Source organism: Methylobacterium sp. FW102-HT35C08 (genome assembly GCF_058790235.1).
This window is the reverse complement of sequence record NZ_JBYTCL010000002.1, coordinates 1140935-1196102: the sequence shown is the minus strand read 5'-3', so window position 1 is coordinate 1196102 and position 55168 is coordinate 1140935. Positions and strand designations below refer to the sequence as shown.

Sequence of the window (55168 nt, the reverse complement as noted above, 5' to 3'; positions counted from 1 at the left end):
ACAGCATCACCCGCACGCATCTGCGCGTGCCCGGCGCGGGCGCGGTGGCGTGGTGGCACGCGCGCCTGCGCGAGGCTGGGATCGTCGAGGCCGAGCCCGCCCTGCGCGATGGACGCCTCACCCTGGATTTCGAGGATCCGGAGGGCCAGCGCCTCGCCCTCGTCGATGACGGGGGCAGCGGCCCGGAGCATCCCTGGGACGGATCCCCGGTCCCGGCCGCCTACCAGATCCGCGGCCTCGGCCCGATCCGGCTCTCGGTGCCGGACCCGGCCCGCACCGCGGCGGTGCTGACCCAGGTCCTCGGCATGCGCCGCGATCGCGCCTTCGAGACGAGCGACGGCCCGGTGGAGGTCTACGCCATGGGCCCCGGCGGCCCAGCCGCGGAGGTTCAACTCCTGGCCGACCGCTCCGCGCCGGCCGGTCAGGGGGCGGGCGCGGTCCACCACGTGGCCTTCCGCATCCCGGATGCGGATTACGGCGCCTGGGCCGACCGGCTGAGGGCCGCCCGGGTGCCGACGAGCGGCCCGGTGGACCGCTACTACTTCCGCAGCCTCTACTTCCGCGAGCCCAACGGCATCCTGTTCGAGATCGCCACCGACGGGCCCGGCTTCACCGCCGACGAACCTCTGGAAACCTTGGGCGCGCGCCTCGCCCTGCCGCCCTTCCTGGAGCCCCGCCGCGCCGAGATCGAGGCCGGGCTGAAGCCGCTCCGGCCCGGCGAACCCGGCTGAACGCACCGCACGAGACCGCGGCTCGACAGCAACCCTCCCATGTCGGCAGCGATGCTGCAGACCTCCCGCGAAGGCGCTAAATATTCGAACGATTCCAGACCGTTCACTTCTTTCGTCAGTGTGATCCCGGCACGCCTTGACGGGTGTGCTGCAACTGCGAAAGAAGCAGCGCGCGTGTGTTTATCATCCGGATCCGGGCGAGTGCCCTCGCCGAGGATCCACCCCCGCCCGAGGGGGCAGCGGGGATCCGCCGAACCATGGGTCCCGAATCGCCGGGGCCGTGAGCCGAGCATCAGAGGATTCGAGGACTGATCCGTCGATGAGCAAGTTCTACGAGGAGCGCGTTCTGTCGGTCCATCACTGGACCGACAATCTGTTCTCGTTCCGCACGACCCGCGACCCAGCGTTCCGGTTCCGCAACGGTGAATTCACCATGATCGGCCTCGAGGTCGAGGGCCGGCCGCTGCTGCGCGCCTACTCGGTGGTCTCGGCCAATTACGAGGAGGAGCTGGAGTTCTTCTCGATCAAGGTTCAGGACGGCCCGCTGACCTCGAAGCTCCAGCACCTCAAGGTCGGCGATCCGATCATCGTCGGCAAGAAGCCCACCGGCACCCTGGTCCTCGACAACCTGCTGCCGGGCAAGCACCTCTACCTGCTGGGCACCGGCACGGGCCTCGCGCCGTTCCTGTCGATCATCAAGGATCCGGAGACCTACGACCGGTTCGAGAAGGTTGTGCTGGTCCATGGCTGCCGTCAGGTGCAGGAGCTGGCCTACGGCGAGACCATCACCGAGACGCTGCCCAAGCACGAATTCCTGGGCGAGATGATCTCGAGCCAGCTGATCTACTACCCGACCGTCACACGCGAGCCGTTCCGCAACCGCGGCCGGATCACCGACCTGATGGTCTCGGGCAAGCTGTTCGAGGATATCGGCCTGCCGCCGATGTCGATCGAGAACGACCGCTTCATGCTCTGCGGCAGCCCCGACATGATCCGCGACACCCGTGAGCTCCTGACCTCCCGCGGCTACGAGGAGGGCAATCACGGCGAGGCCGCCCACTACGTGATCGAGAAAGCCTTCGTCGAGAAGTAGTTTTCGGGACTTGGTGTGAGCCCGGTGCGGTCTGCCGCGCCGGGCTTTGTCGCGTCGTTTTCTGTCTGTGAATCAACAGCCTGAGACGTGACGCCGCCGTCCTTGCGAGCGGCGCGAAGCAATCCAGGCGGCGCTCAGGCTTCGGATGGCCTGTCACCTTGGGTCACTGCGCTTTGCGCGTAATGATGGCGAAAACGAAGGTCCTCACTGCGGTGCCGGCATCCCGTCCGCGAAGGGACCGCCGCCGGCGCTGAACAGCTTGCGCAGGAAGCCCGGAGCGATGGCCGAGAGCGGGTTCACGCTCACGTCCGGAGAGGCGAGCTTGCCGGAGACGCGGAAATTCACCGCGAACAGGCCCTCATTGTGGCCGCCGCCGAGGAGGGGCCCGAGCAGCGGCAGCTGTGACGCCACGTTGTTCAACCCATAGAGCGGCACGAATGTGCCATCCATGAGGGTGCGCTCCTGCCCTGTATCGAGCCAGCCCGACAGGGTGAAGCCCATGGCGGCGTTCGAGATTGCCGCATCGCTGAAGGCGACCCGCGTCCCGGTGCGAACGAAATTGGCGCGCATCCGATCGAAGCTGACATCCCCGGCCCCGCGGCCCGGGGCGACCCGGCGGCCGCGGGCCGAGTCCGTGTCGGCCGGCTCCGGCCCCTGCGCCATGATGCTCGACAGCGCCGGTTCGTTGCGCAGGATGAAGTCGCGGATCTGCACCACGCCGGATTGCGGACCGTCGTTGAGGCCGATCCCGGCATTGAGCCGCCCGCCATGCATGCGCCGGTACACGTCGACGAAGCGCAGGGTCGCGCCGGCATCGGCGGAGTCCACGGCGAGCGTCGGCGTACCGCGGTCGCCCCGCGTGACGGAAGCCGCGAAGGGCGCCGATCGGAAGCGTCCGGTGATGTTGGCGCCGCGCAGGGTCTTGCCGTGCAGCGACAGGCGCAGGTTGGCGTTGGTGAGCGCCTCGTCGTTGAAGCCGGTGACGATCGGCACCTGGATATCGGCCTCGACGTCCTTCGGGTTGGTCTCCTTGGCTTCCTTGCCGCCCTTGGCGTCCGGCGCACCGAGGGACTTCAGGAACGGCCGTGCGTCGACCACGGCGCCCCGGACCACGACCTTGTAGCCGTTGCCGGTCCGGTCGAGGCTCACCCGCAGATCGTCACCCGGCGAGAGCTTGACGTTCGTCAGATCCGCCCGCTCCAGGCCGCCTTCCGGCGTGATCGACACGCTGCCCCGCGCCGTCGCCGGCCCGGCGTCGAAGGCGAAGTCGCGCAGGTCCAGGGTCTGGCCGCTGTCCACGAGCGTGAAGCTCAGCCGGCCCGGCTTGCCGGCGGATTTCGTCAGTCCCGGCATAAGCCCGTCGATCCCGGCCTTGGCGAGATCCGCCTCGACCCGGATCGGCGGCTTGGCCGTTCCCGGCCGCCCGATCGGCACGACGGCGCGGACCGGGATCGTGCCGGTGAGCTGCGGGGCGGTCGGCAGGCCCTTCCGGCCGCGCACCGCGTCGTCGAGGGAGATGTTGACCACCGCCTCGCCCGTCTGCCCGACCTTGGGCTGGCGCAGGTCGACCGAGACGGGCGCGCCCGCGACCCGGCCGTCGCCCTTCAGCGCGAAGGCGCCGCGGTCGTACGACAGGGAGAATTTGCCCGCCTCCAGCCGGTCCTTGCCCATCACCTTGTCGACCGAGAGGTCGCCCAGCGTGCCGGTCAGCGTCACCGGCAGGTCCGGCAGGTCGGGGATGTGCTTGAGGTCGAGGGGGAAATCGACGCGCAGGTCGGCGCTGCCCTTGATCGTGGCGGGGTCGAGGTCGACGCTCATCACGCTCTTGAACAGCTTCGCCTGGAGCACGGACGCCATCCCGTCGGCGCCCCCGGAGAGCCGCATGCCGATCTGCGCCACCACCCGATCCGGGGTGATCTGCGGGATCACGAAGCTGCCGTCCGTGATCGCGAGCCCGCGTCCGTCCGGCCCGTGCACCTCGGCGGTCACGTTCCGCACGGTGGTCGAGCGTCCCGTGATGACGCCGACGACGTTGCCCTTGGTCACCGGCGGCGAATCGGCGGTGACGTCGATCGCCGCATTCGAGACGTGGAAATCGATATGGACCGCGTCGTCGGGGGCCGGATCGCCCCGGGTCGCGGCGGCCAGCACGGTGCCCGACATCTTCACCCGGATATCGACGGAATCGACCCGACCGCGCCGCAGCTGGTCCACCAGATAGGTCCGGGCCGGCGGCGCGATGTGCTCCGGCCAGAGGCGCAGACCGGTCCGGACTTCGCCGTCATGGCCGACGATGTGGAGCGTGAGGCCGCCATCGTCGGCGGTGGTCCCGATGGTCCCGGTGATCGTCCCCGTCACGCCCGGCGCGGACAGGTTCAGCGCGTCGATGGCGATTCCGCCGTCCCGCCCCGAGAGCTGCGCGTCCATCGCGTCGATCTTCACCGGCGCGTCCTGCGGCGTCGCTCCGCGCAAGGTGGCGTCGCGACTCGACAGGGTCGCGGTCCAGGCCGGGTTGGCGCCGGGCGGGCTGCCCTTCCAGGTACCCATCAGGTGCACGGCATTGCCGGCCCCGTGATAGTCCAGTCCGGTGAGCGACATGACCCGGCCGGCCTCGTCCCAATCCACCGCGGCGTCGAGGCTCTCGACGGTGACCGGGTTGAAGTCCTTCTCCTCGATCAGGAACGTGCCGTCGCCGGTGTGGAGCTTGGCGCTCATTGTCTTGATGCGGCCGGCCGCCAGGCTGACATCGGCGCGGGCCGAGACCTTCAGGTCCGTGGTCAGCGGCAGGCCGGATTGGCCCGAGAGCAGCAGGAGGTCGGTGACCGGCAGGTCGTCGAGGGTGATGACGCCCGAGCGCTCCTGACTCGCGCCGCCGTCGCGCAAGGAGCCGCCGAAGCGCCACTCCCCGTGCGGCCCGTCGAGCCGTAACTCGAAGTTGCGTGTCCCGTTGACGGGATCGCGTCCGAACAGGCCGTTGACCCGCGCGAAGACTGCGCGCTCGTGACCGTCCTCGTCGATCAGCCGCAGACGCGCATCCGTGACGCGGGCGCGGTCGAGGGCGCCGACAACGCCGCTCGAGTCGAGGACGACGCCGAAGATCGACGCGATGGCGGCCGAGAGCGGCGAGACGCTGCCGCGCACCCCGTCCACGCTCGGCGGCGTGACCGGCTCAATGTCGACGGGATGGTTGGCCTCCGAGGCCGCGAACGCGATGGAGCCGTCCCGGTGCACCAGCGCGGTGGTCTGCGTCTCCCGGAACTCGATCGAGCGCGGCTGCAGGTTGAGCCGCAGGAGACTCCAGAGGTCGAGGCTGACCAGCGCCAGCGGCGCCCGTACCACCAGGGCGCCCTGCGGATTGCGGATGTCGAGGCCGGAGAAACGCAGGCTGAGGGCGTTCTCGCGGTCGAGTTCGAGGCTGCTGCCGCGGATCCCGATGCTCCAGCCGGGTCCGATCCGCTCGGCGACCGCGGCGGCGACGCGGCGCGACAGGCCGTCGATCTGCAGCGGCCCGTTCGACAGGCGGACGGCCACGAGGCCGATCCCGGCACCGAGGAGCAGCACCAGGGCGAGGGCGCTGACGAGGCAGAAGCCCCCGACGCGTCGTGCCCTCCCCCGAGGTCTGCATGCCGACGTTGTCTCGTCCGCCATCGGGACCCTTGTTCCGGGGGCTCTGCACGCGAAGCCGTCAGGCGCCGCGGCCGGTGGATCGAAGCGCGCTCACGCTTTACAGCCGTCGCGACTCAAGTTTTGGCTCGTACGTGCCGGGTGCAACTGCGTGATGCCCGGCACGCAATCGATTGCACAACATCAATCGGCCGAAAGGAAGGCACGATGTCCTTGTCCGAGGGTGACTTCGCCCCCGATTTCGACCTGCCCGCCTCTGCAGGAGGCCGAGTCGCGCTGTCCGCGCTCAAAGGTCACAAAGTCGTGCTCTACTTCTACCCGAAGGACGACACGAGCGGCTGCACCCTGGAGGCGCAGGATTTCAACGGTCTCCTGCCGGCCTTCGCGGAGGCCGGCGCGCGGATCGTCGGCGTCTCGCCCGACCCGGTGAAGAGTCACGACAAGTTCTGCGGCAAGTACGGGCTGACTTTCCCGCTCGCCTCCGACGAGGACAAGGGCGTCCTCCAGGCCTACGGTGTCTGGGTCGAGAAGAGCATGTACGGCCGCAAGTACATGGGCGTGGAGCGCACCACCGTGCTGGTCGACCGCGAGGGGCGCATCGCGAAGCTCTGGCCGAAGGTGAAGGTGCCGGGTCATGCCGAGGCGGTGCTGGAGGCCGCCCGGGCGCTTCCCTGAGGGCCGCGAAGGGATCCGGGTCGAGGGGCTCGACGGATCCTTAACCTTACTGAGGGTTGAATGACGGCTCCTGCGGGGCCGTCCGGATGCACCCTCCGAAGATCCTCATACCGCTCGCCCAGCGCCGGGCTGCACCCTGGCTCGCCGCCGGCCTGACCCTCGCCCTGCTCTGGGCCCTTGGCGCCTCCTACGTGATCGTGTTCCACGACGACGTGCTCGCCGGGTTCGTGGCCCGGCAGGGCGCGATGCGGGACGCCTACGAGGCCCGCATCGCGGAGCTTCAGGACCTGATCGACCGCGACCGGCGCGACCGGGCTGGCTCCGAATCGGGCCTGGCGGACCGGGTCTCGGCGGCGCTGGAGCGCCAGGCGGAGCTTGAGCGGCGCACGGCGGCCCTGGCCGGTCTCGACCGGCAGAGCCCGGCCGATCCGGCGGTCACCGGCACGCTGCCGTCGCGCTCCGATGAGGTTGGGATCGCGCCCGATGACGGGCTCCTGCTGCGGCCGTCCGAGGAGGCCGTGCCGTCGCGACCTGCCCGTCGCCCCCTGCCCCGCCGGAGCGCGCGCGATGCCGAGACCGGACTGGTCCGCTTGGAGGCGCGCCTCGAAGGTTTGCAGGCGGCTCAGGGTGAGCGCCTCGCCCGCCTGGCCGTCCGGATCGGCGACGAGGTCCGGCGCCTGCGCGGCACGATCGGTCGTACCGGGCTCGATCTCGGGCGTTTCGACGCCCCGACGCCGGCCGCCGGCATCGGCGGCCCGCTGGTCCCGCTCGACGCCCAGGCGCTGGACGGCGCCGGGTTCGAGGCCGGCCTCGCTCTGGCCCGACGGGCGCTCGGCGACGGCGAGCGCCTGCGCCGGCTCGCCGCCGCGCTGCCCCTGGCCCGGCCGATCCGGGGCGAGGCACCGGTGTCGAGCCCGTTCGGCACGCGTCTCGATCCATTCACCCGCGGACTTGCCCTGCATACCGGCCTCGACCTGAAGGCGGAGTACGGCGAGCCCGCCCGCGCCACCGCCGCGGGCCGGGTGACCACCGCGGAGGCCGCGGGAGGCTACGGCAACATGGTCGAGATCGACCACGGTCACGGCCTGGCCACCCGGTTCGGCCATCTCGCCCGCATCGCCGTGCGTCCGGGCCAGCGTGTCGCGGCCGGCGACGTGATCGGCTTCGTCGGCTCGACCGGGCGGTCCACGGGGTCGCATCTGCATTACGAGACCCGCGTCGACGGCGAACCGGTCGACCCGCAGCGCTTCCTGGAGGCTGGCGCCACGCTGGCGACGGCGCAGCTCGGGGCTGATTGAGCCCGTCGCCGCAATCCTTGGCCCGTGCTAACCTTCGAGTCGCGATCGGAGGCCGCCATGGCATTGGCCGTGAAGCGCGACGCGCGCATGAGCGTCGCCGAGTATAGGCGCTGGCTGGAGCCGCGCCCGGACGGGGAGCGTTGGGAGCTGCTCGACGGCGAGCCGGTGCTCATGGCGCCGCCGTGGGAGCGGCATCAGCGGATCGTCATGAATTTGGCGGGACGTCTCGATTCCCTGGCAGAGCCGCGGGGCTGCCGGGCCATGCCGGGCCTCGCGATCCTCACCGCGGCGATGGATGATTTCGCCCCGGTTCCCGACGTGGTGGTCCGGTGCGGGGCGCCCCTGCCGGACGGCTATGCGGAGGATCCGCTCCTCGTCGCCGAGGTGCTGTCGCCGTCGACCATGAGCCTGGACCGCGGCCGCAAGATCGATTTCTACCGGACCGTGCCGAGCCTCGCGGCGCTGCTGATCGTCTATTCCGACGAGGCTCGGGTCGAGGTCTGGCGGCGCGCGGACGCGGACTGGACCGTGGCGGCGCTGGGGCTCGATGACGCCGTGATGCTCCCGGAGCTTGATGGCGCCGTGCCGGTGCGCGACATCTATCGCGGTCTCACCTTCTGAGCCGCATCCGATCTCAACGGCCGGCTTGACCGGCCCGGCAGAGCATCAAGGCAACGACTTGCCCCATTTCGAAGATTTCTACGCCGCCAAGCTGCGCGGCTCCCTCGGCGTGACGGACGCGGACTCGGTGCTCGACCTGCGCGGCGCCAACCGGGCGACCGCGGAGGCGTCCCTCAAAGACATGCTGGAGCGCAGCCGCTTCGCCAAGGGCAAGACCGTGGCGATCCGCCTGGACCCGCCGCCCGAGGGCGGCGGCGAGACCCTGTTCCAGCCGGCCGGGCGCCTGCTCCTCGACGCCAAGCGCCGCGGGCTGATCGAGCGCCTGCAGACCCTGCCGGCCCAGGACGGTCTCGGGTTCTACGTGGCGCTGTCCGGCCGGACCGAGCGGACGCCGCTGTAGCGGGACGGGATCAAGGCACTGGCAACGGATCGGGTCCGAGCCGCCGGGCGTTGATCGGTCCCGCATGTCCGGATCCCGCCGATGCCGACCCTCGCTCCTCTCCCCGTCCGGGTTCGCCGATGACGCCGCTTCCCGGTGGCCGCAACACGATCGAGCGCATCGCCCGGCTCGGCTACGGTGCGCGCGGGGCCGTCTACGTCGTGGTGGGCGCCCTGGCGCTGCTCGCGGCCGTCGGGCAGGGCGGCCGGGCCGGCGACAGCAAGGATGCGTTGCGCGCCGTGCTGGCCGGACCGTTCGGCGCGGTGGTGGTCGGGCTGATCGCGCTGGGGCTCCTGGGCTTCGCGGTCTGGCGCCTGGTCGAGGCCGTCACCGATGCGGACCGGCGCGGCACCTCGGCCAAGGGCTTGGCCGTCCGCGGGGCGCACCTGATCAGTGCCGGGCTCTATCTGGCACTCGCCGCCAGTGCGGCCTCGCTCAGCCTCGGCCTCGGGATGAGCGGCGGCGACGGCATGCACGATTGGACCGCCTGGCTCTTGGCTAAGCCCTTCGGCCGCTGGCTCGTGGCCCTCGGCGGCCTCGCGGTGGTCGGCGGCGGGTTCGGCTTCCTGGGCAAGGCGTGGCGGGGCGACGTCACCGACCGGCTCGCCCTCGACGCCCGGGCGCGCGAGCGCTGGGCCGGCCCGATCGGCCGCTTCGGTTACGCGGCGCGGGGCCTGGCCTTCCTGATCATCGGCGGCTTTCTCGTCGCGGCGGCCTGGCATCAGCGCTCCTCGGACGCCAAGGGGTTGACCGAGGCCTTCGCGCTGCTGCGCGCCCAGCCCTACGGCTGGATCCTGCTCGGGCTCGTCGCGGCGGGCCACGCGGCGTTCGGAGCCTTCGGGTTGATCCAGGCGCGCTACCGGCACATCGACGCCCCGGACATCGACAGGGTGGACGATGCGGCGGGCGCCGCGGTCCGTGCGCTGACCTGAGGTCCGCAGCGGCGCAGCGCCGGGCCGGCTTCCCGCCGCGTTGACAGGGCCGGTGCCGCGGCGGATACCCCGCGGCATCCCGATCCGGCACCCGATGCAGCAGCGCTTCTACAAGACTGCGGTGATGGTGGCCCACGACCTCGCGGCGACCGCTGCGGCCGTGGTGCTCACCTTCCTGTTCCGCTTCCAGGGCGGCATGCTCGCCGAGCGCCTGCACGCCCTGCCCTACCTACTGCCGCCGTTCTTGGTCTTCGCGGGCCTCGTCTACGGCCGCTTCCGGCTCTACCGGACCAAATGGCGCTTCGCGTCCCTGCAGGATCTCGCCGGGATCGTGCGCGCGGCCAGCGTGCTGGCCCTGGCGCTGCTGGTGACCGACTGGGTGCTGGTCTCGTCCGACCTCTACGGGTTCTATTTCTTCGGCAAGATCGCGATCCTGCTCTACTGGGTGCTGCAGATCTTCTTCCTGGGCGGCGCGCGGCTCGCCTTCCGCTACCTCAAGGACACGCGGTCCCGGCAGTCGAGCGCCCGGGCCGCCACGGTCCCGACGCTGCTGCTCGGACGCGGGGCCGATATTGACGTGCTGATCCGGGCGATCGAGGCCGGTTCGGTAAAGAAGCTGGCGCCGCGGGGCATCCTCTCGCCCCGGGCGGACGAGCGCGGTCAGTTCATGCGCGGCGTGCCGGTCCTCGGCGGCTTCCCGGATCTCGAGCAGGTGGTGGCCGATCTCGCCGCCCGCGGTGAGCCGGTGCGGCGGCTGGTGGCCGCCCCGAGCGCCCTCGCCCCGGAGGCTGCGCCCGACGACCTCCTCGTCCGGGCCCGCCGTCTCGGCCTGCCGCTCGCCCGCGTGGCCGGCCTCGGCGAAGGCGTGCAGGGGCCGCAGCTGGCGCCGCTGGAGATCGAGGATCTGCTGCTGCGTCCGACCGTGGCCATCGACCGGACGCGTCTCGAGGCGTTCCTGACCGGCCGCCGCGTGGTGGTCACGGGCGGCGGCGGCTCGATCGGCTCCGAGATCTGCCTGCGGGCTGTGGCCTTCGGGGCCGCCGCGGTGCTGGTTCTCGACTCGTCCGAGCCGGCACTCCACGGCATCCTCAGCCACCCCGCGATCCTGGCCGCGGAGGCCGAGGTGACGGGCGTCCTCGCCGACATCCGCGACCGGGAGCGGACGCATCAGGTGATCGCGGATTTCCGGCCGGATTACGTGCTCCACGCCGCCGCGCTCAAGCAGGTCCCCTACTTGGAGCGGGACTGGCAGGAGGGGATCAAGACCAACGTGTTCGGCTCGATCAACGTCGCCGAGGCCGCGGTCGCGGCGGGCGCGCGGGCCCTGGTGATGATCTCCACCGACAAGGCGATCGAGCCGGTCTCGCAGCTCGGCGTCACCAAGCGCTTCGCCGAGATGGTCGCCCAGGCCCTCGACGCCGAGCAATCCGTCCGGCCGGAACACCGCACCCGGCTGATCGCCGTGCGGTTCGGCAACGTCCTCGGCTCCGCCGGCTCGGTGGTGCCGGTGTTCAAGGCGCAGATCGCCCGCGGTGGCCCGGTCACCGTCACCCATCCGGATATGGTCCGCTACTTCATGACCGTGCGCGAGGCCTGCGACCTCGTTCTCACGGCCGCCTCCCACGCCGACGGCGAGGCGCGCGCCGCTGCGGATTCGGCGCGCGCCGCGGTCTACGTGCTCAAGATGGGCCAGCCCGTGCGGATCGCGGATCTGGCCGAGCGCATGATCCGGCTTGCCGGATTCGAGCCCGGCGCGGAGATCGAGATCGCCTATACCGGGGCGCGGCCGGGTGAGCGGCTCAACGAGATCCTGTTCGCCCGCGAGGAGCCGCGCGTCACGCTGCCGGGGATCGACGGGGTGATGGCGGCGCGGCCGGTCTTCGCCGACAAGGCGCGCCTTGATACCTGGGTCGCGCAGCTGCGCGGAGCCGTGACGGCAGGCGACCGGGCGGCTGCGGACTCCGTGTTCGAGGCGGCGGTGCCGCATTTCCGCGAGCGCAAGGCCCAGCGGGCCGGGCCGATCCCGGCGACCAGCGATGGAATAACCGAGGAGGCGCCGCTTGCCGGCGCGACTCCGGCCATCGGCTGACGCATCCGGCTTTCGGAAACGGAGCGGCCTGTCGGATCCTTTCCGCGGGGATCGCCTCGGCCTCACCGTCTTTACGAGCGGAGCGAAGCAATTCAGGGCCGCGCCAGAATAACAGGGGCCGCGCCGCCCGGGGTTGCTCCGCTTCGCTTGTGATCACGCGGAGCGGGTCCGTCACCCGAGGGCTTCAGCCGGAAACCGTGCCGTCCTGCCCGGAGCGTTCAACCGCCCGCCCGCGCGAGCCGCGCCAGCCCGTCCCGGGTCGCGCAGGCCGGATGCCAGCCGAGCGCCGCGAGGCCGTCGGCGCGGGCCACCAACCCTTCGGCGATGCGGGCAAACTGCGCCTCCCGCCCCGTCATCCGGCAGGCCAGCTTGAGGAGGCCGGCCGGGACCGGGACGAGACCCGCGCCGCGGCCGAGGCCCGCGCGGAGCGCAGCGATCATCTCGGGCAGGCTGAGCGGATCCGGGTCGGCCGCGACGAGGGCTCGGTTCAGCGGCCGCGGCGCCCGCAGAACCGTCTCCACGGCCCCCGACAGGCTGTCCAGGGAGATCAGCGAGCGCCGCGCCGCGAGGCCGCCCAGCGGCAAGGGATAGGGGCTGCGCGCCAGCTGCAGGAGCGCGGCCATGTTGCCCTTCACGCCCACGCCGTAGACGAGGACCGGGCGCAGGGCGACCCAGTCGAGCCCGGTCTCGGCGAGCGCCCGCTCGGCCTCGAGCTTGGAGCGGCCATAGGCGTCGGTGGGCTCCGCGGGGTCGCCCTCCCCGACCAGGCCCGGTGCGCTCGCCCCGACCTGGGCGCGGATCGAGGACAGGAAGACGAAGCGGCGCACCTTGGCGCGGGCCGCCGCCTCGGCGAGCTTGCGCGTCGCCTCGGTGTTGAGCGTGCGGTAATCGTCCTCGGGGGCACCCGACATGGCGTGGGCGAGGCCGGCCGAGTGCACCACCGCGTCGACGCCGCTGAGTGCCGCCGCCATGTTGATCGGGCGCGTCAGGTCACCGACCATCGCGCTCGCCGCCCCCTCGGGCAGGGCCGTCGGCCGGCGCAGCAGGACCCGGACCCGGTAGCCGCGGGCCGTGAGATCGGCGAGCAGATGGCGGCCGATGAACCCGGTTGCCCCGGTGAGCGCGATGAGTCCGGTCAAGGCTGAACGGCACTTTCGGCTGGGGCCGGCGCCGGGGCGCGGGCGAAGCGGCGGAGCAGGACCGCAACCAGGACGAGCCCGGCCGCGAGCGCCGCGAGGGTGACCGGCCAGGACGGCCAAAGCAAGGTCGCGGCGGCCAGCGCCGACAGGGCGAGGTTCACGCCGAAGACGCGCGCCACGATGCCCGGAACGCGCAGGCCGTTCACGGTGGCCCGCTGATAATAGTGCCCGCGATGCGCCTCCCAGACCCGCTCGCCCCGGCCGGCCCGGGCGATCAGCGTCAGGCTGGCATCGGCAAGGTAGGTGAGCGGCAGCAGCAGGGCGGCCGCGAGGCCGCCGGCCACGGCCAGCTGCCAGAGCAGCCAGGCGGTGACGAGCCCGATCGGCAGCGACCCGACATCGCCGAGGAAGAGCCGCGCGACCGGCCGGTTGAACGGCGCGAAGCCGAGCACCGCCCCCAGCAGGCTGGCCGCCACCAGGGCGGCCAGCGGCGGCAGGGGCCCGGCGAGCCCGAGCAGCAGAAGAGTCGCGGTGACCGGGACGAACTCGGCCACCGTCATCCAGTCGAGCCCGTCCATGAAGTTCGTCAGATTCACGAACCACAGGCCGGCGAGAAGCGTGAGGCCGCGCTCGAGCCAGAGGGGAGCTTCGGGCAGGAGCCGCCCGTCGAGGTGCCAGACCAGCAGGCCGACCGTCGCCGCCTGCACGGCGAGCCGGAACGCGGCCGGCAGCGGGCGGATGTCGTCGACCGCACCCAGGACCGCCAGCGCGAGCGCGCAGCCGGCGAGCCAGATCCAGTCCGGCCGGCCGCCGATCTCGGGGGCCGCGATGAACAGACCCGAGATCGTGACCAGAGCCGTGACGACCGCGATGCCGCCGCCCTGCGGAGTCGGAACCGTATGGCTGGAGCGGGCATTCGGCCGCGCCAGAGCGTAGCGCTTCAGGAGCGGGAACAGGCGCAGGATCAGCCCGGCCGAGAGGGCTGCGGCCAGCGGGACGGCGAGAAGCAGGAGCGTGGGCAGCGCGGACGGCATGGGGCCGTCCTACGCGATCCCGGGCGTGACCGTGAGGGGGCGGCTCACGCCGCCCGCACCGTGGCGAGGAAGCGCCCGACCTCGGCGGTGAGGTGCTCGGACTGGCGCGACATCTCGGAGGCCGCGCCGAGCACCTGGGCGGCGGACGCGCCGGTCTCCTCGGCGGCCTGGGCGAGGCTTGCGATGGTGCCGGTGACCGCGCCGGTCCCGGCCGCCGCCTCGGCGACGTTGCGGACGATCTCCTGCGTGGCCGCGCCCTGCTGCTCCACCGCGGCGGCGATCGAGGCCGCCACACCGTCGATCTCGCGGATGCGCCGCCCGATCCCGTCGATCGAGGTGGCGGCCTGCCCCGTGGAGGCCTGGATCCGGGTGATCTGACCGGTGATCTCCTCGGTGGCCCGCGCCGTCTGGCCGGCCAGTTCCTTGACCTCGGTGGCGACGACCGCGAAGCCGCGTCCGGCCTCGCCCGCGCGGGCCGCCTCGATGGTGGCGTTGAGGGCCAGGAGGTTGGTCTGGGCCGCGATGGTCGAGATCAGGCCGACCACGTCGCCCACCTTCGCGGCGGCGGCGCTCAGGTCCTGCACCAGCGCCACCGTGTCGGCCGCCTCGGCGACGGCGATCCGCGCCAGCTCCGCCGAGCCGCTGACCTGCCGGCCGATCTCCTGGACCGACGAGCCCAGCTCCTCGGCCGCCGCCGCCACGGTATTGACGTTGGCGGCGGCCTCGTTGGCCGCCGCCGCGACCGTGCCCGACTGGCCGGCCGAATCCGCCGCGCTGCCGGTCAGGGACCGGGCGGTCGCCTCCAGCTCGGTGGCGGCCGCCGAGACGCCGCCGACGATGCCGCCGACCGCCTGCTCGAAGGCGTCGGCCATGGCCCGGGTCGCGGCCCGGCGCTGGGTCTCGGCATCCGCGCGGGCGAGCGCGGTCTCGGCCTCGAGGGCGCGGCTCCGGATCAGGGTGTCGCGGAACACCACCACCGAACCGGCCAGCGCGCCGATCTCGTCCCGGCGGCTCTGGCCCGGGATCTCGGCCTCGGTGTCGCCGGCGGCGAGGCGCTGCGTCGCCGCGGAGATCGCCCGCAGCGGCCGGCTGACGCCGCGCAGCACCATCGCCAGAGCGCCCAAGGCGACGACCAGCGCGAGGCCGGCGAGCGCCAGCATGTTGCGGTTGGCGGCCGCGTAGGTCTCCTCGATCCGAGTGCCGCTCGCCTTCGAGCCGGCGGCGTTCAGGTCGACCAGCCGGTCCCATTCCGAGAGCACGGCGTTGATGCCGGCCGACATCGCCGTGTTGTAGATCCGCAAGCCGCCGGCGACGTCGCCGGACGTGCCCTTGTCGACGGCTTGATTCTGCAGGGCCGTGTAGGCGTCGAGGTTCCGGCGCAGGGTCGCGTAGGTGTCGCGCTCGGCCTGCGTGAGCGGCTCGGCCTCGTAGCGGGTGAACTGCGCGGCGAGCTGGTCGCCACGCTTGGCGATCATGCTCGCAACCTCGGTGCGCAGCTCCGGCGTGTCGGCGGTGATCAGGCGCCCGCCGTTGACCCGCTGGCGCATGATGAGGACGCCGATCCGCCCGAGGGAATCTGTGGTGGGAACACGTACGTCGCGCAGCTCCGCCGCGGTGGCGTTGACGCTGCGCAGTTCGGACAGCGATAGGCCGCTCGTGGCGGCGATCAGGAGAAACAGCGCGGCGAGGCAGAGCCCGAGCTTGGCCGCGATCGAGATACCAGTGCGCATGTCACTTCGCCCTCGGTCCCGAAGGAGGACCGAGGGTGTTATGACCCGGGAACGGTTAAACTTGTTTGAGAGACGTTAGCAGTCGATTCAACTTGAGCGTCGCGGCCCCTCAGTAGACCTGGGCTTCCTCGCGCGCCCTGTCCGACGGGCCGTCCCGGCGATCCAGGCTCTTCTCCATCACCTTGGCCAGCCCGACCATGATCTGATCGATGGCGTAATCCTTCGGCGTGTAGACGGCGCGCACGCCCATGTTCTTCAGGACGAGCTCATCCTCGGGCGAGATGATGCCGCCGACCACAACCGGGATGTGGTCGAGCCCCGCTTCCCGCATCTTGGCCCGGACCTCGCGCACCAGCGGCACGTGGGAGCCGGACAGGATCGACAGGCCGACCACGTGGGCGCCGGTCTCCTTCGCCTTCGCGACGATCTCGGCCGGGGTCTGGCGGATGCCGTCATAGGTGACGTCGAAGCCGACATCCCGGGCGCGGAGTGCGATCTGCTCGGCACCGTTGGAATGCCCGTCGAGGCCAGGCTTGCCGACCACGAGCTTCGGCGTCTCGCCGAGCCGCTCGCCGAGGTCGGCGATCAGCAGCTTGGCCTCCTCGGCCGCGCCGGACGAGATCGTCTCGACGGTGACGCCGGTGGGCGCCCGGTACTCGCCGAACACCGCGCGCAGGCGCGCGCCCCACTCGCCGGTGGTGACGCCGGCCTTCGCGGCCTCGATCGACGGCGGCATGATGTTGGCGCCGGAGCGCGCCGCCTGTTCCAGGGCGTCGAGGGCCTGGCCCACGGCGTTCTCGTCGCGGCGACCGCGCCACTCGCGGATGCGGTTCTGCGCCTCCATCTCGACCGTCTCGGAGACGGAGAAGATCGCCCCCTCCCCGGCGGTCAGCGGCGAGGGCTCGCCCTGCTGCCACTTGTTGACGCCGACGACGATCTGCTCGCCGGCCTCTATCGCCGAGATCCGGCGCGCGTTCGACTCCACCAGCGCGCGCTTGAGCGCCCCGGTCTCGACCGCCGCGACCGCGCCGCCGATGCCGCCGATTCGCTCCAGCTCGGCCCGGGTCTCGACCTTCAGCGCCTCGACCTTGGCCTCGATCACGTGGCTGCCGTCGAAGATGTCGTCGTATTCCAGCAGATCGGTCTCGAAGGCCAGGATCTGCTGCATGCGCATCGACCATTGCTGGTCCCAGGGCCGCGGCAGGCCGAGCGCCTCGTTCCAGGCCGGCAGCTGCACCGCGCGGGCGCGGGCGCGCTTGGACAGCGTCACCGCCAGCATCTCGATCAGGATGCGGTGGACGTTGTTTTCCGGTTGCTGTTCCGTCAGCCCGAGGCTGTTGACCTGCACACCGTATCGAAAAATGCGCTTCTTCGGGTCGTCGATGCCGTAGCGTTCCTGGGCGATCTCGTCCCAGAGCTCGGAGAACGCCCGCATCTTGCAGATCTCGGTGACGAACCGCAGGCCCGCATTCACGAAGAACGAGATCCGGCCGAACACCTCCGGGAAACTCGCGGCGTCGAAGTCCGGATCGTCGCGCACCGTGTCGAGCACCGCGATGGCGATGGCCAGCGCGTAGGACAGCTCTTGGACCGGCGTCGCCCCCGCCTCCTGCAGGTGGTAGGAGCAGACGTTCATCGGGTTCCACTTCGGCACGTTCTTGGTCGTGAACAGGATCACGTCCTTGGTGAGCCGGAGGGACGGCGCGGGCGGGAACACGTAGGTGCCGCGCGACAGGTATTCCTTGATGATGTCGTTCTGGGTCGTGCCCTGGAGCGCGGCGATCGGCGCGCCCTGCTCCTCGGCCACCGCCAGGTAGAGCCCCAGCAGCCACGGGGCCGTGGCGTTGATCGTCATCGAGGTGTTCATCTGGGCGAGCGGGATGTCCTGGAACAGGGTCCGCATGTCGCCGAGATGCGCGATCGAGACTCCGACCTTGCCGACCTCGCCGCGGGACAGCTCGTGGTCGGGGTCGTAGCCGGTCTGGGTCGGCAGATCGAAGGCGACCGACAGGCCGGTCTGGCCCTTGGCGAGGTTTCCGCGATAGAGCTTGTTCGACTCCGCGGCCGTCGAGTGCCCCGCATAGGTGCGGATGATCCAGGGCTTGTCGCGGCTAGACTTGTCGCTCTTGGTCTCCGCGACGCTTGCGGCCATCCCTCGCCTCCGTGTGATCTTTGTATCCGCGCGCGGGGCGCAGCCTTGCGGCCACCGTAGCGAAGGCCGGGCGGCCCGTCATCCGGGACAGAAGTGCAAGAGGGCCTCGCAACGCCCGGCCGGGCTTTAAAAAACTTGTCCGCCGGGACAGCCCGATTTGAGGCGTGTCGCGCGGCCGCATCGCCCACACGGAATTGTCAGCTCTGATACACTTTGCGACGGCTCCAATCGGGAGCCTGCGCGTTGGGCCGCCAGCGATCGCATCGCGCGCAACACGGTTCGCGCCTGCGCCCGCCCGTCCTCAACGACAAGGAGCGACCGCGATGGCCGACCAGAGCCCGCGTCTCACGACCGCGTTCGGCAACCCGATCTCCGACAACCAGAACTCGCTCACCGCCGGCTCCCGCGGGCCGGTGCTGATGCAGGATTACCAACTCATCGAGAAGATGGCCCATTTCAATCGGGAGCGGATCCCGGAGCGGGTGGTGCACGCCAAGGGCTACGGCGCCTACGGGACGTTCCGGCTGACCAAGTCGCTCGCCGCGTACACCCGCGCCAAGGTCCTGACCGAGGTCGGCAAGGACGTGCCGATGGTCGCCCGCTTCTCGACGGTGGGCGGCGAGTCCGGCTCCGCCGACACCGTCCGCGACCCGCGCGGCTTCGCCCTCAAGTTCTACACCGACGAGGGCAACTGGGATCTTGTCGGCAACAACACGCCGATCTTCTTCGTGCGCGACGCGATCAAGTTCTCGGACTTCATCCGCACGCAGAAGCGCGATCCGCGCACGCATCTCAAGCCGCACTGGCGCCGGTGGGATTTCTGGGGCCTGTCGCCGGAGGCGATCCACCAGGTCATGATCCTGTACAGCGATCGCGGCACGCCGAAATCGGCGCGCTTCATGAACGGCTACGGCTCGCACACCTTCTCGCTCTGGAACGAGAAGGGTGAGCGTTCCTGGGTGAAGTTCCACTTTCACACCAAGCAGGGCATCCAGAACCTGTCCGCCGACGAGGCCGACGCGATCGCCGGCACGGACCCGGACTACTCGTCCGCCGACCTGTCCTCGGCGATTGAGGCCGGCGACTTCCCGAAATGGGCGGTGAAGGTCCAGATCATGCCCGAGCTGGACGCCGACACCTACCGCATCAACCCGTTCGACCTGACCAAGGTCTGGCCGCACGGCGACTACCCGCTGATCGAGATCGGCGAGATGGAGCTGAACCGGAACCCGGAGAACTACTTCGCGGAGATCGAGCAATCGGCCTTCGAGCCGTCGAACGTCGTGCCCGGCATCGGCTTCTCGCCGGACAAGATGCTTCAGAACCGCATCCTGTCGTACGCGGACGCCCACCGGTACCGGCTCGGGGTGAATTACCACCAGATCCCGGTGAACCAGGCCCGAAACGCCAGGGTCCAGACCTACCACCGCGACGGCGCGATGCGCACCGACGGCAACCACGGCGCGCAGGTCGATTATCAGCCGAACTCGTTCGGCGGGCCCGTCGAGGATCCGTCCTTCGCCGAGCCGCCGCTCCGGATCCGGGGCGACGCCGCCCGGTACGGCTGGCCCAACGACGACGCGGACCTCTACGGCCAGCCGCGGGACCTGTGGTCGAAGGTGCTCGACGAGGGCGCCCGCCAGCGCTTGGTGAAGAACATCGTCACCTCGATGGGCGACTCGCCGCGTCATATCCAGGAGCGGATGATCGGCCACTGGTATAAAGTCCACCCAGACTTTGGGCGGGGCGTTGCGGAAGGTCTCGGGATCGAGACCGGCAAGGCGGCCGCCGAATAATACTTGGTCGTTCGAAAAGCCGAATTTGAATACGTGGGCGCCGGCCCTGTGCCGGCGCCTTTTTCATGCCGGAAACCATCGGCTTTCGACTTTCGACCCACTTGGAGGCCTCAAGCATCGCCGCTATAGCGCGAGGGAGAACCGCGGCCGTGAGCAACACGCGGGACGAGAGGAGAGCGAGATGGCGGCGAGCGCTGCGATCAGTCCGACGGGCGGAGAGGTCAAGGACCTCTACGAGATGGGTGAAATCCCGCCGCTGGGTCATGTGCCGGCCAAGATGTATGCCTGGGCGATCCGGCGCGAGCGGCACGGACCCCCGGAGCAGTCCCACCAGCTCGAGGTGCTGCCGGTCTGGGAGATCGGCGACGACGAGGTGCTGGTCTACGTCATGGCCGCGGGCGTGAACTACAACGGCGTCTGGGCCGGCCTCGGGGAGCCGATCTCGCCGTTCGACGTCCACAAGGGCGAGTACCATATCGCGGGCTCCGACGCCTCCGGCATCGTCTGGAAGGTCGGCTCCAAGGTGAAGCGCTGGAAGGTCGGCGACGAGGTCATCGTCCACTGCAATCGCGACGACGGCGACGACGAGGAGTGCAACGGCGGCGACCCGATGCTCTCGCCCTCGCAGCGCATCTGGGGCTACGAGACCGGGGACGGCTCCTTCGCGCAGTTCTGCCGGGTGCAGTCCCGCCAGCTGATGACGCGGCCCAAGCACCTCACCTGGGAGGAGGCGGCCTGCTACACGCTGACCCTCGCCACCGCCTACCGCATGCTGTTCGGCCACGCGCCGCACACGGTCAAGCCCGGCCAGAACGTGCTGATCTGGGGCGCCTCCGGCGGCCTCGGCGTGTTCGGCGTGCAGCTCTGCGCGGCCTCCGGCGCCAACGCGATCGCGGTGATCTCGGACGAGTCCAAGCGCGACTACGTCATGAGCCTCGGCGCCAAGGGCGTCATCAACCGCAAGGACTTCGACTGCTGGGGGCAGCTCCCGAAGGTCAACAGCCCCGAGTTCCACGCCTGGACCAAGGAGGCGCGGAAGTTCGGCAAGGCGATCTGGGACATCACCGGCAAGCAGGATGTCGACATCGTGTTCGAGCATCCCGGCGAGGCGACCTTCCCGGTCTCGGCGCTGGTGGTGAAGCGCGGCGGCATGGTGGTGTTCTGTGCCGGCACGACCGGGTTCAACATCACCTTCGACGCCCGCTACGTCTGGATGCGGCAGAAGCGCATCCAGGGTTCGCACTTCGCCCACCTCAAGCAGGCTTCGGCGGCGAACCAGTTCGTGCTCGACCAGCGGATCGACCCGTGCATGAGCGAGGTCTTCCCCTGGGACAAGATCCCCCAGGCCCACACCAAGATGTGGAAGAACCAGCACCCGCCGGGCAACATGGCCTGCCTCGTCAACGCGCCCCGCGCCGGCCTGCGCACGGTCGAGGACGTGATCGAGGCCGGCCCGCTGAAGCGGTAAGGCACCCCGTCGGGCCGGCCCCGCCGCTCTCGCGCGGGGCCGGCCCGATCGGCTAAGCTCCCGGCGTCCCGCGCCGACTCGCTGACCGGTTCGGTGTGCCGGGACGCGCGGATGACGGGCCCACGCGATCCTGACAGGACCCGGCCCCGATCCGAACAGGGGGCACGGATTTGAGCGGCGACGACGAGGCTTACGTTTACGACGAGGCGACGGGCGAATGGCGCCCGCCGGGGTCCGCGGCCGCGCCCCCCGAGACGATTGCCGTCCGCGACGCGGCCGGCAATGTCCTGGCCGACGGCGATGCGGTCACGCTGATCAAGGACCTCAAGGTCAAGGGCGCGAACCAGACTCTGAAGCAGGGCACGGTCATCCGGTCGATCCGGCTCACGGACGACCCGGAGGAGATCGACTGCCGCCACGACACCATCAAGGGCTTGGTGCTGCGCACCGAATTCGTGCGCAAGCGCTGAGTGGACGGCCGTGCCGGGACGATCGCCGTCTGTCGGTTATCGCCGGCGCGACTCGTCCTGCGGCAGATGGCGGCCGTAGACCTCCTCCTTGTCCGCGCGCTGCTGGATCAGGTCGGCATAGGCCTGCCGCATCTCCGGAGAGACGCTGATGCTCTTGCCCTTGGTGGGCTTGCGCTTGGGCGCCTTCTTGAAGGTGTTGTTCGAGTCGCTCATGCCGGGCTCCGCGTCGAACCGGGGCGGCCTCGCGTGGCCGGTCGACCGATCCGGCGATCCGGCCGCCGCCCAGGGCCGGACATCCGCCCTGTAGCGCATTGCCGCTCCGGGTGCACCGGGGCGGAGAGGCGGTTTGATCTGGCCTGCCGCTGCGGCCTCTGCCAGGATCGGGACGACGACGGTCGGGGGGCGGAGATGGATTCGGGTGACTCGTCGCGGTGTCGGCCTCTGGGCGCGTCGCGCGGCCGCTCCCGGTGCGGGGCATCGCTCGCGATCCTGATCGCCTTCGGCAGCCTGCCGGTCCAGGCTCAGGATCGGCCGGTGCCGGCCTGGGCCGCACCGAGGCCGGCGCCCGTGGCCGGGGCTCCGGCCGATCCCGCCTTCGAGGCCGCGAAGGTGACCTTCGAGGCGCTGCCGGAAGCCGAGCGCAAGGCGGTCCAGGACGCCCTGGTCTGGACCGGCGACTTCAACGCCGTGGTGTCCGGGGCTTTCGGGCGCCGGACCTTCGAGGCGCTCAACGCCTACGGCGCCCGGACTGGCGGGGCCGACCCCCTCGATCCGCGCGTCCGGGCGGCGCTGCTTGCCGCCGGCGCGGCGGCGCGGAATGCGGCGCGTTTCCGCGTCTCGGTCGATCCCGGCACCGGTGCCCTGATGGGGGTGCCCGAGCGCCTGCTGGCGAAGCGCACCGCCCTGCCCTCCGGAACCCGGTGGCAGAGCCAGGACGGCCGCGTGACCCTGGAATCCCGCGTCTTCCCGCCGGGGACCGAGACCCTGGACACCTTGTTCGAGAAGGCCACCGCGCCGCTCCCCGGCCGCAAGGTGACCTACAAGCTGCGGCGGCCCGACGCCGTGGTGGTCACCGCCGAGACCGGGCCGGGATTGTCCTACATCCGCTATGCCTCCGGACCGGAGGGCGTGCGCGGCTTCCTGCTCGGCTACGACCGCGCTCTGGCGCCGGAGGTCGACCGGCTCGTCATTGCCGTGGCGAACGCCTTCGTGCCGTTTCCAGACCCCGCCGCGGCGCCGGCCGCTCAGATCCCGGCAGGCCCGGGATCGGCTCCGGCGACCCGCGCTGCCGGCAAACCGGCACCCCCGCCGCAGGCCGCGGCACCCCTGAAGCCGGCGAGCCTGTCGTCCGCTCCGGCGTCGGGCGCGGGTCTCACGGTGGCGCCGGGACGCGTGCTGACCGCCGCCGCGGTGCTGGAGGGCTGCGCCCAGCCCCGGGTCGGGTCGGCGCCGGCGCGGGTGCTCGCCACCGATCCCGCAGGCCTCGCCCTCCTCGAAATTCCCGGTGCTCCTGCCCCGCTCCAGCCTGCGATCCGGACCGATCCCGTCGGCACTGAGGAGAGCCTGATCGCCCTCGCGCCGGGCCCGGACGGGGTCCAGGCCGCGCCCGGCGAGGCGCGGGGCGGGGATGTGATCGCCGCGCTCCAGCCGGGATCCGGCGGTGCGCCGGTGCTCGACCGGTCGGGGGCCCTCGTCGGACTCGTCGCCCGCTATCCCGCGGCGCCGCGGCGGGTCGCCGGGGTGGTGCCGCCTGCGCGCCTGCCGCTGGTGCCGGCGCGGGCCGTCGCGGCCTTCCTGGCGGCCCAGGGCCTCTCCGCGGCGACGCCGCGCCGGGATGGTGGTCCCGGCGTGGTCGCGCCCGCCGTCGTGGCGATCACCTGCCGCTGAGCGGGCTTGCGTCGGCGAGCCGACGCCCATCCGCGCAAGATCGGGCTTACAGCCGGCCGGTGACCAGCAGCACGATCAGAACGATCAGCAGGATGCCGCCGAGGCCGAAGCCGGGACCGCGATACGCACCGCCGCCGAGGAAGCCACCGCCGCCGAAGGCCAGGATGATCAGGATGATGAGCAGGATGGTGACGAGGGACATGGTCGGGCTCTCCGAACGGCTGCGCTGATGCGAGCGTGACCGTTCAAACGCTGCGACAATCCGTTCCGTTCAACGCCCAGCCAAGCTTTTGTGTGAAAAGTCCGGATGCGGCCGCCGGCCTCAAGCGTGCCAGTCCGGCAGCGCCTCCTCCGGCGCGTCGAGCCAGAACGGCACCGGCAGGTTGCGCTCGGTGAGGAAGGCCGGATTGAACAGCTTGGAGGCGTAGCGCGCCGCCCCGTCGCAGAGGATCGTCACGATCGTGTGGCCGGGCCCGAGGTCCCGCGCCAGCCGGATCGCTCCGGCGACGTTGATGCCCGACGACCCGCCCAGCGACAGCCCCTCCTCCCGCATCAGGCCGAAGACGATGTCGAGGGCCTCGCGGTCCGGGATCCGGAAGGCGCGATCGGGGGTGAAGCCCTCGAGGTTGCGGGTGATCCGCCCCTGGCCGATGCCTTCGGTGATCGAGGAGCCCTCGGCCTTCAGCGTTCCGGTCGTGTAATGCGCGTAGAGGGCCGAGCCTTCCGGATCGGAGAGCGCGATCCGCACCTGCGGATTCCGGGCGCGCAGGGCCTCGGCAGTGCCGGCGAGCGTGCCGCCGGTTCCGGCCGCGCAGACGAAGCCGTCGACCCGGCCGCCGGTCTGCGCCCAGATCTCCGGGCCGGTACCCTCGATATGGGCCTGCCGGTTGGCGACGTTGTCGAACTGGTCGGCGAAGAAGGCGCCCGCCGGCTCCGTCGCGGCGAGCTTTTCCGCAAGGCGCCGAGCCACGTGGACGTAATTGTTCGGGTTGGCGAAGGGCACGGCCGGGACCTCCACCAGCCGGGCGCCCGCGAGCCGCAGAGTCTGCTTCTTCTCCTCGGACTGGGTGACCGGTATGACGATCAGCGTCCGGTAGCCGCGCACCGAGGCCACCAGGGCGAGGCCGATGCCGGTGTTGCCGGCGGTGCCCTCGACGATCGTGCCGCCCGGACGGATCAGGCCCTTCGCCTCCGCGTCCCGCACGATGGAGAGCGCGGCACGGTCCTTCACCGACAGCCCGGGATTCAGGAACTCGGCCTTGCCGTAGATGGTGCAGCCGGTCTCCTCGGAGGCGCGGCGCAGGCGGATCAGCGGCGTCTGGCCGATGGCGGTCAGCACGTCGGCGGCGGGTTCGCGACTCGGTACGGTCATGATCGGGAGCCTAGGATGCTGCGCTGCCGCTGGCGAGCCTCACCCGAACACGTGCCCGCCATTGATCCGCAGGCCGACCGGGTGCCCGGCGGCGTAGCGCACGCCGTCGAAATCCTCCACGGCCAGCACGCGCCCTTCGGCGTCGACCACCTCGATCCGCTGGCGCCCCTGGGTTCGGTACGAGCTGCGCACGGTGCCGGACAGGTGCGCGGATTCGGGCTCGGCGAGCTGCAGCTGCCAGGGCCGCACGTAGAGCTTCACCGGGCCGATGATCCCGGCCGGCGCGACGACCGGTGTCTCGCGGCCCCGCACCAGGACGCGCCCGCCCTCGGCGATCGCCTCCACCTCGACGGAATCGCCGAGGAACTTCATGACCGTGGCAGAGGCCGGGTTCTCCTGGACCTCGTCGGGGGTGCCGACCTGTTCCAGGCGGCCCCGGTCGAGCACGGCCACGCGATCCGACAGCTCCAGGGCCTCGTCCTGGTCGTGGGTCACGAAGATCGTGGTCTGGCCGGTGCGGTCGTGGATCTCGCGCAGCCAGCGGCGCAGGTCCTTGCGGACCTGGGCGTCCAGCGCCCCGAACGGCTCGTCGAGCAGCAGGACCCGCGGCTCGACCGCGAGCGCTCGGGCGAGCGCCACACGCTGGCGCTGGCCGCCGGAGAGCTGCGACGGGTAGCGGTCGCCGAAGCCTGAGAGCCGGATCAGGTCGAGCAGGTCGCCGACCCGGCGCTTGATCTCGGCCTTGGCCGGCCGGTCGGCGCGGCGCCGCGCGTTCAGCCCGTAGGCGATGTTGTCGGCGACGCTCATGTGCTTGAACAGGGCGTAGTGCTGGAACACGAAGCCCACCGCCCGCTCCTGCACGGGCAGGCCCGTGGCGTCGTCGCCCCCGAACAGGATCCGGCCCCGGTCCGGCGCGTCGAGCCCGGCGATGATGCGCAGCAGCGTCGTCTTGCCCGAGCCCGAGGGGCCGAGCAGCCCGATCAGCTCGCCCGCCCGCACGTCCAGCGACAGGTCGTGCAGCACCGCCGCCGTGTCGAAGGTCTTCGAGACGTTCTCGACCCGGATCGCCGTGGAGACCCGGTCAGTGAGCCCGGCCGTGCGCGAGGTCGCCTGCGAAGCGCCATTCGAGGGCGGATTTGAGGACGAGGGTGATGAGGGCAAGGACGGCGAGGAGCGAAGCGACGGCGAATGCGGCGACGAAGTTGTACTCATTGTAGAGGATCTCCACGTGGAGTGGGATGGTGTTGGTCAGGCCGCGGATGTGGCCCGACACCACCGACACCGCTCCGAATTCGCCCATCGCCCGGGCATTGCAGAGGAGCACGCTGTAGAGCAGGCCCCAGCGGATATTGGGCAGCGTCACCGTCCGGAACGCGTGCAGGCCCGAGGCGCCCAGCGTCAGCGCCGCCTCCTCCTCGGCGGTGCCCTGCTCCTGCATCAGCGGGATCAGCTCGCGGGCGACGAACGGGAAGGTCACGAACACCGTCGCCAGCACGATCCCCGGCAGCGCGAACAGGATCTGGATGCCGTGATCGACGAGCCAGGAGCCGAACAGGCCCTGGGACCCGAACAGCAGCACGTAGATCATCCCCGAGACCACCGGCGAGACCGAGAACGGCAGGTCGATCAAGGTGATCAGCAGCGACTTGCCGGGGAACTCGAACTTGGCGATGGCCCAGGAGGCGGCGAGCCCGAACACCACGTTGAACGGCACCGCGATCGCCGCCACCGTCAGGGTCAGGCGGATCGCGCTCCACGCATCGGGCTCCCGGAAGGCGTCCAGGAATGCGTCGATCCCCTTCGAGAAGGCCTGGATGAACACCGCGAACAGCGGCAGCACCAGGAACAGGGCCAGGAACGCCACCGCGATCCCGATCAGGACCGCGCGGACGCCGGCGCCCTCGGAGGCGGCCGGGGCCGGCTTGGCGGCGGGCACGAAGGCGGGCGAGAAGATCTCAGACATAGCCGAACCGCCTCCGTGACCAGGCCTGGATCAGGTTGATGGCGAGCAGCGTCAGGAACGAGATCCCGAGCATGATCGTGGCGATCGCCGCGGCGCCGCCGTAGTCGAACTCGGAGAGCTTGATGACGATCAGGAGCGGCGCGATCTCCGACACGTAAGGAAGGTTGCCGGCGATGAAGATGATCGAGCCGTACTCGCCGACGCCCCGGGCGAAGGCGAGGGCGAAGCCGGTGAGCACCGCCGGGATCAGCGGCGGCAGCACGACCCGGGTGAGCGTCCCGAACCGCGTCGCCCCGAGGGTGGCGGAGGCCTCCTCAATCTCCTTGTCGATCTCGGCGATCAGCGGCTGCACGGTCCGCACCGCGAAGGGCAGGCCGATGAACACCATGGCGATGAAGATGCCGACCGGCGTGTAGGCCGCCTGGATGCCGAGGCGCGCGAGCGGCGCGCCGAGCAGCCCGTCCGGGGCGTAGAGCGAGGCGAGCGCGATGCCGGCGACCGCGGTCGGCAGGGCGAAGGGCAGGTCCACCGCCGCGTCGACGAGCTTGCGACCCGGGAAGCGGTAGCGCGTCAGCACCCAGGCCACGAGAAACCCGAACACGGAGGCGACGAGCGCCGCGATGGCGGAGACGCCGAAGCTGATCCGCAGAGCGCTCGCCACCCGCGGATCGGTGGCGACGTCCCAGATCCCGGAGAGACCCAGCCCCGAGGCCTTCACCACCAAGCCGGCGAGTGGCAGGAGGACGATCAGGCCGAGGCAGGTCAGCGTGTAGCCGAAGCTGATCCCGAAGCCCGGGATCACGCTCGGCCGTCGGAAGGTCCAACGAGGGCGGGGCGTCTCGACCATGGTCTCAAGCCTCAGCGGCCAGCCCGGCTCAAACGGTCGAACAGGCCACCGGCGTCGAAGTTCCGCTTCTGGATCTCGTCCCAGGAGCCCTGCAGATCCTCGATCTTGAACAGCTTGATGTCGGGGAGCTGGGCGAGGTCGGCCGGCGCCGCGGCCTCACGCTTGATCGGCCGGTAATGGTGCTTGGCGAAGATCGCCTGCGCCCGGTCGGTGTACAGGAAGTCGAGATAGGCCTGCGCGGCCTTCGTCGTCCCCTTGCGCTCGGCGTTGACCGCCACGAGGGCGACCGGCGGCTCAGCGTAGATTGAGCTCGGCGGCGAGACGATGTCGAACTTGTCGGCACCGAATTCCTGAAGCACGAGGTAGGCCTCGTTCTCCCAGGTCGGGAGCACGTCGCCGAGGCCGCGCTGCGCGAAGGTCACCGTGGAGCCGCGGGCGCCGGTGTCGAGCACCGGCACGTTCTTGTAGACCTGCCCGACAAAGGCGTCGGCCGCGTCAGCCTTCTTGTCCTGATTGTAGGCGTAGCCCCAGGCGGCGAGGAAGTTCCAGCGCCCGCCCGCGGAGGTCTTCGGATTCGGGGTGATCACCTTCACGTCCGGCTTGATCAGGTCGGCCCAGTCCTTGATGCCCTTCGGATTGCCCTTGCGGACGAGGAACACCACAGTGGAGGTGTAGGGCGTCGCCGTGTTCGGCAGCTTGCTGCGCCAGTCATCCGGGATCTTGTGGGTGAGCTTGGCGATCGCATCGATGTCGGACGGGATGCCGAGGGTGACCACATCGGCGTCGACGCCGTCGATCACCGTGCGCGCCTGCGCGCCCGAGCCGCCGTGGGAGGCCCGCACCGTGATGGCCTCGCCGGTCTTCGCCTTCCACTGCTCCGCGAAGGCGGCGTTGATGTCCCGATAGAGCTCGCGGGTCGGATCGTACGAGACGTTCAGGAGCGCCGTCTCCGCCGCGGCCGGCAGCGCGCAGGTCCATAGGCCGGCTCCGGCCAGCAGCGACAGCCCGATCGCCCGGGCGACCCAGCCCTGGCCTGAAGCGTTCTTCATCTCGTCCGATCCCCAGCCGTTCGCGGATGCGTCGCAGGGGCCTGAGCCCCAGGTGCCGGGAAATCGTTCTTTTTATCGAACGAAGTCAAGCTCGACGCGTGAAGCCACGCGAGTTCATGCCTGACGAAGGATCGTCGGATTCGCCGAGAACGCAAGCCCGATCAGAGATGTAGCTGCCCAGATGGCATGGATCTTCTCCCGGACCAACTCCACGGGGAAGAAACTTTACGCCTCGCAGGGTTTGGCGAATCGAACGATCTGACGTGCGCCATCACACATGAATAAGTGTCTGGCGGTGTCCGGTCCGAACGTGCGCGGTGCGCACCGTGTCGGTCCATCGGCGCCCGTCGATGTTGGGCGTCGCGTCGCTCGTGTGCCCGTGCACAGGATCGCGCCGGGCCGAGACGCCGGTTCAGCGCCCTCACTGCGCCGGGGGTAAGGCGATCTCGGAGAGACGTTCGTAAGCTGCGGGAGCGGCTGGCGATGCAATCGTCTCAGCGCTTCGGCTTGCTGAGCTGGGCCACCAAGTCTTCTAGGCGCTGATTGGCCGGCGCTGCGAGGGTGTCGGCATAGAGGGTGCGCAGGTTCTGGCCGAGATGGCGGCGCACGCCTGCGGTCAGGGTCGCGGCGGTGGAATTCGGCGCCGTCTCGCCAGGACGCTCCGGAAGCGGTTTCGACATGATCCGGAAACCCTCGCTTCTGCTCCCGGCCAGAATGGCCACGCTTGGTTAAGGAGGTGTCACTGCGCGCGACGCAGGGCTGGCATGCCATGGTCGGGCGCGGCCGGCGTCGCAGGTCGGAACTGGCCGCGCGAGGGCAACGTTGCCCGGCTGATCCCGCCCTGCCCGGAGCCGCTCCTTGTCCTGCTCGCTCTCCTTCATTTCCTTGCCGATGCTGGCAATCCTCGCGGCGGTGGCGGTCGGGTCGCCCGCTCGCGCTCAGACGAAGCCGGGTGAGATCAAGGGCATCGATGCCATGGGCGATAAGTCCCGCAGCGCCCAGGACGGCTGGAGCCAAGCGCCTGTCCCCCGGGAGCAATCTGCCGCCAAGGACGCTCCGGATCCGAGTGGCCACTCGATCCAGGAAAACGCGAACCGTCCGGTCCCGCCGGCCAATCCTGGCGGCTCCTCCGCCACCGAGCCGCAGGCTCCCCTGGAGCACCGCACGGCGAGCCCCTCGGGGACCAACCCGGCGAATCCAAGCAAGTAAAAAAATCGTTTCGCGGCAGGATGATAATGGCTCGGGTGAACGTATTGGTTCACCCGGGACAAAGCCGTTTGCTGTGTCACGCCACCGCACTTGCCTGGGGCACGATTTTTTGGGACACCCTGGAATTATACCAGATCGCTTTATGGAGCGGAGATGACGGTCCAGGTCTCAAGGCGTGGCCTGCTCAAGGGGGCCGGCGCCGGCCTCGCGGGCGGCTCGCTGGGCGCGCTCGGATTCGGCGGACTTGAGCCCGCCATGGCCGCCGCAGTGCGGCCCTTCAAGCTCGCGCAGATGCGCGAGACCCGCAACACCTGCCCGTATTGCTCGGTCGCGTGCGGCGTCATCCTGTACAGCCTGGGCGACCGTTCGAAGAACGCGCGCTCCTCGGTGATGCATATCGAGGGTGATCCGGATCACCCGGTCAACCGCGGCACGCTCTGCCCGAAGGGCTCGGCGCTGCTCGACTTCGTGCACGCCGAGACCCGCACCAAGTACCCGCTTCACCGCGCCCCGGGCTCCTCGGAGTTCAAGCGCGTATCCTGGGATTTCGCCCTGGACCGGATCGCGACCCTCCTGAAGGAGGATCGGGACAAGAACTTCGTGGCCAAGAACGGCGACCTCACGGTCAACCGGTGGACCACGATGGGCTTCCTCGGCGCCTCGGCCACCACCAACGAGACGGCCTGGCTGACCTACAAGACAGTCCGAAGCATGGGGGCTCTGGTCTTCGACAATCAGGCCAGAGTTTGACACGGTCCGTCGGTCGCCAGTTTGGCGCCCTCCTTCGGACGCGGTGCGATGACCAACCTCTGGATGGACATCAAGCACGCGGACGTGATCACCGTGATGGGCGGCAATGCCGCCGAGGCGCACCCCTGCGGCTTCAAGTGGGTCGTCGAGGCGAAAGCTCATAACAATGCCAAGCTGATCGTCGTCGATCCGCGCTTCACCCGCACGGCGTCGGTGGCCGATCTCTACTGCCCGATCCGGCAGGGGACCGACATCGCCTTCCTGTCGGGCGTGGCCAAGTACCTGCTCGACAACGACAAACTGCAGCACCGCTACGTCTCCGCCTACACCAACGCCGGGTACGTGGTCCGCGAGGGCTACGACTTCAGCGAAGGCCTGTTCACGGGCTACGACGCGGACAAGCGCGACTACGACAAGACCACCTGGGACTACGAGATCGGCCCCGACGGCTACGCCGTGGTCGACGAGACGATGCAGCACCCGCGCTGCGTGATGCAGCTTCTGAAGAAGCACATCGCGATCTACACGCCCGAGATGGTCGAGAAGATCTGCGGCTCGCCCAAGGAGACCTTCCTGAAGGTCTGCGAGATGATGGCGACGACGGCTTCCCCCGAGAAGTCGATGGCCTCGCTCTACGCACTCGGCTGGACCCATCACTCCAAGGGCTCGCAGAACATCCGCTCGATGTGCATCGTGCAGACCCTGCTCGGGAACATCGGCGTGCTCGGCGGCGGCATGCAGGCCCTGCGCGGTCACTCCAACATCCAGGGACTGACCGATATCGGGCTGATGTCGAACCTCATTCCCGGGTATTTGAACATCCCGGTGGAGAAGGAGCCCGACTACGCGAGCTACATCGCCAAGCGGCAGTTCAAGCCGCTGCGTCCCGGACAGACGAGCTACTGGCAGAACTACAACAAGTTCTTCGTCTCGTTCCAGAAGGCGATGTGGGGCGACAAGGCCACGAAGGAGACCGACTGGGCGTACGATTACCTGCCCAAGCTCGACGTGCCGACCTACGACGTGATCCGTGGGTTCGAGCTCGCCAAGCAGGGCAAGATGACCGGCTACGTCATCCAGGGCTTCAACCCCCTGCTGTCGTTCCCGAATCGTGCCAAGATGACGGAAGCCTTCTCCAAGATGAAGTTCATCGTGGTGATGGATCCGCTCAAGACGGAGACGGCCCGGTTCTGGGAGAACCACGGCGAGTACAACGACGTCGATCCGACCAAGATCCAGACCGAGGTGTTCGAGCTTCCGACCACCCTGTTCGTGGAGGAGGAAGGCTCGCTGTCGAACTCCAGCCGCTGGCTGCAGTGGCACTGGCAGGCGCAGGAGGCGCCGGGCGAGTGCCGCTCGGACATCGAGATCATGTCGGAGATCTTCCTCCGCGTGAAGGCGGCCTACAAGAAGGACGGCGGGGCCTTCCCGGACCCGATCGTCAATCTGAAGTGGGACTACGCGATCGCCGAGTCGCCGACGCCGACCGAGCTCGCCCGCGAGCTCAACGGCTACACGCTGGCGCCGACGCCGGACCTCAACGGGACCATCATCCCGGCGGGCAAGCAGGTCGACGGCTTCGCCCAGCTCAAGGACGACGGGACGACCGCCTGCGGCTGCTGGATCTACTCGGGCTGCTACACCGAGAAGGGCAACATGATGGCCCGCCGGGACAACACCGATCCCGGCGATCGCGGCATCGCGCCCAACTGGGCCTTCGCGTGGCCGGCCAACCGGCGCGTGCTCTACAACCGCGCCTCGTGCGACCCCGAGGGTCGTCCGTGGTCGGAGAAGAAGAAGCTCATCGAGTGGAACGGCAAGCAGTGGATCGGCTTCGACGTGCCGGATTACGGCGTCACCGTTGCCCCCGATAAGGGCGTCGGGCCGTTCATCCTGAACCAGGAGGGCGTCGCCCGCCTGTGGACCCGGGGTCTCATGCGCGACGGGCCGTTCCCGGCGCATTACGAGCCCTTCGAGTCCCCGGTGGCCAACCTCGCCTTCCCGAAGATCAAGGGCGCGCCCGCGTCCCGCATCTTCAAGGACGATCTGGCCGATCTCGGCGACGCGAAGGAGTTTCCCTACGCGGCGACGAGCTACCGCCTGACCGAGCACTTCCACGGGTGGACCAAGCACGCCCGGATCAACGCGATCCTCCAGCCGGAGGCCTTCGTGGAGATCTCGGAGGAGCTCGCCAAGGAGAAGGGCATCGCCAAGGGCGGCTGGGTCCGCGTCTGGTCGAAGCGCGGCTCTCTGAAGGCCAAGGCCGTGGTGACGAAGCGGATCAAGCCGCTGATCTGCGACGGCAAGCCCGTCCACGTCGTCGGTATCCCGCAGCACTGGGGCTTCATGGGCCACACCAAGAAAGGATGGCACCCGAACTCGCTGACGCCCGTCGTCGGCGACGCGAACACCGAGACGCCGGAGTTCAAGGCCTGGCTCGTGAACATCGAGCCGACCACGCCTCCGTCGGACGCGGTCGCGTAAGGGGGAGCGGCAGACATGGCTGATTACAGCTCCCTCGACATCCGCCAGCGCTCCGCCTCCACGGAGACGCCGCCGGAGATCCGCCGTCAGGTGGAGGTCGCCAAACTCATCGACGTGTCGAAGTGCATCGGCTGCAAGGCCTGCCAGTCGGCCTGCGAGGAGTGGAACGACCTGCGCGACGACATCGGTGTCAACACGGGTACCTACCAGAACCCCCACGACCTCACGCCGAAGTCGTGGACCCTGATGCGGTTCACCGAGTACGAGAACCCGGAGACCAACAACCTCGAATGGCTGATCCGCAAGGACGGCTGCATGCACTGCACCGAACCGGGTTGCCTGAAGGCCTGCCCGTCGCCGGGCGCGATCGTGCAGTACTCCAACGGCATCGTCGACTTCATCGAGGAGAACTGCATCGGCTGCGGCTACTGCGTGAAGGGCTGCCCCTTCAACATCCCGCGCATCAGCCAGACCGACCACAAGGCGTACAAGTGCACCCTGTGCTCGGACCGGGTGGCGGTGGGTCAGGCTCCGGCCTGCGCCAAGGCCTGCCCGACCGGCTCGATCATGTTCGGCACCAAGCAGGCCATGATCGATCAGGCCCACGACCGCGTCGAGGACCTGAAGTCGCGTGGCTTCGACAAGGCGGGTCTCTACGACCCGGCCGGGGTCGGCGGCACGCACGTCATGTACGTGCTGCACCACGCCGATCAGCCGAGCCTCTATGCCGGCCTGCCGAACGACCCGAAGATCTCGCCGCTGGTCGCCTTCTGGAAGGGCGGCGCCAAAGTGTTCGGTCTCGCCGCGATGGGCTTCGCCGCGGTCGCGGGCTTCTTCCACTACGTGACGGCCGGCCCGAACGAGGTCGTGCCCGAGGAGGAGGAAGAGGCGGTCGAGTACGACGAGGCCAAGCGCCGCGAGAATGGCGGCGGCGAGGCCCGGCCGCACTGAGATGCGACGATTTCCCTTCTCCTCCGGGGGGAGGGAGAAAGGCGGATCCAGGAGCCGACACGGTGGAGACGGCGCAGCCGTCCCACTTTATTTTTCGTTTCAGAGCCACCTCCGCGGCGATGCGGGGCCGGCACCGCATCAGGCGCGAGAAGGCCGATGACGATCCCCAGCGACATCCGGGACGGCGATCCCCGCCCCCTCCACCACGCCAAGTCCGCGGCGCCGGAGGTGATGTACGTCCCGCGCTACACGGGCGTGCAGCGCGTGAACCACTGGATCACCGCGATCCTGTTCACGTTGCTGACCCTCTCGGGGCTGGCGATGTTCACACCCTACTTGTTCTCGCTCACCGGCCTGTTCGGCGGCGGGCAGGCGACCCGGGCGATCCACCCGTGGTTCGGCGTCGCGCTGGCCATCAGCTTCTTCTTCCTGTTCGTGCGCTTCTGGAAGCTCAACATCCCCAACAAGGACGATGTCGAGTGGACCAAGCACATCGGCGACGTGGTCACCAATCGCGACGACCGGCTGCCGGAGCTCGGCAAGTACAATGCCGGCCAGAAGGGCGTGTTCTGGGGCCAGACCGCGCTGATCGGCGTGATGTTGGTCACCGGCCTCGTGATCTGGAACACCTATTTCGGCGGCCTCACCTCGATCGAGACCCAGCGCTGGGCGCTGCTCGCCCACTCGCTCGCCGCCGTGATCGCCATCGCGATCATCGTGGTCCACATCTATGCCGGTATCTGGGTGCGCGGCACCGGCCGGGCGATGGTCCGCGGCACGGTCACGGGCGGCTGGGCCTACCGGCATCACCGCAAGTGGTTCCGGCAGATTGCCGGCGGCAAGGCCCGCCACGGCTCGGTGGACAAGCGCGGATCCTGAGTTGTGGCCAATTTCTTCAAGCGTAAACCCGCGGCTCCGGCCGCGGACAAGGCTCCGACGCCCGCCGAGGCGCCCAAACCCCGCCGCCGGGATTTCAGCGAGCTGAAGCCCGATCCCGACAAGATCGGGATTTCCGGCTCGGTCCCGTTCGTCCGCCTGCCGGACCCGACGACGCTGTTTGCCGACCGCGCCGCCCGCTTGGCCGAGGCCGCGCCCGGTCATCCGCTGGAGGCCTATCTCCGGTTCGTCGCCGAGGTCGCCCGGGCGCAGAGCGTGATCCAGGCGCAGGACCCGGCTTCCGCGCTGCCGGAGGCCGCCGATCTGGCGCTGCGGAGCGAGCACGGCATGCCGCCCCTGTCGCGGCACAGCCTGGAGGCCGATACGGGCTTCGACGTCACCCTCCTGGCGCTGCTCGATGCGCTGGACCTCAACACGGCGCCCGAAGCTTCGGCCGCGGCGCGCGAGTCCCTGCGTGCCGCCTCCCGCGAGGATCGCCTCGACCTCGCCCTGCAGGTCTTCGAAGGGGCACTGCCGGTGGACCGGATCGCCGAATGCGTGTTCGTCTCGGCGGCGCTGCAGGTCCGCCTCGCCCAGCAGGCCGCGCGCCTCGACTCCAAGGCGCTGAAGCCGGTGGCCGACGGCGTCTGCCCCTGCTGCGGCGGCGCGCCGGTGGCGAGCGTCGTGGTCGCCTGGACCCCGGCCGACAAGGCTCGGTACCTGAGCTGCTCGCTCTGCGGCACGTACTGGAACCACGTCCGGATCCGCTGCACAGCCTGCGGCGACGGCGAGAACGTCAGCTATTACGGGCTCGACGAGGTCTCGAAGGACATCCAGGTCGAGACCTGCACGACCTGCCACAGCTACATCAAGCACCTGCACCAGCACCGGGCCCCGGCCCTCGACCCGGTGGCGGACGACATCGCCTCCTACGGGCTCGATCTGAAGATCGCCGAGGAAGGGTTCCGGCGCGCCGGGCTGAACCTGCTGTTCGTGATCTGAACGCCCCTCCCCCGGCGGTCATGCGCCGTCGCGGTGGAGGGTGAACACGTGCGTGCCCGGGGCCTCCAGCCCTGGCCGGAGCTGCATGCTCGGGATGCGGCAATCGCCGCCGTTCTGCGGCCGAAACGGGATTGGGGGCGTCGCGCGGGCGGCGGTCCTGGCGGGGCGCGGCATCGCCCCCCGCGCACCGCTGGCTGGTCGCGGACTGCCTCGCCGATGGGCGGCTCGAAACGGTCTTGCCGGACTACGCCGTGCCGTCCGTGCCGCTCAGCCTGCTGATCGTGCCGGAGCGGGCCGGGATCACGCGGGTCCGGCTGCTGGCGGATTGCCTCGCCGCGGAGCTCCGCGCGGTCCCGGGGATCGCGCCGGAGCCCGGCGCGACGCCGGCTCAGCGATAGCCGTAGCGGCTCTTGGCGGCGGCGAGCAGATGCAGGGCCTCGCCCGACTTGCCGGCCGCGCATTCCGCGGCGGCGCGCGCGAGGTCGGCGTCGAAACGCTCGCCCACCGGCGCGTTGAGGTTTCCGGTCGCCACGTCGCTGGCGACGATCGCCCGGGTGCGCGCGACCTCCGGACCGCAGCCACTCCCCGTGGGGAGCGCCAGCGGGGCCGGGACGACCGGCGCTGGCTCCATGACCGCGGGCGTGGCGCGCTGCTGGCAGGCGCCCAGCGCCGCAACGGCGAGGGCGACGAGGCTGAGGCGCATCGGGAGGCGGGACGCGGGCACGGCGATCATCCTGTTGGGGCGCGAGGGGCCGCGCCGCCGAGGTTTTGAGCCGAGCTTGGCAGTGGGTCAATCGCGCCGGCCACATGCCGAAGGGGCGCGAAACGCGGGGCGCAGAACGTCGGAAACGCACGATTCCGCTGTCGTCGGAAGGTCTTGGTGCGCGCCGCCGGCATCCGGCGTCGACGGCGCGCTCCGAATCGTGACGGGCTTACTTCGCCTTATCGGCGAGGGCCTTCAGGCCGGAATCGTAGATGCCCTGGATCGCGTCGGTGGCGACGGTGTCGGGCGCACCCTTCGCGTTGAATGTCCCGGTCCAGGTCACCTTCGAGCCGGAGCCCGCAGGAGCGACCGAGAGGGTCGACTTGTAGTCCGAGACCGGCAGCGGGCTCTCCAGGATCGTGTAGGTGTAGCTCATCACCTTGTCGTCCCGGGAGACCTGCTCCTCCTTGATGGTGCCGCCGCCCTTCAGGCTGAGGGTGCGGACCTTCATGCCGTCCTTGTCGGACAGGGCGCACTTCTCGATCGCCGGGTGCCAGTCGCCGATGCCGCAGAACTCGCCGATGGTCTGCCAGACCTTGGCCGGGGGCGCGGCGATGTCGGCCGAGCGCGTCACCTCCAGGGCGTAGCCCGGCACGGTGGCCGCGGCGAGCGCCAGGGCGGCGATGGGAAGGGACCGGCAGAAAGCGAGGGGCATCTTGGGGGTGTCTCCGTCCGTCTCAGGTCGCGGCAGGGGCCGCGCAGGCTCTAATGGCCGCGCAGGAGCTAGGCCGCCATCCCGCCCTCGGCAATGGGTCGCGTCGTCCGGCCATGACGTTCGCGGGCGGACGACGCGGTTCCGGGACGGGCTACCAGCTGTCCATCGCGTCGGTGTCGGCCGGGTAGCCGTAGACCGTCGCCGGCGCGTAGGCGGGCCGCGCGGCCGGGCGATAATAGGCCGGCAGCGACCGGCGGCCCATCTGGTCGCTGTCCGCCAGCAGATCGTCCGTCTCGTAGGGGCTGCGGTGCCGGGCGACGCGGACCCCGCGCTGCCCGCGCTCCGCGACCGGGGCATCCGCCCCGTCGATCACCACGCGGGTCCGGCCCATACCCTGGCTCTTCACGAGGTTGAACAGCGTCGCGGCGTTGCGCACCGACAGGCGCACGCAGCCGTGCGACGCCGCGCGGCCGAGACTGCGCACGTGGTTGGTGCCGTGGATGGCGTGACCTTGGGTTGTGAAGAACATCGCGAAGGGCATGGGCGCGTCGTCCCACTCCTTCGAGAAATGCGTGCGCTCCATCCGGAACGGGCGGTAGGATCCGGCCGGGGTGTCGTAGCTCGCGACGCCGGTGGAGACCGGCCACGAATAGCGCGGCTGCCCGTCGACCGAGACCTCCATGCGCTGCGTGGTCTTGTCGACATTGACGAGCACGTCCGCGTTGGCGGCGCCGGGCGCCGCGGCCCACAGGAGAACGCCGGACAGGATCGAGATCAGACCGATACGCATGAGCGACTCCGACTGCGAAACCTCGCGGGTTTGCCGACAGGCTAAGCCGTTGGCAACAGCGCGGTTCCAGCGGTTGCAGGCGGTGCGTAGTCACGCTTTGCTGAGCGGGTGCGCGGCGGGTCGTCATCCGCCGCATCGGAGGGGTGCCGCGCGCGCAGGGTCCGCGGCACGCGCCGTGCTCCCGACAACCGCCGGTTGACAGCTGCCCGAGCCCGGGCGCTTCCTCCCGGCCGCAGACGGTTCGGAGTTCCCATGGCCCTCGACCCCACCCTCGCCGCCGAGATCGAAGCCTCCGTGGCGGAGGGTTTTGCCGATCAGGTCGCTCACACGCAGGCGCTGGTCCGGTTCGCGTCCCTGCGCGGTGAGGAGCATGCCTGCCAGGATTACGTGTTCGATCAGTTCCGCGCCCGGGGCTACGCCGCGGAGCGCTTCGCTATGGACCGGGCCGCCATCGCGGATCATCCGGGCGGCTCGAAGATCGACGACGCGCACCATTCGGACGCGCCGATCGTCGTCTGCCACCATCGGCCGAGCACCGAGACCGGGCGCTCGCTGATCCTGCAGGCCCATGTCGACGTGGTACCGCCGGGTCCCCTCGACCTCTGGACCCATCGGCCCTTCGACCCGGTGATCCAGGACGACTGGATGTACGGTCGCGGCGCCGGCGACATGAAGGCTGGGCACGCCGCCAACCTGTTCGCCCTCGACGCGCTCACCCGGCTCGGCCTGCAGCCGGCGGCTTCCGTGACGGTGCAGTCGGTGGTCGAGGAGGAATCCACCGGCAACGGCGCCCTGATGACCCACCTGCGCGGCTACCGCGCCGACGCCGTGCTGATCCCGGAGCCCGAGGACGAGAAGCTCGTGCGCGCCAATACCGGCGTGCTCTGGTTCACCGTTGAGGTCCGGGGCGTCCCGGTCCACGTGCGCGAGATGGGCGCCGGCGCCAACGCCATCGACGCCACCTATCGGGTGATCGGCGCGCTGCGCGCCGTCGAGGACCGCTGGAACGCCGAGAAGGCCGCGCACCCGCACTTCGAGACCGAGGACCACCCGATCAACCTCAATATCGGCAAGATCGAGGGCGGCGACTGGGCCTCCTCGGTCCCGGCCTGGTGCCGGATCCACTGCCGGGTCGCGCTCTACCCGGGCGTCACCGCCGCGCAGGCCGCCGCCGAGATCGAGGCCGCGGTGGCGTCCTTCTCCCGCACCGACCCGTTCCTGGCCAACAGCCCGCCGCGTGTGGTCTTCAACGGCTTCTTCGCCGAGGGCTACGTGCTGGAGGAAGGTTCGGAGGCGGAGGCCGTTCTCGGCCGCGCCCATGAGCGGGCGATCGGCTCACCGCTCCAGAGCTTCATGACCGCGGGGTACCTCGATACCCGGGTGCATGCCCTCTACGATAAGGTCCCGGCCCTCTGCTACGGCCCGACCTCCCAGAACATCCACGGCTTCGATGAGCGCGTGAGCCTCGCCTCGGTGAAGCGGATCACGACCACCATGGCGCTGTTCGTGGCCGAGTGGTGCGGGACGGAGCGCAAGGCCGGGTGAGCCGCCGTCCTTGCGAGCGGAGCGAAGCAATCCACGGGCGCGCTACGCCGACCGATGTCGCGCCGCCCTGGGTCGCTTCACTGCGCTTGCGATGACGGCGGTGATCCCCGTCAGGGGATCAGCCGGTCTGCGCGGAGCTGGCCGAACAGGTCGAAGAACGCGTCGTCCGTCGGCTGGTAGGCGGTGAAGCCGAGGCGGCGGCTCTTGCTCATGTCGGTGACGACCTCGATCGGCCGACCGAGATCGGCATCCGTGTGCCAGGCCGAGGCGAGCTTCTCGAGGTTCGGCTCGGCGAGGCCGTAGCGCTGCGCGATCTCCGCCCAGGCCGGGCCGTCCTGCGCCATCCGCGGTTCCAGGGGCCGGTGCGTGCCGTCGAACGGCACCGCCTCGATTCCGAACCAGGCGGCGATCCGGCCCCACATCCAGCTCCAGCGGAAGACGTCGCCGTTCACGACGTTGAACGCCTCGTTGGCGGCCTTCGGCTCCGTCGAGGCCCAGAGCAGCTGGCGGGCGAGAAGCCGCGCGTCGGTCATGTCGGTGAGCCCGTTCCACTGCGCGGCCGAACCCGGGAAGATGAAGGGCCGCCCCAGTTCCCGGCACAGGGTGGCGTAGCAGGCGAGCGTCGTGCCCATGTTCATGGCGTTGCCCACCGCCTTGCCGATGATCGTGTGCGGGCGGTGGACGCTCCAGCTGAAGCCGTCGCGCGCGGCGGCCGCGAACACCGCATCCTCCTGGGCGTAATAGAAATTCTCGATGTCGAGGCGGCCCTGGTCCTCGCGGAACGGCGTCTGCGGGAGCTTGCCTTTGCCGTAGGCCTCAAACGGGCCGAGATAGTGCTTCAGCCCGGTCACCAGGGCGACGTGGCGGACGCTCGTCTTCGGGCGGAGCGCGTCCAGCAGGTTCTCGACCATCGCGCGGTTGACGCGGATCATCTCCGCCTCGGTGGGGCGCCGCTGCCAGGTCGCGAGAAACACGTGGGTCGGGGCAAGGTCGGCGAGCGCCCGCTCCAGGGAGGCCGGATCCTGGAGATCGCCCGCCACCGGCTCGACGCCCGCCTGGGCCGCCGGATGGCGCGCGAGGCCCGCGACCCGCCAGCCCTCTTGGTGGAGCAGCGCCGCGGTGGCGCTGCCGACGATCCCGCTGGCGCCGACGATCAGGGCGGTGTTCGACATGGAAACCCTCGCTGCAAACCCTCGCCCCCGCGACCCGGCCTGAGGCCGGGCCCGGGGAGATGCGGCGGGGCGGCGCTCACCGCAAGGGCGCCCGGCGCCGGGCTTGCCTGCGCAGGGCTCAGGCGACCCGGTCGATCGCGGCGCCCAGGATGTCCACGATCTCGCCGATCTGGCCGCGCTCGATGATCAGCGGCGGCGACAGCGCGATGATGTCGCCGGTCACCCGGGTGAGCAGGCCGCGCTCGAAGCAGTCCACGAACACCTCGTAGGCGCGCTTGCCCACCGCGTCCGGACGCGGCGCCAGCTCGATGCCGGCGACGAGGCCGATGGTGCGGATGTCGATGACGTTCTTGCGCCCGCGCAGGTCGTGCATCGCCGCCGCCCAGTCGTCGGCGATGTCGGCGACGCGGGTGAGCAGCCCTTCCTCCCGGTAGATGTCCAGCGTCGCGAGGCCAGCCGCGCAGGCGATCGGGTGCCCGGAATAGGTGTAGCCGTGGAACAGCTCGATCCCGTCCGGGCCCTGCATCAGCGCGTCGTGGACCGCGCGACTCGCGAAGACCGCGCCCATCGGCACCGTGCCGTTGGTCAGTCCCTTGGCGCTGGTCACGAGGTCCGGGACCACGCCGAAGAAGTCGGTCGCGAACGGCGCACCGAGGCGGCCGAAGCCGGAAATCACCTCGTCGAAGATCAGCAGGATGCCGTGCTTGGTGCAGATCTCGCGCAGGCGTTCCAGGTAGCCCTTCGGCGGGATCAGCACGCCGGTCGAGCCCGCCACCGGCTCGACGATGCAGGCCGCGATGGTCTCGGCCCCGTGGAGCGCCACCAGCCGCTCCAGATCCTCGGCGAGCTCCGCGCCGTGCTCGGGCTGGCCCTTCACGAAGGCGTTGCGGGCCGGATCATGGGTGTGGCGCAGGTGGTCGGTGCCGTTGAGCTGCGGGAAGACCCGCCGGTTCGACACGATGCCGCCGACCGACAGGCCGCCGAAGCCGACGCCGTGATAGCCGCGCTCGCGGCCGATCAGCCGGGTGCGGGTCCCCTGCCCGATCGCCCGCTGGTAGGCCAGCGCGATCTTGAGGGCGGTGTCGACCGATTCCGAGCCGGAATTGGTGAAGAACACGCGGTCGAGCCGCTTGTCCGGACCGCCCGGGGCGATCTCGGCCAGCCGCTCGGCGAATTCGAACGCGATGGGGTGGCCCATCTGGAAGGTCGGGGCGAAGTCCAGGGTCGCGAGCTGGCGCTCCACGGCCGCCGCGATGCCCCGGCGTCCGTGCCCGGCATTGACGCACCAGAGCCCCGCGGAGCCGTCGAGGACCTTGCGGCCGTCATCGGCGGTGTAGTGCATGCCCTCGGCCGACACGAGCAGGCGCGGCGCCGCCTTGAACTGGCGGTTGGCGGTGAACGGCATCCAGAAGGCGTCCATCGCGGGCGTGTTGCGGAGCGGATGGTCGGTCATGGGGCGGTTCTCCGGAGCGGGCGGCGCGGATCGGGCGGCGGGACCAGGGGACACCTTCGCCGATCGGGCAACAAGTCCTTTTCTGGCCGCCGCCAACCTCTTGCAGGATCGGGGCCGCGGGTGGCACCGTTGCGGAATCCGCAACACCTGAAACGGGCCTGAGCCGGATGAGCATCGATGTCGGCGCGCGGCTGCGCTTCGTGCGCGCCCGCCACGGCCTGTCGCAGCGGACGCTCGCCAAGCGGGCCGGGGTGACCAATTCCGCGATCTCGCTGATCGAGGCCAACCGGGTGAATCCCTCGGTGGGGGCCCTGAAGCGGATCCTCGATGGAGTGCCGATCGGCATGGCCGAGTTCTTCGCCCTGGAGCCGGAGCCGGAGCGCAAGGCGTTCTTCGCCGCCGAGGAGCTGACCGAGATCGGCCGCCGGGCCGCCAAGGGGGCGATCTCGTACCGCCAGGTCGGCGACAGCCTGTTCGGGCGCAAGCTCCAGATCCTCAAGGAGCGCTACGAGCCCGGCGCCGATACCGGCCGGGTGCCGCTCTCCCACGAGGGCGAGGAGGGCGGCATCGTGCTCTCCGGCCGCCTGGAGGTGACGGTGGATGCCGAGCGCCGGATCCTCGGCCCCGGCGACGCCTACAGCTTCGACAGCCGCCGTCCCCACCGGTTCCGCTGCGTCGGGCCCAACCCGTGCGAGGTGGTGAGCGCCTGCACGCCGCCGAGTTTTTGAGACGGCCGCGTCTCTGGCTGCCCCTCCCACCGGATCAGGACGGGTTGCCGAGACGCTCCCTGATCCAAGCGATGCCGTCCTGATCGAGGCGGGTGGTCCAGAGCGTGTTCCCGCAGAAGCGGTTGCCGGTCCGGAAGTCATATTCGCCCGCGCTGGCGAAGCCGATAAGATTCTTGGTGCCGTTGATCTCGGCGAATACGGCAGAACCCGAGTCGCCCTGGCACACGGATTCGTCTTCGGGCACCGGAAGCGAGTCGGCCGGAGCACGCACAAGGTGTCCATCGTCGTCGAGGACGACGTCGCGGGGCAGGCCGGACGGGACACGAAGGACGAACTTGAGACGCGTCTCCATCTTCCCCCTGTAGGTCAGCCCAAGCACGCGTCTCCACGTGGAGGGCTGACCCTGCTGATCGGTGAAGGGGCCGCTTCGCTGCTCCAGATAGGCGTTTTCCGCGTGTCCAAGCTGCGTGACGATGGGATGTTCGCTCAGGCTCAGGATCCCATCCGCGTCGGGTGCGAGGTCTTGCGCGATCCGGATTGCGCCGAGATCCAGTTCTGAACCGGACCCGCTCCTGCGCGACGGAAACTGGAAGGCGGTCGCGGCGAGATTCACGCGCTTCAGGGCGCCATGCGACAAATAGAGAATACTCTTCTGCGCCGGGCCCATCTTCAGGCAATGCGCGGCGGTAAACAGCGTTCTGTCGATCACGATGCCGTGGCAGAAGGGTCTTTGGCCGGATACCAGAATGAGGTCGGCGTAAGGAACAAGGTCAACGGCGCGCGCGTCACTGGTCGAGATTATCACCGACACGATGACGGGAAAGATCAGATTTTCGATGGTCCTGGTCATTGAAGTGCTGGTAAGTTGACGCGGAGGACTTGATTGTCAGTTGCTAAGTCGCGGAGGAATCATCTTTATCCTGCGCGATCTCGCGAACCTCGAATTTCGACCCATCGTAATCAACGCTCCGGTTTCGTAAAGCAACGATAAGTAGGAGCTTCGATCCTGCAGGCGCGTACCGGCGGACCTGTCGTCCTTGTCACCGGCCGCCGCCCCCAAGGGGCCGTCGGACCGTTGGCGCGTGCCCGAAGCCGTGACGCCGCGTCCGTTCGACCACGATCGTTGGCGCTCGCGAATTTCGCTGCCGGTCGGTTCGGAAAAGCATCGACCGTAAGGCGCCCGCCCGCGCGGGCCCTTTACCCCACTCTGGTCCTGGCGCATGCGAGGGGCACCCCTGAATTCAAAATACCGATGCGCGCGAGGATTGATGGCCGTCACCACCGCAGCCCCGGCCGCCGGACCCGGACAGAACCAGTCGGCGCGCGCGGCGCTCGCGGCCTTCGTGGGCACCACGATCGAGTGGTACGATTTCTTCATCTACGGCACCGCGGCGGCCCTGGTGTTCGGGCCGCTCTTCTTCACGGCGGAATCGCCCTACATCGCCACGCTCTCGGCCTTCGGCACCTTCGCGGTCGGCTTCCTGGCCCGGCCGCTGGGCGGCCTGATCTTCGGGCATCTCGGCGACCGGTTCGGGCGCAAGCGCGCCCTGGTGGCGACGCTCGTGATGATGGGCATCGCGACCTCGTGCATCGGGCTTCTGCCGACCTACGCCTCCGTCGGCCTGTGGGCGCCGGTGATGCTGGTCGTCCTGCGGTTGATCCAGGGACTCGCGGTCGGCGGCGAGTGGGGCGGCGCCGTGCTGATGGCCGCCGAGCACGCGCCGGCCGGGCGCAACACCTTCTTCGCTTCCTTCGCGCAGCTCGGCAGCCCGGCCGGGCAGATCCTGTCGCTGCTGGCCTTCCGCCTCGCCGGCCTGCTCGACAAGGAGAGCTTCCTGACCTGGGGCTGGCGGGTGCCGTTCCTGGTGAGCATCCTGCTGCTGTTCGTGGGGCTGGCGATCCGCCTCGGCGTTGCGGAATCGCCGGCCTTCGAGAAGGCCCGGGCCGCCGGCGGACCGCCGCAGGCGCCCGTGCGCGAGGTCCTGACGACCAGCCTGAAGCCGGTGCTGCTGGCGGCGGGCGCCAACACCTTCGCGATTGCCTCGGTCTACCTGTTCAACACCTTCATGATCGCGTTCACTACGCAGTATCTCGGCATTGCACGCGCAACGATCCTCGACGCCCTGCTGATCGGCGCCGTGGTGCAGCTGGTGATGACGCCGGTGGGCGCCCGGATCGCGGAGCTGATCCGCAACGAGCGGTTGTTCCTGCAGGGGACGCTGGTCTGGGCGATGCTGGCCCCCTACCCGCTGTTCTGGCTGGTCGAGACCAAGTCGGTCACGCTGATCGTGCTGGGCCTCGCCCTCAACGTGATCGGCACCGGGACCTTCTACGCGGTGATCGCCGGCTATCTCGCCGGCGCCTTCCCGACGCGGGTCCGCTACACGGCGATCTCCATCGCCTACCAGTTCTGCGGCGCGCTCGCCGGCGGGCTGACCCCGATCATCGGCACCGTGCTGGCCGAGCGCTTCCAGGGCCATTGGTGGCCGATCGCGGTGTTCGGCACGGCGCTGGCCGGCGTGTCGTTCCTGTGCGTCACGGCGATCGGCGGCTACCGCGCGCGGCAGCGGGGCTTCCTGGACGGGTGAGCGCAAGCCGATCAAAGGCGCTGGATCCGGGTAACGCCGGATTCAGGCCCGTGATCTAGGATCAGCGCCATGGATTCGATCGCCGCAGCCGCCGTGCAGATGCTGGGTTCGTCCCAGAACCAGCAGATCGGCATCGCCGTCGCCAGGCAGCAGCTCTCGGCCGACAAGGCGGTGGCCGGGCTCGTGGCTGACAGCGCGGCCCAGGCGGCGAGTGCCGGTCCGCCCGCGCCTCCCGGACAGGGGCTGAGCGTCGACCTGCGGGTCTGACGGAAACACCGCCCCCGCTTTCCGGGCCTCGCGCGGCCCTGGGTCGCTTCGCTGCGCTCGCGATGACGGCGGGCTCTTCGGGGCCTGTCGAACGCCCGCCCCTATCCGAAGCCGTAGAGCCGCCGCGGGTTGTCGACGAACACCATCCGGCGCCTGTCCGCGTCCGGCACCCAGTCGGCCATCAGGTCGAGGAGGTCCCGAGTCTGCGGCGGCCCGTCCCAGGCGGCCACGTGCGGCCAGTCCGAGCCCCAGAGGCAGCGTTCCGGCGCGGCGTCGTTGAGCGCCCGGGCGAAGGGGATCGTGTCCGCGTAGGGCGGGCCGGTCACGGAATCCCGGAAGGCACCAGACAGCTTCACCCAGTTGCCGTCGGCGACGAGGCCGAGCAGCGCCTCGAAGCCCGGGTGGTCCAGGCCGGCCGAGGTCGGCATGTGGCCCATGTGGTCGAACACCAGCGGCACCGGCAGCCGCGACAGGCGGCCGGCGATCGGCGGCAGCTCCCGGGCATCGAGCAGGAACTGGAGGTGCCAGCCCATCTCGCGGGCGAGCGCCCCGTAGGACTCGACCGCGTCGAGCCCGACCCCGCCGCCGAACAGCACGTTGAGGCGCAGGCCGACCACGCCGGCCTCCTTCAGGGCCGCGAGCTCCGCGTCGGGCAGGCCGAGCGGGATCACCGCGATGCCGCGTAGGCGCTGCCGGTTGGCGCGCAGCGTCTCGACCATCAGCCGGTTGTCGGTGCCGTGCACGCTGACCTGGATCAGCACGCCGTTGGCCATGCCGGTCCCGTCGAGCATCGCGAGATACCGCTCGGCCGGCGCCGCCGGGGGCGTGTAGCTGCGGTCGGCCACCAGCGGGTAGTCCGGCGGCAGGCCGATGACGTGGGCGTGGGTGTCGACCGCGCCGTCCGGCACGGCGTAGCGGGTCGGGCCTGCCGGGTGCGGGTCCGGGGCGGGGCAGTCTCGGATCTCGGGCATGATCAGCTATCCGCGTGCAGGACCTTGCCGCGCGTCTCGGGCAGCGCGAAGGCCGCCAGGAAGAAGATCCCGTAGGCGACGGCCGCGAAGATCGCGATGGCGGAGGCGAGACCGGCGCGCTCCGCGAGGTAGCCGACCAGTGCCGGGAACAGGGCGCCGATGCCGCGGCCGAAATTGTAGCAGAACCCCTGCCCCGAGCCGCGCAGGCGGGTCGGATACAGTTCGGTCAGGAACGCGCCCATGCCCGAGAAGTAGCCGGAGGCGAAGAAGCCGAGCGGGAAGCCCAGCACCCACAGCACCCCGTTCGAGAGCGGGATCTGCGTGTAGGCGACGATCACCGCGATGGCGCCCAGCGAGAAGATCAGGAACAGCGGCCGCCGGCCGAGCCGGTCGGCGAGCCAGGCGCCCACGAGGTAGCCGGTGAACGAGCCGACGATCAGGGCCGCGAGGTAGCCGGTGGAGGAGACGATCGACAGGTGGCGCTCGGTGGTCAGGAAGCGCGGCACCCAGGTGGTGATCGCGTAGTAGCCGCCCTGGCAGCCCGCCGCTGCCAGCGAGGCCAGCAGCGTCGTCTTGAGGATCGGGCCGGAGAAGATCTCCCAGATCTGCGGCCGGTCGCCCGTGGCGGCGGCCCGGGCGCGGGATTCGGCGGCGACCTCCGGCTCCTTCACGTAGCGGCGCAGGTAGAAGACCAGCAGCGCCGGCAGCGCGCCCACCGCGAACATCCAGCGCCACGCGGTCTCGGGCGGCAGGATCGAGAACAGCACCGCCTGCGACAGGACCGCGAGGCCCCAGCCGATCGCCCAGCCGGACTGGACGGAGCCGACGGCGCGGCCGCGATACTCGGCCCGGATCGTCTCGCCGATCAGCACGGCGCCGGCCGCCCACTCGCCACCGAAGCCGAGGCCCAGGATCGCCCGGGCGACGAGAAGCTGCTCGAAGTTCTGCACGAAGGCGCAGAGCAGCGAGAACAGGGAGAACCAGAGGATCGTGATCTGCAGGGTGAGCACCCGGCCGATCCGGTCGGCGATGAAGCCCGCGAGCCAGCCGCCAATTGCCGAGGCCAGCAGCGTCACCGTGGCTGCGAGCCCGGCCGTGCCGGAATCGACGTGCCACAGGGCCATGATCGTCCCGATCACCAGCGGGTAGATCATGAAGTCCATGCCGTCGAGGCACCATCCGGCGGCGCACGCCCAGAACGTGTGCCGCTCCGGCGGCGTCATCGATCGGTAGAAGGCGGTGAGGCTGGCGTCGCGGATCTCGACCGCGTCCACGCCGGTGCTCCCCTGCCCGGTTGCTGTGCTCATCACCGCCTCCCGCCGTCCGATACCAGTATCAGCGTCCTAGGCTGAGCTGTCCAACGTCGGAGAGGTCCACGCAAGGAAAAGGCCGCCCGCAGGCGGCCTCTCCCCGTCTTTTCGCTTCCCGATCAACGCTCAGTAGCAGCGCTCGACCAGGACCCGGCGGTAGCCGTAGGGGGTCCAGCGCACCCGCGGGACCGTGTAGCAGCCGCCGCCATAGCCGTAATCGCCGGCGTAGCCGTAGCCGACCGGAGCGTAGCCACCGTATCCGTAGCCGTAGCCCGGATAGCCGTAGCCGCCATAGCCGCCGTAGAGGCCGCCGGCCGCGAGACCCAGGCCGACGCCGAGGCCCAATCCGCCGAGGCCGTAGCCGTAGCCCCGGCCATAACCGTAGCCGCGTCCACCATAGAAGCCGCGACCACCATAGAAACCACCCCCGCGGAAGCCGGCGCCGCGGAAGCCGCCACCGAAGCCGCCACCCCGGAAGCCGCCGAAGCCGCCGCCGTGGAAGCCGCCGCCGTGGAAGCCGCCGCCGTGGAAACCACCCCCGCCGAATCCGCGCGCATCCGCGCTGGCCGGCGCCAGAGCCAGGGCACCCGCTGCGAGCAGGGCCGAGCCGAGCACTGCACCCTTCATCACGTCATCTCCGTGGAAAACCGCCCTCTGAGGCAAGAAACGTTTTAAGGCCGAAAACGGTCCAGTCGCCTCTTGCGGCGCGCCGCCGCTGCCGGCCGCGGCAAGCCCCGGCCTTGCTCCGGGCTCCAAAATCGCCGCTTTCCGAGGCGAGAGGCCCCGGTAACACCCCGCTCCAACCCTCCGAGCAATCCGGAACGAGTGATGACGATGCGCCCGGCTCACGCCCTGTTGATCGCGCTCCTCGCGCTGGCCGCCCCCGCCCGGGCTGGCGGGGCGCCGGCCGGCCCAACGCCTTGCCGCGCCGTCGAGGCGCAGGGCGAGACCTTCACGGTCTGTACGATCGACCTGCGGCGGCAGCGATTGAAGTTGTTCTGGCGCGAACAGGATGGGCGGCCCTACGGCTCGCTCGGCACATTGGCCGAGACGCAGGGCGGGCATCTCAGCTTCGCGATGAATGCCGGCATGTACGACAAGGACCAGGCGCCGGTGGGCCTCTACGTCGAGGACGGGCGCGAGATGAAGCGGGTCTCGACGGCCGATGGCCCGGGCAACTTCCACCTCAAGCCCAACGGCATCTTCTGGGTGAAGGGCGAGCGCGCGGGCGTGCTCGACACGGCCCGCTATCTCCGGGCGAAGATCCGCCCGGACTACGCCACGCAGTCCGGGCCGATGCTGGTGATCGACGGCCAGATTCACCCGAAGATCTCCACCGACGGGCCGAGCCAGAAGATCCGCAACGGCGTGGGCGTCCCGGAGGACGGGCACGTCGCGATCTTCGCCATCTCCGAGCGCCCGGTGACCTTCGGCGCCTTCGCGCGGCTGTTCCGGGACGATCTCGGCTGCCGGAACGCCCTGTTCCTCGACGGCTCCGTGTCGAGCCTCTACGCGCCGAATCTCGGCCGCACCGACATCAGCCGGCCGCTCGGGCCGCTGGTCGGGGCGCTGCCGCGCTGAGGACGGTTCAGAGCTTTGGGGGCGGCAGGGGAAGCCTGCCTCTCGCTCCCGGTCCGCGATCGGGCCGGCTCGAACGGCGGCAAGCTTCGGCACTCACAAAGGTTCTGGATTCCGGGCTCGCCTGCGGCGCCCCGGAATGACTGGGCCGTCGGCCGAGGACGGGCTTTCCGCCGCTGCCCGGACGTCGTGCGCGGCGCCCGCGTTCAGCGCTGCCCGAAGGCCGTGTCCTTGAACAGGTCCTTGTACTCCCGCGGCTGCGAGCGCCAGTACTGCTTGGGGGCCCGCACGCGCGCGCCGAGCTCGGCGGCTGCGTGCCAGGGCCAGCGCGGATCGTACAGCATGGCCCGGGCGAGCGAGATCGCGTCCGCCTTGCCCTCCTGCAGGATCGCCTCCGCTTGGCTGGCCTCCGTGATCAGCCCCACCGCGATGGTGGTGAGTCCGGTCTCGGCCTTGATCCGCTCCGCGTAGGGCACCTGGTAGCCCGGCCCGAGCTTGATCGCCTGCTTGGGCGAGACGCCGCCCGTGGAGACGTGGAGCGCGGGCGAGCCCGCCCGCTTCAGGGCCTGGGCCAGTTCGACGGTCTCGTCGAGATCCCAGCCGTCCTCGACCCAGTCGGTGGCCGAGACGCGCAGCCAGACCGGGCTGCCCGCCGGGACGACGGCGCGCACCGCGTCGTAGACCTCCAGCGGGAAGCGCATCCGGTTCGCGAGGCTGCCGCCATATTCGTCCGTCCGCTTGTTGGCGATCGGCGACAGGAACTGGTGCAGCAGGTAGCCGTGGGCGCCGTGCAGCTCCACCGCCTCGATGCCGAGACGCACGGCACGCTTGGCGGTGGCCACGAACTGGTCGCGGACGCGCTTCAGGTCGGCGGCGTCGAGGGCGTGGGGCGGGACCTCGCCCTCCCCGTGCGCCAGAGCCGAGGGCGCCTCCGTGCGCCAGCCGTAGGCGTGCTCCGGCGGGATCTGCTGGCCGCCGGCCCAGGGAGCCTCGCTGGACGCCTTGCGGCCGGCATGGGCGATCTGGATGCAGACCGGGATCGGCGCGTATTCGCGCACGGCGTCGAGCACGCGGGCCAGCGCCCGCTCGCAGCCGTCGTTGTAGAGGCCGAGATCCCAGGCGGTGATCCGCGCCTCGGGCGAGACCGCGGTCGCCTCCAGGGTGAGCAGGCCGGCGCCCGACATGGCGAGCCCTCCCAGATGCATCATGTGCCAATCGGTGGCCTCGCCATCCCGGGCCGAGTACTGGCACATCGGGGCGATCAGGATGCGGTTCTCGAGGGTAAGGGCATCGAGCGTCAGCGGTTCGAACAGGCGAGCGGTCATCAGCAACTCCCGGTGGTCGATCCACTCTGGCGCAGGATGGGCACGACGGCCAGTGCGGTGCGGCAGAGCACCCCTGCGACCTGGGATTGCGGGAACCTGCGGAGACGGACGGCCGTTTTTCGCCCTGTCGCCGCATCGCGGCAATCGACGCGAACCGCCTGAGGGGGCGAGATCGCCCGAGGTCCAGATGATGCTTACCAGACTCGCCATCCCGCTCGCCCTCGCCGCCGGCTGTGCCGCCCTCGCGGGCGCGGCGCAGGCCCAGCCCGCCGCCTTCGGCGGACCGAAGATGCTGATCCACGGCAATTACTGCGGGCCGGGCAACAATGCCCCGCTGCCGCCGATCGACGCCCTCGACGCGGCCTGCGCCCGCCACGACGCCTGCACGCCCGAAGGAGGCCTGCCCACGCAGGCCTGCAACCTCCGCCTCCAGCGGGAGGCCACCCTGATCTCCCGCGATCCGCGCCAGCCCCAGGAACTGCGCTCGATGGCCGGCCTCGTCGCGGCCACCGCGACCCTGATCCCGTCCGAGCCGGCCCCGCGGAGCATGCCGGCCTCGGTCACGACCAGTCCGGCGCCGGACGCCTTCGCGCCGGCCCCGGAAAGATCGGCCCCCGGGGCGCTGGACGAGGACGACGACGCGCCGGACGCTGACTGACGCGGCCTGATGACGGCGCGGCCAGACTCGCCGCGCCGTCCTGCCCGTCGCGTGCGGACGCTCAGACGGCGCCGATGCCCTTGCCCTTCAGGCTCTCGCCGATCTCGTCGAGGGCCGCTGCGTCGTCGATCGTCGCCGGCATCGTCCAGGGCTCGTCGTCGGCGATCCGCTTCATGGTGGCCCGCAGGATCTTGCCCGAGCGGGTCTTGGGCAGCCGCGGTACGGTCAGCGCCATCTTGAAGGCCGCCACCGGGCCGATCTCGTCGCGCACCTTGGCGACGAGTTCCCGCTCGATCGCCTCGGTCGGCCGCGCGACGCCGGCCTTGAGCACCACGAAGCCGCAGGGCACCTCGCCCTTCAGCGCGTCGCGGATGCCGATGACCGCGCATTCCGCCACGTCGGGATGGCCGGCCAGAACCGCCTCCATGCCGCCCGTGGACAGGCGGTGGCCCGCGACGTTGATGATGTCGTCGGTCCGGCCCAGGACCGTGATGTAGCCGTCCGCGTCGATCACGCCGGCATCCGAGGTGTCGTAATAGCCCGGATAGGTGGCGAGGTAGCTCGACCGCATCCGCGCGTCCGAGCCCCACAGGGTCGGCAGGCAGCCCGGGGGCAGCGGCAGGCGGATCGCGATCGTGCCCATCGTGCCGGCCGGGACGGGCTTGCCGCCCTCGTCCAGCACCTCGACCCGGTAGCCCGGCATCGGCACGCAGGTGCTGCCGTGCTTCACCGGCAGGAGGCCGAGCCCCAGCGGGTTGCCGGCGATCGGCCATCCGGTCTCGGTCTGCCACCAATGGTCGATGACCGGCCGGTTCAGCACCCGCTCGGCCCAGGCGACCGAGTCGGGATCGGCGCGCTCGCCGGCCAGGAACAGGCTGCGGAACGCCGAGAGGTCGTAGGCGCCGATCCGGGCGCCCGCGGAATCCTCCTTCTTGATGGCGCGGAGCGCCGTCGGCGCCGTGAACAGGCAGGTCACGCCGTACTCGGCGGCGACCCGCCAGAAGGCGCCGGCATCGGGCGTGCCCACCGGCTTGCCCTCGTAGAGCACCGTCGTGCAGCCGTGCAGCAGCGGCGCGTAGACGATGTAGGAATGGCCCACCACCCAGCCGATGTCGGAGGCGCAGAAATAGGTCTCGCCGGGCTGGACGCCGTAGAGATTCGGCATCGACCAGGCGAGGGCGACGAGGTAGCCGCCGGTGTCGCGGACGACGCCTTTCGGCTTCCCCGTCGTGCCGGAGGTGTAGAGGATGTAGAGCGGGTCGGTGGCGGCGACCGGCACGCAGGCCGCCCTCTGCCCCGCGTCTCGGGCGGCCGCGACGGTCTCGGCCCAGTCGCGGTCGCGCTCCGGCGTCAGGGCGGCCGCGCATTGCGGCCTCTGGAGGATCAGGCAGGCCTCCGGCTTGTGGCGCGAGGCCGCGATCGCCGCGTCGAGGAGGGGCTTGTAGGCGACCACCCGGTTCGGCTCGATGCCGCAGGAGGCGGCGAGCACCACCTTCGGCGCCGCATCCTCGATCCGCACCGCCAGCTCGTTGGCGGCGAAGCCGCCGAACACCACCGAATGGACCGCGCCGAGCCGGGCGCAGGCCAGCATGCCGAACAGCGCCTCGGGCACCATCGGCATGTAGAGGATCACCCGGTCCCCCCGCCCGACGCCGAGCCCGGCCAGCACGGCGGCCAGCACCGCCACCTCGTCGCGCAGCGCCCGGTACGTGATGCTGCGCTTGGTGCCGGTGACGGGAGAATCGTAGCGGATCGCCACCTGCTCCGCCCGTGCCCCCTCGGCGTGACGGTCGACCGCGTTATGGCAGGCGTTCAGCGTGCCGTCCGGGAACCAGCGGCCGTAAGGGCCCGAATCCGGTGCGAAGGCCCGCTCCGGCGCGCGCACCCAGTCGAGCGCCCGGGCCGCGCCGAGCCAGAACGCCTCCGGATCGCGGCGGGCCGATTCGTAGATCTCCGGGTAGCGGCCCGGCAGGCTGGCGTTGGTCATCGCTTCGGCGTTTCCTCGCGGGCCGCTCTCCGGCGGCCGGCACAGAGTAGCCCATTCTCGCGCGCGGGGAGATAGAGCCTCGCCCCCGCGCGGCGGCGTGCGCGCCACAAGAAAGCCGCCGCACCGGGAGGTCCGATGCGGCGGCTTCTGTCATACGGGGTGTGCTATCGCGGGTGAGGTGTCAGGCCTCAGTGCCAGGCCTCAGTGCAACGTGTCGTTGCCCGCCTGGAGCCTGTTGATCTCGTCCTTGAGAAGGAGTTTCCGTCGCTTCAGCTCGGCGATGTGGAGGTCGTTCGCCGAAGGCCTGTGGGTCGCTTCCTGAATCTCGCGCTCGAGGGCTTCGTGCTTCCGGGCGAGTTGGTTCAGATGCGTCTGCAGCGACATGAGCCGAATCTCCTGTCATCGTTTCGACACGTCGAGATTGGCACAGGATGCCGGACCTGTCGAAGCGTTTTCTGCTGCTAAGTCTCACGAATGCTTACCGCGCCGTCTTGTCCGGCGCCCGGGCGTGACGCATGCTCCCGAGCCATGAACGAACTTCGGGTCCGCGGGTGACAATGGCGGAAGAGTCGGGTGAGAGTGCGCAGTCGGATCTCCTGGGCGAGCTGGCCCGGCTGCGCGAGGAGCACCGGGACCTCGACAGCGCCATCGAGGCGCTGGAGCTCAGCGTCGCCGGGGACCAGCTCCAGATCCAGCGGCTGAAGAAGCGCAAGCTCACGCTGCGCGACCGCATCTTCCACATCGAGGACGCGCTGACGCCGGACATCATCGCCTGATGCCGGTGGACGCCGCCGCGCCCCGCCTTGCCGCGGGCCTGCGCCGCCTGTAAGCGCCCTCTTTTGCCGGGATCAACGATGGTGTCGCCTCCGGTCGCGATCATCATGGGCAGCCAGTCCGACTGGGCGACCATGCGGCATGCCGCCGAGACGCTCGACGCGCTCGGCGTGCCCTACGACGCGCGGATCGTGTCGGCCCACCGCACGCCCGACCGCCTCGTGGCCTTCGCCAAGGGCGCGGTCGCGGCCGGTTTCAAGGTCGTGATCGCCGGCGCTGGCGGCGCCGCGCACCTGCCCGGCATGGCGGCGGCGATGACCCGGCTCCCGGTCTTCGGCGTGCCGGTGGAATCCAAGGCCTTGTCCGGCCAGGACAGCCTGCTCTCCATCGTCCAGATGCCCGCCGGCATCCCGGTGGGGACCCTGGCGATCGGGCGGGCCGGGGCCATCAACGCGGCCCTGCTCGCCGCGTCCGTCCTGGCGCTCTCCGACCCGCAGCTGGCGGAGCGACTCGACACGTGGCGCGCGGCCCAGACCGCCTCGGTGGCCGAGCGGCCGGTGACGGAAGAGAACGCGTGACGGACAAGACCCTCGGCCCCGGCTCCACCCTCGGCATCGTCGGCGGAGGCCAGCTCGGGCGCATGATCGCGCTGGCCGCGGCCAATTACGGCCTCAAGGTCCACATCTACGCCCCCGACCAGGACAGCCCCGCCTTCGATGTGGCCGCCCGCACCACCTGCGCGGCCTACGACGATGCCGAGGCGCTGGCCGCTTTCGCGCGCAGCGTCGACGTCGTCACCTACGAGTTCGAGAACATCCCGCACGCCACCGCCGACATCCTGGCCCGGCACGCCGCCCTGCATCCGAACGCGCGGGCGCTCTCGACCACGCAGGACCGCCTGTCCGAGAAGGAATTCATCAACG

Annotated in this window: 51 protein-coding genes and 2 pseudogenes (2 of these 53 cut by a window edge); 27 read left to right on the top strand and 26 right to left on the bottom strand. The window is 70.3% G+C overall.

Annotated features, from left to right (window positions below; translation table 11 throughout):
• Positions 1-731 carry the 3' portion of a ring-cleaving dioxygenase gene (locus tag AC3WSN_RS05815; protein ID WP_492536712.1) on the top strand. 220 nt of this gene lie to the left of the window's left edge, so only the last 731 of its 951 coding nucleotides appear in the window; the start codon falls outside the window, past its left edge; it ends in the stop codon at positions 729-731.
• Positions 732-1050: 319 nt separating this feature from the next.
• Entirely contained in the window at positions 1051-1824 is a 774-nt protein-coding gene (locus tag AC3WSN_RS05810; protein WP_192710056.1) for a ferredoxin--NADP reductase, read from the top strand.
• Positions 1825-2028: 204 nt separating this feature from the next.
• Here the strand turns inward: AC3WSN_RS05810 and AC3WSN_RS05805 are convergent, their stop codons facing one another.
• Positions 2029-5472, bottom strand: coding sequence for a YhdP family protein (locus tag AC3WSN_RS05805; protein WP_492536711.1), 3444 nt, complete (start codon positions 5470-5472; stop codon positions 2029-2031).
• 183 nt (positions 5473-5655) lie between these two features.
• Here AC3WSN_RS05805 and AC3WSN_RS05800 point away from each other — a divergent pair, with 183 nt between their 5' ends.
• The 6 genes from AC3WSN_RS05800 to AC3WSN_RS05775 all read left to right on the top strand — a co-directional run bounded on the left by AC3WSN_RS05800 (position 5656) and on the right by AC3WSN_RS05775 (position 11502).
• The gene (locus tag AC3WSN_RS05800) at positions 5656-6123 is read left to right on the top strand and encodes a peroxiredoxin (RefSeq protein WP_238197166.1); all 468 of its coding nucleotides are present in this window, start codon (positions 5656-5658) and stop codon (positions 6121-6123) included.
• 86 nt (positions 6124-6209) lie between these two features.
• On the top strand, positions 6210-7421 hold the full coding sequence (locus tag AC3WSN_RS05795) for a M23 family metallopeptidase (RefSeq protein ID WP_492536710.1): 1212 nt from the start codon (positions 6210-6212) through the stop codon (positions 7419-7421).
• 57 nt (positions 7422-7478) lie between these two features.
• Positions 7479-8042, top strand: a complete 564-nt coding sequence (locus tag AC3WSN_RS05790) for a Uma2 family endonuclease (protein ID WP_492536709.1) — start codon at positions 7479-7481, stop codon at positions 8040-8042.
• A 58-nt stretch (positions 8043-8100) separates the two neighbouring features.
• Positions 8101-8442 carry a hypothetical protein gene (locus AC3WSN_RS05785; protein WP_192710051.1) on the top strand — a complete coding sequence of 114 codons (342 nt, stop codon included), beginning with the start codon at positions 8101-8103 and terminating at the stop codon, positions 8440-8442.
• 119 nt (positions 8443-8561) lie between these two features.
• Positions 8562-9413, top strand: a complete 852-nt coding sequence (locus tag AC3WSN_RS05780) for a DUF1206 domain-containing protein (RefSeq protein ID WP_492536708.1) — start codon at positions 8562-8564, stop codon at positions 9411-9413.
• A 94-nt stretch (positions 9414-9507) separates the two neighbouring features.
• Positions 9508-11502: an SDR family NAD(P)-dependent oxidoreductase gene (locus tag AC3WSN_RS05775; RefSeq protein ID WP_492536707.1), complete on the top strand. Its 1995-nt coding sequence runs from the start codon at positions 9508-9510 to the stop codon at positions 11500-11502.
• Between the two features lie 218 nt (positions 11503-11720).
• Here the strand turns inward: AC3WSN_RS05775 and AC3WSN_RS05770 are convergent, their stop codons facing one another.
• The 4 genes from AC3WSN_RS05770 to AC3WSN_RS05755 all read right to left on the bottom strand — a co-directional run bounded on the left by AC3WSN_RS05770 (position 11721) and on the right by AC3WSN_RS05755 (position 17557).
• Positions 11721-12641 (bottom strand): NAD-dependent epimerase/dehydratase family protein, encoded by a 921-nt coding sequence (locus AC3WSN_RS05770; RefSeq protein ID WP_492536706.1) that lies wholly within the window; start codon positions 12639-12641, stop codon positions 11721-11723.
• Entirely contained in the window at positions 12638-13675 is a 1038-nt protein-coding gene (locus tag AC3WSN_RS05765) for an MraY family glycosyltransferase (protein WP_492536705.1), read from the bottom strand. The genes AC3WSN_RS05770 and AC3WSN_RS05765 overlap by 4 nt, the downstream gene beginning before the upstream one ends.
• Before the next feature lie 44 nt (positions 13676-13719).
• Entirely contained in the window at positions 13720-15405 is a 1686-nt protein-coding gene (locus AC3WSN_RS05760) for a methyl-accepting chemotaxis protein (RefSeq protein ID WP_492536704.1), read from the bottom strand.
• A gap of 109 nt (positions 15406-15514) precedes the next feature.
• Entirely contained in the window at positions 15515-17557 is a 2043-nt protein-coding gene (locus AC3WSN_RS05755; protein WP_492536703.1) for a protein meaA, read from the bottom strand.
• Between the two features lie 323 nt (positions 17558-17880).
• Between AC3WSN_RS05755 and AC3WSN_RS05750 the strand changes: the two genes are divergently transcribed.
• From AC3WSN_RS05750 to AC3WSN_RS05740, 3 genes are all read left to right on the top strand, one after another.
• On the top strand, positions 17881-19353 hold the full coding sequence (locus tag AC3WSN_RS05750; protein WP_492536702.1) for a catalase: 1473 nt from the start codon (positions 17881-17883) through the stop codon (positions 19351-19353).
• Positions 19354-19534: 181 nt separating this feature from the next.
• Positions 19535-20821, top strand: coding sequence for a crotonyl-CoA carboxylase/reductase (ccrA, locus tag AC3WSN_RS05745; protein ID WP_192710043.1), 1287 nt, complete (start codon positions 19535-19537; stop codon positions 20819-20821).
• A 170-nt stretch (positions 20822-20991) separates the two neighbouring features.
• Positions 20992-21291 carry an alkylphosphonate utilization protein gene (locus AC3WSN_RS05740; RefSeq protein ID WP_192710042.1) on the top strand — a complete coding sequence of 100 codons (300 nt, stop codon included), beginning with the start codon at positions 20992-20994 and terminating at the stop codon, positions 21289-21291.
• Positions 21292-21327: 36 nt separating this feature from the next.
• On the opposite strand, the gene AC3WSN_RS05735 is transcribed toward AC3WSN_RS05740, so the two are convergent.
• Positions 21328-21504: a hypothetical protein gene (locus AC3WSN_RS05735; protein ID WP_192710041.1), complete on the bottom strand. Its 177-nt coding sequence runs from the start codon at positions 21502-21504 to the stop codon at positions 21328-21330.
• Positions 21505-21699: 195 nt separating this feature from the next.
• Between AC3WSN_RS05735 and AC3WSN_RS05730 the strand changes: the two genes are divergently transcribed.
• The gene (locus tag AC3WSN_RS05730) at positions 21700-23178 is read left to right on the top strand and encodes a S1 family serine peptidase (protein WP_492536701.1); all 1479 of its coding nucleotides are present in this window, start codon (positions 21700-21702) and stop codon (positions 23176-23178) included.
• 46 nt (positions 23179-23224) lie between these two features.
• Here AC3WSN_RS05730 and AC3WSN_RS05725 read toward each other — a convergent pair whose 3' ends face one another.
• From AC3WSN_RS05725 to AC3WSN_RS05695, 7 genes are all read right to left on the bottom strand, one after another.
• On the bottom strand, positions 23225-23380 hold the full coding sequence (locus AC3WSN_RS05725) for a hypothetical protein (protein ID WP_007563230.1): 156 nt from the start codon (positions 23378-23380) through the stop codon (positions 23225-23227).
• Between the two features lie 120 nt (positions 23381-23500).
• Positions 23501-24550, bottom strand: a complete 1050-nt coding sequence (locus AC3WSN_RS05720; protein ID WP_492536700.1) for a cysteine synthase A — start codon at positions 24548-24550, stop codon at positions 23501-23503.
• Positions 24551-24589: 39 nt separating this feature from the next.
• On the bottom strand, positions 24590-25573 hold the full coding sequence (locus tag AC3WSN_RS05715) for a sulfate/molybdate ABC transporter ATP-binding protein (RefSeq protein ID WP_373622890.1): 984 nt from the start codon (positions 25571-25573) through the stop codon (positions 24590-24592).
• Between the two features lie 58 nt (positions 25574-25631).
• On the bottom strand, positions 25632-26513 hold the full coding sequence (gene cysW / locus AC3WSN_RS05710) for a sulfate ABC transporter permease subunit CysW (RefSeq protein ID WP_492536699.1): 882 nt from the start codon (positions 26511-26513) through the stop codon (positions 25632-25634).
• Complete coding sequence (gene cysT / locus AC3WSN_RS05705; protein ID WP_492536698.1) at positions 26506-27360, bottom strand: sulfate ABC transporter permease subunit CysT; 855 nt, start codon at positions 27358-27360, stop codon at positions 26506-26508. The genes cysW and cysT overlap by 8 nt, the downstream gene beginning before the upstream one ends.
• Before the next feature lie 11 nt (positions 27361-27371).
• The gene (locus AC3WSN_RS05700) at positions 27372-28409 is read right to left on the bottom strand and encodes a sulfate ABC transporter substrate-binding protein (protein ID WP_192710037.1); all 1038 of its coding nucleotides are present in this window, start codon (positions 28407-28409) and stop codon (positions 27372-27374) included.
• Positions 28410-28903: 494 nt separating this feature from the next.
• Positions 28904-29089, bottom strand: coding sequence for a hypothetical protein (locus AC3WSN_RS05695; RefSeq protein ID WP_492536697.1), 186 nt, complete (start codon positions 29087-29089; stop codon positions 28904-28906).
• A 178-nt stretch (positions 29090-29267) separates the two neighbouring features.
• Here AC3WSN_RS05695 and AC3WSN_RS05690 point away from each other — a divergent pair, with 178 nt between their 5' ends.
• The 5 genes from AC3WSN_RS05690 to fdhE all read left to right on the top strand — a co-directional run bounded on the left by AC3WSN_RS05690 (position 29268) and on the right by fdhE (position 35681).
• On the top strand, positions 29268-29618 hold the full coding sequence (locus AC3WSN_RS05690) for a hypothetical protein (protein ID WP_492536696.1): 351 nt from the start codon (positions 29268-29270) through the stop codon (positions 29616-29618).
• A 153-nt stretch (positions 29619-29771) separates the two neighbouring features.
• Positions 29772-32852 (top strand): formate dehydrogenase-N subunit alpha, encoded by a 3081-nt coding sequence (gene fdnG, locus AC3WSN_RS05685; RefSeq protein WP_492536695.1) that lies wholly within the window; start codon positions 29772-29774, stop codon positions 32850-32852.
• A 15-nt stretch (positions 32853-32867) separates the two neighbouring features.
• Positions 32868-33803 (top strand): formate dehydrogenase subunit beta, encoded by a 936-nt coding sequence (gene fdxH, locus AC3WSN_RS05680; protein WP_192710034.1) that lies wholly within the window; start codon positions 32868-32870, stop codon positions 33801-33803.
• 156 nt (positions 33804-33959) lie between these two features.
• Complete coding sequence (locus tag AC3WSN_RS05675) at positions 33960-34682, top strand: formate dehydrogenase subunit gamma (protein ID WP_492536694.1); 723 nt, start codon at positions 33960-33962, stop codon at positions 34680-34682.
• Between the two features lie 3 nt (positions 34683-34685).
• Positions 34686-35681, top strand: coding sequence for a formate dehydrogenase accessory protein FdhE (gene fdhE / locus AC3WSN_RS05670; protein WP_492536693.1), 996 nt, complete (start codon positions 34686-34688; stop codon positions 35679-35681).
• Between the two features lie 18 nt (positions 35682-35699).
• Here fdhE and AC3WSN_RS05665 read toward each other — a convergent pair.
• Positions 35700-35816 (bottom strand): annotated as a pseudogene (locus AC3WSN_RS05665) (NAD(P)H-dependent oxidoreductase); the annotation flags it as partial.
• Here AC3WSN_RS05665 and AC3WSN_RS05660 point away from each other — a divergent pair.
• Positions 35779-36079, top strand: a pseudogene (locus AC3WSN_RS05660) (LysR substrate-binding domain-containing protein); the annotation flags it as partial. The pseudogenes AC3WSN_RS05665 and AC3WSN_RS05660 overlap by 38 nt on opposite strands.
• Here AC3WSN_RS05660 and AC3WSN_RS05655 read toward each other — a convergent pair.
• From AC3WSN_RS05655 to AC3WSN_RS05645, 3 genes are all read right to left on the bottom strand, one after another.
• The gene (locus AC3WSN_RS05655) at positions 36070-36414 is read right to left on the bottom strand and encodes a hypothetical protein (RefSeq protein WP_192710031.1); all 345 of its coding nucleotides are present in this window, start codon (positions 36412-36414) and stop codon (positions 36070-36072) included. The pseudogene AC3WSN_RS05660 and the gene AC3WSN_RS05655 overlap by 10 nt on opposite strands.
• A gap of 199 nt (positions 36415-36613) precedes the next feature.
• A complete protein-coding gene (locus AC3WSN_RS05650) occupies positions 36614-37099 on the bottom strand; it encodes an SRPBCC family protein (RefSeq protein WP_192710030.1) in 486 nt (161 codons plus the stop codon).
• A 151-nt stretch (positions 37100-37250) separates the two neighbouring features.
• Positions 37251-37889 carry a L,D-transpeptidase gene (locus AC3WSN_RS05645; RefSeq protein WP_492536692.1) on the bottom strand — a complete coding sequence of 213 codons (639 nt, stop codon included), beginning with the start codon at positions 37887-37889 and terminating at the stop codon, positions 37251-37253.
• 252 nt (positions 37890-38141) lie between these two features.
• Here AC3WSN_RS05645 and AC3WSN_RS05640 point away from each other — a divergent pair, with 252 nt between their 5' ends.
• Positions 38142-39434 (top strand): ArgE/DapE family deacylase, encoded by a 1293-nt coding sequence (locus AC3WSN_RS05640; RefSeq protein WP_492536691.1) that lies wholly within the window; start codon positions 38142-38144, stop codon positions 39432-39434.
• Between the two features lie 110 nt (positions 39435-39544).
• On the opposite strand, the gene AC3WSN_RS05635 is transcribed toward AC3WSN_RS05640, so the two are convergent.
• Together AC3WSN_RS05635 and aptA are read right to left on the bottom strand one after the other, a co-directional pair.
• Positions 39545-40606 carry an SDR family oxidoreductase gene (locus tag AC3WSN_RS05635; RefSeq protein ID WP_492536690.1) on the bottom strand — a complete coding sequence of 354 codons (1062 nt, stop codon included), beginning with the start codon at positions 40604-40606 and terminating at the stop codon, positions 39545-39547.
• Between the two features lie 118 nt (positions 40607-40724).
• Positions 40725-42059 carry an omega-aminotransferase AptA gene (gene aptA, locus AC3WSN_RS05630; RefSeq protein WP_492536689.1) on the bottom strand — a complete coding sequence of 445 codons (1335 nt, stop codon included), beginning with the start codon at positions 42057-42059 and terminating at the stop codon, positions 40725-40727.
• A 167-nt stretch (positions 42060-42226) separates the two neighbouring features.
• On the opposite strand from aptA, the gene AC3WSN_RS05625 reads away from it, so the two are divergent.
• Complete coding sequence (locus AC3WSN_RS05625) at positions 42227-42787, top strand: cupin domain-containing protein (protein WP_012318079.1); 561 nt, start codon at positions 42227-42229, stop codon at positions 42785-42787.
• 34 nt (positions 42788-42821) lie between these two features.
• On the opposite strand, the gene AC3WSN_RS05620 is transcribed toward AC3WSN_RS05625, so the two are convergent.
• Positions 42822-43637 carry a trypsin-like serine peptidase gene (locus tag AC3WSN_RS05620; protein WP_492536688.1) on the bottom strand — a complete coding sequence of 272 codons (816 nt, stop codon included), beginning with the start codon at positions 43635-43637 and terminating at the stop codon, positions 42822-42824.
• A 418-nt stretch (positions 43638-44055) separates the two neighbouring features.
• Here AC3WSN_RS05620 and AC3WSN_RS05615 point away from each other — a divergent pair, with 418 nt between their 5' ends.
• Together AC3WSN_RS05615 and AC3WSN_RS05610 are read left to right on the top strand one after the other, a co-directional pair.
• Complete coding sequence (locus tag AC3WSN_RS05615) at positions 44056-45375, top strand: MFS transporter (RefSeq protein ID WP_192710024.1); 1320 nt, start codon at positions 44056-44058, stop codon at positions 45373-45375.
• A 69-nt stretch (positions 45376-45444) separates the two neighbouring features.
• On the top strand, positions 45445-45642 hold the full coding sequence (locus AC3WSN_RS05610; protein ID WP_192710023.1) for a hypothetical protein: 198 nt from the start codon (positions 45445-45447) through the stop codon (positions 45640-45642).
• Positions 45643-45743: 101 nt separating this feature from the next.
• Here AC3WSN_RS05610 and AC3WSN_RS05605 read toward each other — a convergent pair whose 3' ends face one another.
• The 3 genes from AC3WSN_RS05605 to AC3WSN_RS05595 form a co-directional block, all read right to left on the bottom strand.
• Positions 45744-46613, bottom strand: a complete 870-nt coding sequence (locus AC3WSN_RS05605) for an amidohydrolase family protein (protein ID WP_492536687.1) — start codon at positions 46611-46613, stop codon at positions 45744-45746.
• A gap of 2 nt (positions 46614-46615) precedes the next feature.
• Positions 46616-47920, bottom strand: a complete 1305-nt coding sequence (locus AC3WSN_RS05600; RefSeq protein WP_492536686.1) for an MFS transporter — start codon at positions 47918-47920, stop codon at positions 46616-46618.
• A gap of 129 nt (positions 47921-48049) precedes the next feature.
• Positions 48050-48550: a hypothetical protein gene (locus tag AC3WSN_RS05595; protein WP_492543021.1), complete on the bottom strand. Its 501-nt coding sequence runs from the start codon at positions 48548-48550 to the stop codon at positions 48050-48052.
• A 201-nt stretch (positions 48551-48751) separates the two neighbouring features.
• Between AC3WSN_RS05595 and AC3WSN_RS05590 the strand changes: the two genes are divergently transcribed.
• Complete coding sequence (locus tag AC3WSN_RS05590) at positions 48752-49504, top strand: phosphodiester glycosidase family protein (protein ID WP_192710020.1); 753 nt, start codon at positions 48752-48754, stop codon at positions 49502-49504.
• Between the two features lie 203 nt (positions 49505-49707).
• Here AC3WSN_RS05590 and AC3WSN_RS05585 read toward each other — a convergent pair whose 3' ends face one another.
• Positions 49708-50826 carry an NADH:flavin oxidoreductase/NADH oxidase gene (locus AC3WSN_RS05585; RefSeq protein WP_192710019.1) on the bottom strand — a complete coding sequence of 373 codons (1119 nt, stop codon included), beginning with the start codon at positions 50824-50826 and terminating at the stop codon, positions 49708-49710.
• A gap of 187 nt (positions 50827-51013) precedes the next feature.
• Here AC3WSN_RS05585 and AC3WSN_RS05580 point away from each other — a divergent pair, with 187 nt between their 5' ends.
• Positions 51014-51484, top strand: a complete 471-nt coding sequence (locus AC3WSN_RS05580; protein WP_492536685.1) for a phospholipase A2 family protein — start codon at positions 51014-51016, stop codon at positions 51482-51484.
• 61 nt (positions 51485-51545) lie between these two features.
• Here AC3WSN_RS05580 and AC3WSN_RS05575 read toward each other — a convergent pair whose 3' ends face one another.
• Both AC3WSN_RS05575 and AC3WSN_RS05570 read right to left on the bottom strand, forming a co-directional pair.
• Positions 51546-53471: a propionyl-CoA synthetase gene (locus AC3WSN_RS05575; protein ID WP_492536684.1), complete on the bottom strand. Its 1926-nt coding sequence runs from the start codon at positions 53469-53471 to the stop codon at positions 51546-51548.
• Positions 53472-53672: 201 nt separating this feature from the next.
• A complete protein-coding gene (locus AC3WSN_RS05570; RefSeq protein WP_192710016.1) occupies positions 53673-53855 on the bottom strand; it encodes a YdcH family protein in 183 nt (60 codons plus the stop codon).
• Between the two features lie 173 nt (positions 53856-54028).
• Between AC3WSN_RS05570 and AC3WSN_RS05565 the strand changes: the two genes are divergently transcribed.
• The 3 genes from AC3WSN_RS05565 to AC3WSN_RS05555 all read left to right on the top strand — a co-directional run.
• Positions 54029-54247 (top strand): YdcH family protein, encoded by a 219-nt coding sequence (locus tag AC3WSN_RS05565; RefSeq protein WP_238197202.1) that lies wholly within the window; start codon positions 54029-54031, stop codon positions 54245-54247.
• A 78-nt stretch (positions 54248-54325) separates the two neighbouring features.
• Positions 54326-54823: a 5-(carboxyamino)imidazole ribonucleotide mutase gene (gene purE / locus AC3WSN_RS05560; protein WP_192710014.1), complete on the top strand. Its 498-nt coding sequence runs from the start codon at positions 54326-54328 to the stop codon at positions 54821-54823.
• A protein-coding gene (locus tag AC3WSN_RS05555) for a 5-(carboxyamino)imidazole ribonucleotide synthase (RefSeq protein ID WP_492536683.1) crosses the window boundary here: on the top strand, positions 54820-55168 show its beginning. Its footprint extends 764 nt past the window's final position; the window shows 349 of its 1113 coding nt (coding positions 1-349); its start codon is at positions 54820-54822; the stop codon falls past the right edge of the window. The genes purE and AC3WSN_RS05555 overlap by 4 nt, the downstream gene beginning before the upstream one ends.

What these genes read in the sequence shown, in the direction of transcription:
- AC3WSN_RS05810 (WP_192710056.1), top strand. Translation starts at nt 1,051, where the DNA reads ATGAGCAAGTTCTACGAGGAGCGCGTTCTGTCGGTCCATCACTGGACC.
- AC3WSN_RS05805 (WP_492536711.1), bottom strand. Translation starts at nt 5,472, where the DNA reads ATGGCGGACGAGACAACGTCGGCATGCAGACCTCGGGGGAGGGCACGA.
- AC3WSN_RS05800 (WP_238197166.1), top strand. Translation starts at nt 5,656, where the DNA reads ATGTCCTTGTCCGAGGGTGACTTCGCCCCCGATTTCGACCTGCCCGCC.
- AC3WSN_RS05795 (WP_492536710.1), top strand. Translation starts at nt 6,210, where the DNA reads ATGCACCCTCCGAAGATCCTCATACCGCTCGCCCAGCGCCGGGCTGCA.
- AC3WSN_RS05790 (WP_492536709.1), top strand. Translation starts at nt 7,479, where the DNA reads ATGGCATTGGCCGTGAAGCGCGACGCGCGCATGAGCGTCGCCGAGTAT.
- AC3WSN_RS05780 (WP_492536708.1), top strand. Translation starts at nt 8,562, where the DNA reads ATGACGCCGCTTCCCGGTGGCCGCAACACGATCGAGCGCATCGCCCGG.
- AC3WSN_RS05775 (WP_492536707.1), top strand. Translation starts at nt 9,508, where the DNA reads ATGCAGCAGCGCTTCTACAAGACTGCGGTGATGGTGGCCCACGACCTC.
- AC3WSN_RS05765 (WP_492536705.1), bottom strand. Translation starts at nt 13,675, where the DNA reads ATGCCGTCCGCGCTGCCCACGCTCCTGCTTCTCGCCGTCCCGCTGGCC.
- AC3WSN_RS05760 (WP_492536704.1), bottom strand. Translation starts at nt 15,405, where the DNA reads ATGCGCACTGGTATCTCGATCGCGGCCAAGCTCGGGCTCTGCCTCGCC.
- AC3WSN_RS05755 (WP_492536703.1), bottom strand. Translation starts at nt 17,557, where the DNA reads ATGGCCGCAAGCGTCGCGGAGACCAAGAGCGACAAGTCTAGCCGCGAC.
- AC3WSN_RS05750 (WP_492536702.1), top strand. Translation starts at nt 17,881, where the DNA reads ATGGCCGACCAGAGCCCGCGTCTCACGACCGCGTTCGGCAACCCGATC.
- ccrA (WP_192710043.1), top strand. Translation starts at nt 19,535, where the DNA reads ATGGCGGCGAGCGCTGCGATCAGTCCGACGGGCGGAGAGGTCAAGGAC.
- AC3WSN_RS05735 (WP_192710041.1), bottom strand. Translation starts at nt 21,504, where the DNA reads ATGAGCGACTCGAACAACACCTTCAAGAAGGCGCCCAAGCGCAAGCCC.
- AC3WSN_RS05730 (WP_492536701.1), top strand. Translation starts at nt 21,700, where the DNA reads ATGGATTCGGGTGACTCGTCGCGGTGTCGGCCTCTGGGCGCGTCGCGC.
- AC3WSN_RS05725 (WP_007563230.1), bottom strand. Translation starts at nt 23,380, where the DNA reads ATGTCCCTCGTCACCATCCTGCTCATCATCCTGATCATCCTGGCCTTC.
- AC3WSN_RS05720 (WP_492536700.1), bottom strand. Translation starts at nt 24,550, where the DNA reads ATGACCGTACCGAGTCGCGAACCCGCCGCCGACGTGCTGACCGCCATC.
- cysW (WP_492536699.1), bottom strand. Translation starts at nt 26,513, where the DNA reads ATGTCTGAGATCTTCTCGCCCGCCTTCGTGCCCGCCGCCAAGCCGGCC.
- cysT (WP_492536698.1), bottom strand. Translation starts at nt 27,360, where the DNA reads ATGGTCGAGACGCCCCGCCCTCGTTGGACCTTCCGACGGCCGAGCGTG.
- AC3WSN_RS05700 (WP_192710037.1), bottom strand. Translation starts at nt 28,409, where the DNA reads ATGAAGAACGCTTCAGGCCAGGGCTGGGTCGCCCGGGCGATCGGGCTG.
- AC3WSN_RS05695 (WP_492536697.1), bottom strand. Translation starts at nt 29,089, where the DNA reads ATGTCGAAACCGCTTCCGGAGCGTCCTGGCGAGACGGCGCCGAATTCC.
- fdxH (WP_192710034.1), top strand. Translation starts at nt 32,868, where the DNA reads ATGGCTGATTACAGCTCCCTCGACATCCGCCAGCGCTCCGCCTCCACG.
- AC3WSN_RS05675 (WP_492536694.1), top strand. Translation starts at nt 33,960, where the DNA reads ATGACGATCCCCAGCGACATCCGGGACGGCGATCCCCGCCCCCTCCAC.
- AC3WSN_RS05655 (WP_192710031.1), bottom strand. Translation starts at nt 36,414, where the DNA reads ATGATCGCCGTGCCCGCGTCCCGCCTCCCGATGCGCCTCAGCCTCGTC.
- AC3WSN_RS05650 (WP_192710030.1), bottom strand. Translation starts at nt 37,099, where the DNA reads ATGCCCCTCGCTTTCTGCCGGTCCCTTCCCATCGCCGCCCTGGCGCTC.
- AC3WSN_RS05645 (WP_492536692.1), bottom strand. Translation starts at nt 37,889, where the DNA reads ATGCGTATCGGTCTGATCTCGATCCTGTCCGGCGTTCTCCTGTGGGCC.
- AC3WSN_RS05640 (WP_492536691.1), top strand. Translation starts at nt 38,142, where the DNA reads ATGGCCCTCGACCCCACCCTCGCCGCCGAGATCGAAGCCTCCGTGGCG.
- AC3WSN_RS05635 (WP_492536690.1), bottom strand. Translation starts at nt 40,606, where the DNA reads ATGTCGAACACCGCCCTGATCGTCGGCGCCAGCGGGATCGTCGGCAGC.
- aptA (WP_492536689.1), bottom strand. Translation starts at nt 42,059, where the DNA reads ATGACCGACCATCCGCTCCGCAACACGCCCGCGATGGACGCCTTCTGG.
- AC3WSN_RS05625 (WP_012318079.1), top strand. Translation starts at nt 42,227, where the DNA reads ATGAGCATCGATGTCGGCGCGCGGCTGCGCTTCGTGCGCGCCCGCCAC.
- AC3WSN_RS05620 (WP_492536688.1), bottom strand. Translation starts at nt 43,637, where the DNA reads ATGACCAGGACCATCGAAAATCTGATCTTTCCCGTCATCGTGTCGGTG.
- AC3WSN_RS05615 (WP_192710024.1), top strand. Translation starts at nt 44,056, where the DNA reads ATGGCCGTCACCACCGCAGCCCCGGCCGCCGGACCCGGACAGAACCAG.
- AC3WSN_RS05610 (WP_192710023.1), top strand. Translation starts at nt 45,445, where the DNA reads ATGGATTCGATCGCCGCAGCCGCCGTGCAGATGCTGGGTTCGTCCCAG.
- AC3WSN_RS05605 (WP_492536687.1), bottom strand. Translation starts at nt 46,613, where the DNA reads ATGCCCGAGATCCGAGACTGCCCCGCCCCGGACCCGCACCCGGCAGGC.
- AC3WSN_RS05600 (WP_492536686.1), bottom strand. Translation starts at nt 47,920, where the DNA reads ATGAGCACAGCAACCGGGCAGGGGAGCACCGGCGTGGACGCGGTCGAG.
- AC3WSN_RS05595 (WP_492543021.1), bottom strand. Translation starts at nt 48,550, where the DNA reads ATGAAGGGTGCAGTGCTCGGCTCGGCCCTGCTCGCAGCGGGTGCCCTG.
- AC3WSN_RS05590 (WP_192710020.1), top strand. Translation starts at nt 48,752, where the DNA reads ATGACGATGCGCCCGGCTCACGCCCTGTTGATCGCGCTCCTCGCGCTG.
- AC3WSN_RS05585 (WP_192710019.1), bottom strand. Translation starts at nt 50,826, where the DNA reads ATGACCGCTCGCCTGTTCGAACCGCTGACGCTCGATGCCCTTACCCTC.
- AC3WSN_RS05580 (WP_492536685.1), top strand. Translation starts at nt 51,014, where the DNA reads ATGATGCTTACCAGACTCGCCATCCCGCTCGCCCTCGCCGCCGGCTGT.
- AC3WSN_RS05575 (WP_492536684.1), bottom strand. Translation starts at nt 53,471, where the DNA reads ATGACCAACGCCAGCCTGCCGGGCCGCTACCCGGAGATCTACGAATCG.
- AC3WSN_RS05570 (WP_192710016.1), bottom strand. Translation starts at nt 53,855, where the DNA reads ATGTCGCTGCAGACGCATCTGAACCAACTCGCCCGGAAGCACGAAGCC.
- AC3WSN_RS05565 (WP_238197202.1), top strand. Translation starts at nt 54,029, where the DNA reads ATGGCGGAAGAGTCGGGTGAGAGTGCGCAGTCGGATCTCCTGGGCGAG.
- purE (WP_192710014.1), top strand. Translation starts at nt 54,326, where the DNA reads ATGGTGTCGCCTCCGGTCGCGATCATCATGGGCAGCCAGTCCGACTGG.